We start from the raw sequence: 44,496 nt of genomic DNA on the forward strand, positions 1-44,496 counted from the left end.
TTTGAGTTTGTGACTCACCGCCAAACCTTTGACTTTCCAAAGCTTTTTTCCTATGCTTGTTTCTCACAACTCATTTAGGATCGCTATATTTGAAAACGTGGATATCTAGACTCTTCTTTTTTTAAGCTAATCTTAAAAGCTAAATCAACAAGATTTCTTAACCCCTCTTCCGAAAGCCTTAAAAAAGGTGAAATTGCATTCACCTTTTGAATTGCTGTAGCAAACTCCTTTGGGCCACAAGTTTGATTGGAACTGAATTCAGAAGCAATTTCATCTCGTACTTGTAGTAATTTGACTGTCAACTTAAGGGCTTCATCAAACACGATAATACGCCTCTAGACTCTAAAAATAGATCTTATGTGCGAGGGGATTTGTCCTAAGACATCAGTATGTAGCAATTTTAATTGAAAGTATCTGAAGTATCAGGTTAGCAAGATTTCTATCATATCTAGTGTATGAGCTCAACCTAATCGTCAACCTCTTTTAGGTTGAGTTGAGGCGAAAAATTAAACACTTTCCAAATAGTGCATTCACCCCTATAGCTTGTTCTAAAAGAATTCAAGCGACAGGAAATTGCCTACTGCTTCAACTTCTTAAAACAACAAACTGAGACCTATGCGGCTAACAGACCTATGCGGCTAACTGTTTCGTGCCTCTTAAAAAGATGAGACTGCTATAGAGATGGAAGGCGGAATCCCAATAGCTATCGGTTTGGCGTGAGAGGTGAATGTGAGACTTGAGGCGGAGCAAGGGCAGGGTAAAATCGGCGGCGGTTTCGGCGAAGGGGGTGAACTGCGACCACGTTTCAGCATGAGACGTTTGACGATCGAGCAATGCCATTAACTGATTCCAGTTGGTGCGAATGGTGTTGCGATCGTGGGGGTCGATCGACGCTTGGTTTGCAACAGCAACGCCTTGATTAAAGTTGTAGCTACTGTCATGCAAACGGAGAATGCAGCGTCGTCCCGGCAGGTGTAGATCGCAAAAGTGGGCGTAGTCCTGGGTTTCTTCCTTGCGTTCCAGGCGGTTACGGTAGCCCAGATCTAATACCCGCTCAAAAATAGGCAACATGCCTTCCACTCGTTGCGCTATTTCTGACCAATCAAAGCTGAGAAAGCCCGTCTGGTCATGCATATTCTGACAAACCACGGTTGCTTTTGGAGCGGCTGACTGAAACGATTTAACGCGAAAAAGCTGAATGGCCTGGATTTCCGGTTGCGATGCCCAGACATTTGGCACGCCAGCCTGCCGCAATTCCTGACTCAACACTTGCAGTTCACCCGCCAAGCCCGCTCGATATAACCGCCATCCTCGATTGGGAATAAGCAGTCGTGTTGTATAAGCGTCCAACTTCATCACCCGCGCAAAATTTTGGACGATGGTCGCGCGATCGTCTCCCGATACGGCCTCCAACGCCAAAAAACCAGGTGCATTATTGTTTGGTTCAGCGCTTGCCTGAGCGATCGCCCGCTGCCGTAGTTCTCGCTGCGTTGCCTCAACCCGCTGAATGCTCTGACGTACCTGAGTCACCAGCTTTGGATTCGGCGTATCGCGCAGCAGTTGACGATAGATGTCTGTCGCCGCCTCCAGTTTGCCCGAAACTTCCTGCAAACGCCCGGCGTAAAACTGTGCCCAGGGATTTTGCGGCGACTGTGCTAAAAATTCTGATACTAGTTGAGCAGCCGATCGGTAGTCTTGACGGTCAAAAGCAGCGGTAATTTCGTCCAGCATAGGGAGGGCAGAGATGAGAGGTTTTGAGTGATGAGTTTTGCACTAGTTGTCAGTTATCAGCCATCAGCAGTCAGCTATCAGCTTTCTTCTAAAAACTAACAACCAACAACTTCTTTAGCCTTTTACCTTTTACCTATACCCACTCCCATCTCATACACCGCTGCAATGAGTGACAGAGCTACTAACGGAGCTGTCACAGCGCGGAGAACACGGGAGCCGAGAGAGACGGGTTGGTAGCTTGCGGCAATCGCCTGTTCAACTTCAGCATCCGTCCAACCGCCTTCGGGGCCGATCGCAATAGTAATTGAGGTCAGGGATGGGGTAGCACCTGCTAACGAAAGACAGTCAGACTGAAGACATTCTAATAAATGGGGAGCCTTTCCTCGTGCAGCGCAAAGATACTTTTTGACCCGTGTTGCGGACTGTTGTTCTGGTTGAAGATGTTCAACAAAGGGAACTGGCGTGGCGATACGCGGAACGCACAGGCGTTCGGATTGTTCGGCCGCTTCGTTGGCGATGCGCTGCCAGCGTTCTAACTTTTGAGGACTGGGATGCAGCAGCGTGCGATCGCTCAACACAGGCAAGATTTGCTCAACGCCTAACTCGGTTGCCTGACGCACGACTTCATCAAAGCCATTCCCTTTTGGAAGTGCCGCCACCAGGGTGACACGGATAGGCAGTTCGGTAGAGTGAGCGATCGACTCTAAAATCTCTGCCTGTGGCTCTAGTGTATGGATCGCGCTCAGCGACGCTAACCAGGCGTGTCCATCTCCATCCATTGCGATAAAGCGATCGCCAGTGCCCAAGCGCAGCACTCGTTGCAAATAGTGCAGTTGTGGAGGGGTTAGACGAATATGCCCGTTTTGCATTTGTTCAGGGCTAACAACCAATCGCTGTAAAGGCACAAGTATTTCCCAGACTAACGAGCGATGAGGTCTATGATTCTCCGCGATCTATCGTTCCTAGGCAAAGAGCAATGGAGACGCTCAGAGTAACAACGGGTCAGAATCCGTAGCTTTAGAATAACAGCCTCTATGTCACGAGGTGCTGAGACACAGTCTTCTCAAAAACAGGAGAGATTAATAAAATTCTGTACGGTAGAAAAATGAATTCATTCCGGGGTCGTATGCTCGACAAACCCTCTCTTGCCGTAAAGCGAGGGGTTTGTGTGCATTCTGAGCCACACGCAGCGATACCGAGAATGGGTGATTATCCAATTTTCTTTCTGGAATGCTGATCGGTGGCGCTGTTGATGTCACTAACCCCCGCAGAGGCATTAAATCATGGCTGATACGATTACATTGACTGGAATCATTCGAGATTTTTCGTCTGTAAAAAGCAACTTGCCTGCAAGTCATCCAGATTTTGAGACCGATACATTCGACGAGCATAATGTTGAGAAAGGCATCGTTGGCCCACTGCTTGGTGCTGATAATAAACCCGTCTATGTCGGCGGCAGTGGTGCAATCAAATCAACTCATGGTAAGGCTGCATTTGACAAGTGGTATGCCAATAATCATCCCGCTAACGCTCAAAAGCCTTTTTCAATCACGCTGAGCAAAGTTAGCTCAAACCCCGACGTTTTTCGCTACGACAATCAGGCATTCTTCCCGATCGACAATGAGCTGTTAGGCAACGAGGGTAACGCTCATAACTTTCATTTCACCTATGAAGTGAGCACTCAATTTACTTACCAGGGTGGAGAAGTCTTTACCTTTATCGGTGATGACGACTTGTGGGTTTTTATTGATGGCAAACTGGTGATTGATTTAGGTGGCATTCACACTCAACAGTCAGCATCCGTGAAGTTAGACACCTTGGGCCTCACGGTTAGTAAAAACTACAGCCTGCGTTTGTTCTTTGCAGAACGCCACACCACGGAGTCTCATTTCCGCATTGATACATCCATTCTGCTCACCCAGCCCGTTGCTACGATCGTCGCGTTAGACCCCAATGTCAATGAGCTTGGCCCGGATACTGGCAAATTTACGATCAGTCTAGATAAAGCGGCGCTCACCGATGTAACTGTGAACTATACCGTGGCTGGCACCGCAACCGAAGGAGCCGATTATCAGCCGATCCCTCGCAGTGTGCTGTTTCCCAAAGGTCAGACTAGCATCAAACTCCCGGTGACGCCGATCGCTGATCAACTGGTCGAAGGGCCTGAAACGGTGATTGCAACTCTCACTAATGGCAATGGCTATCAGGTTGGCGCACCCAGCAGTGCCACGGTCACGATTTTGGATAACCCACCCCCGGTTGCCTCGATCGTCGCGACTGACCCCAACGCCAATGAGCTAGGGCTTGATCCAGGTCAATTTACCATCACGCTGGATAAAGCTGCGCTTGTGGATCTGATCATTGGCTATACCGTTTCAGGTACCGCAACGGAAGGTGCCGATTATCAACCGATCCCTCGCAGTGTCTCCATTCCAAAAGGGCAAGTCAGTGCGGTGATTCCAGTGAAGCCGATCGCGGATCAGATTCAGGAAAGCGATGAAACTGTGATCGCTACTCTACAGCCCGGTAACGGCTATCGCTTGAGTCCGACGATTACGGCGACTGTGGTGATCAAAGATAATCCTCCCATTCCTCCAGCTATTCCGATCGTGACGATTATGGCGACTGATAACGCGGCGAAAAAGCCTAAACCCGCAGAAGCCGTTTCTGACAAAGGCGAGTTCCTGATTAGCTTGAACCAGGCGGCTCCTACCAATATGGTGATCAACTTTAGCGTGAGTGGTTCTGCGCTGGAAGGCTCAGATTGCCTAACGATGCCTCGTAGCGCCCCGATTGCAGCCGGTCAGACTCAAGTAAGATTTCCGGTTGTGCCGATGACTTACTCACCGCTGCGAGCTGGGGCAGGCGTGAGAGGGGTAACCAATGTCATCGTAACGCTGCAACCGAGCACTGGCTGCCAGCTAGGGGCCAAAATTAGCGATACGGTCGTGATCAACGTGCCTGTAGACATTGCGGTTGGCCCTTAAGTCAGAACAACGCTTTTTAGCTCTGCATATCAGGGCTAAAAGGCGTTGTATCAGTTCTGAGTTTTAAGTTTTGAGTTTTGAGTGACCGAACCTGACTAGGGCAAAAGGCGTTATACCAATTCTCAGATTTGAGTTTTGAATAGCGCTGTGCACCGACAAGCTAGAGAGTTTTGAGTGACAGCCCCTAGCACCGCTGGTTGGAGTGCCGCATCTGTCGCTCAATCAAAGGGAAGCGGTATTACGTCTACTGCTATCCGGCAGGGCTGTTGAATTAATGTCGCTGAAATAATATAGGATGCAAATTTAACGAGGTGAGGTGTAAGAGATGGCATTTACTGTTCTAAGACATTCTTCGAGACATTCATGGGTCGCAACATCGGGATTGTTGGGCGTGCTTTTAGCCAGCGCACAGGTAGGGGCCGCCGTTTCGCAGCCCAGCGCTAAAGATTTGCAGCTACCTGCCCCGCAACACAGCAAGCTCACGATCGCTGAACAACCGCTCGTTTCAGTGCAGAGCCTTGCAGGTCAGAGTGCTACAAGCCAGAGTGTTACAAGCCAAAGCGTGATCGCAATCATTCCTGACATCAATGTTGCATCCAGGCCACTAAATGGCAAACTGCTGATTGCAAATAAACAGAATGGCTATACAGAACCATCTGAGCCATCGCAAAAACCTGCCAAACCGATCGCCCAACCCGCTAAACCAGTCTCTGATCCAATCAGCCCTGAATACACGGCTCCAATGGGGCCGATCACCTCGGTTTCACAACTTTCGGATGTCAGACCGACCGATTGGGCCTTCCAGGCACTGCAATCGTTGGTTGAACGCTATGGCTGCATTGTAGGCTACCCCGATCGTACGTATCGAGGTAACCGGGCACTCACCCGCTACGAGTTTGCTGCCGGACTCAATGCCTGCATGAATCGCATTGATGAACTGATTACAGCGGGCACGGCTGATCTGGTGAAGAAAGAAGATTTGCTCGTCGTACAGAAGTTGCAAGAAGAGTTTGCGGCTGAACTGGCGACATTACGTGGTCGCGTTGATGCGCTAGAGGCACGCACCGCCACGCTTGAAAAGCAGCAGTTTTCGACCACTACCAAGCTGGTTGGCGAAGCCATCTTTGCCATCAGCGACTTGTTCGGTAGCCAGGTCGATCGCTTAAACAACACGGTTTTTCAGGATCGGGTGCGCCTTGGGCTACAAACTAGCTTCACAGGCAAAGATGTCTTAAATACGCGGCTGGCGGCTGGCAACGTCAATCAGTTCTTTGTGATTGCTAATCCCTATTCACCGTTTGTCTTAAACAGCAGCGGTCAGCCATTGGGTTCGGCTGAAGGCACACCCGCTTATCGCATCAATGGGCAAACGGGTAACAGCATTGTCCTCGATCGCCTGGATTACACTTTTCCTGTCAGTGATCGGTTGAAGGTCTACATCGCCGCTGCGGGGGGTAAGAGCCAATACTACGTTGCCAGTACTGTCAATCCGTTTTTTGAGAACTTTGACGGTGGCAACGGGTCTATCTCAGCCTTTAGTCAAGAAAGCCCCATCTATCGCATTGGAGGTGGTGCGGGTGCTGGCTTTAATCTAGCGCTGGATACAAAACGGGTCTTCACGCTGTCGGCTGGCTATTTAGCTAACAATGCCAATATTCCTGGCGGTAGCAACGGACTCTTTAATGGAGATTTTGCGGCACTTGGTCAAATCACCATTTCGCCGGGCGATCGCTTTCAGGTTGGCCTAACCTATGTTCGCGGTTATCACACCAGCGGTAACTCCATTTTTGGGTTAGGGTTGGGCAACAACAGCTTCTTCACAGGTACGTTGCCAGCAAATGCCATTCACACGGCCTTTGGGCAAGCCGCGACCACAAACTCCTACGGAGCACAAGCATCGTTTAAGCTCAGCCCCAAAGTAGTCATCAACGGCTTTGGTGGTTATACCGACTTACAGCTTGTGGGTGGCGGAAACGGTCAGATCTGGTATTACGGGTTGGGGTTAGCCTTCCCTGATCTGTTCAAGAAGGGAAATCTCGGCGGTATTTTTGTGGGTGTGGAGCCGTATCTGGGTGGTGCTAATATTGCGGGCTTGAATCTGAGAGGGTTGGGTCTGCAAAATGCAACATCCCTTCACGTCGAAGGGTTTTACAGATACCAGCTTACAGACAATATCTCAATCACCCCAGGCGTAGTTTGGATTACGGCACCCGATCAGAACAATAGCAACGACGATTATGTGCTTCTGACCTTGCGTACTACGTTCTCGTTCTAGCCAAGCTGCGCTAGTCACTCGCACTCTGAAGCTTACGCGGCGGTAATGCAACGGCACGCTTAAACAGCATACATAAGCCTCCTTCCTCTTCATGGTGGGAGGCTTTTTACTTGATGACCTGTGCTGTCGTGTGAATTCACTAGCGTCTGCCCCTTTGTGACATCGATCGAAGAGGTGGACATACTTCCGTAGGGGCAAGACAATACCTTGCCCCTAACCAACGATCATCTGTAGCGATCGTTGGTTAAATCGGTATAACACCGTGATTGTGTTAGTGGCTTACGGCTTGTTAAATCCTTCAGCATTGTGAATTAAAATACGAGCAGTAACAGCGCCGTTCTTTAGTGCCTGCTTTCTGGCTCTTGCTTTCTGGCTCTTGCTCTCTGGCAGTGGTACCCCGGCGCGATCGACCTACCCTCACCATCAGCACGCCCACCCTTCGCCACTATGACACACCATCACGCCCACCATGACCACGACCACGGGCACAGTCATGCTGGACATCACCACACTCCAGCAAACTATAGTCGAGCGTTTGCGATCGGGCTGGCGTTAAACGTGGGCTTTGTCGGTGTTGAAGTGGTTTTTGGCTATTTGGCAAATTCGGTTGCACTCCTGGCGGATGCAGGGCACAACTTAAGTGATGTCTTAGGGTTGGTATTGGCGTGGGGGGCGAGTGTGCTGGCGCAGCGGCAACCCTCTAGCCGTTACACCTATGGTTGGCGACGATCGTCTATTTTGGCGGCATTCTTAAACGCTGTTTTTCTCCTGGTGGTTACCGGAGGGCTAGCCTGGGAATCGATTCAACGCTTTAGCAGACCCGACGAGGTGCAGGGCGGCCTGATTATCGTTGTGGCGGCGATCGGCATTGCCATCAATACAGCGACGGCGTTGATGTTTGTGTCTGGGCGCAAACAGGATTTAAACATCCGAGCCGCGTTTTCGCACATGGCGGCAGATGCTCTGGTATCGGCAGGCGTTGTGCTTGCAGGTATTGGCATTTTGACCACGCGTTGGGTCTGGCTTGATCCAGCCTTTAGTTTGGTCATCAGCGCGTTGATTATCGGCGGCACCTGGCAGTTGCTGAAAGATTCCTTTAATCTGGCGATCGATGCTGTGCCAGATGCGATCGACGAACGTGCTGTGAAAGCTTACCTGGCAGAGCGTCCTGGTGTTGAGCAGGTGCACGATTTGCATATCTGGGGCATGAGCACGACAGAAACTGCACTTACGGCACATCTCGTCATCCCAGAGGGGCATCCTGGCGATGCTTTCCTCGTTCACCTGTGCGAATCGTTGCAAGCCCAATTTGGCATTGCCCATGCCACGATTCAAATCGAGCTGGGCAGCGCAAACTGTACCTGCACTCTAACGCCAACCACAGCCCATCCTTAGCAAGAAGAGTCGGTGCCTATGACGTGGCTTGTCCTGACGTTGGTTATGCTTCTCAGCCTAGCGTTAATCGGGTTGTTAGAGCTACCATTCTCCATACTCCATACTATTAGTGTGCCGGGCTGGTTACCGCTGCTGGGAGCGATCGCACTTTTGTCGTGGTGCCTGGATGATTAACGTCCTTGCTTGATGACGCTAGGTAGAAGCACCGCTTAAAATTGACGGTCGGCAAAAGTGCGATCGTCAGGCAATTCGTTTGAGTCAGCAGTGAATGTAAGAATAGATCAGGGCAAACTCATACAATGTGCAGGTTGACGATCATCCCCTGCTGCTTAAGCAGCAGCACTTTGCTCCTAACGACCAGATAGGCGAGTCTATGGTTTCAGAATCGTTTATTCGCTTTGACGCTTTGTGCATAGATGGGTCAGAAATGAGCATTCCAGCCGACCAAGGGTTAAACCATGAAGCCAGCGCAATCGGATAAGGACGCAAAAAGGTTAGAGGCTTTGTACCAGTATCAAGTGCTGGGTACGGCACCTGAGGAAGCATTCGACGATTTGACCCAGTTGGCTGCTCAGATTTGCGGCACGCCAATGGCCTTAATGACATTAGTTGCAGGTGATCACCAATGGTTTAAGTCAAGCGTCGGGCTGGTCATTGAGGAAGCGGGTCTGCACGTCGGCTTCTGCCCACTTTGCGTCGATCGGCAGGATGTTCTGGTCATTGCCGATACAACCGCCGATGACCAATTTGCAGCCAATGTGGTCGTTACCGATGCCCCCTACGTGCGCTTCTACGTTGCGGCTCCTTTGATTACACCCGCTGGCTATGTGATCGGCACCATCTGCGTGATGGATCAGGTGCCGCGTGAGCCACAGCCACAGCAAATTGAAGCCCTGCGGCGGCTGAGTCGCCAGGTGGTAAGCCAGCTAGAGCTGCGGCTCAATCTCGGTGTGCTGACCATTGCAATGGCTGAACGGCAGCGGGTAGAAATTGCCTTGCAGTATAGCGAAGAACGCTTTCGGAGCGCGTTTCACTGCACCGCGATCGGGATGACGATCGTTGCGCTGGATGGGCGTTTTCTTCAAATCAATCAAGCTGTGTGTGGCATTTTTGGCTATGACGAGGCAGAAATGCTGACGAAAACCTTTCAAGAGTTGACCCATCCCGATGATCTGGCGGCGAACTTGCAGTTTTATCAGCAGGCACGAGTCGGTACGATCGGCTCCTACCAGTTAGAGAAACGCTATATCCATCAATTAGGACACGTCGTCTGGGTGTTGCTGACCGTTTCGTTATTACGAGACGCGGAGGGCGAACCGCTGTATTTCGTCTCACAGCTTCAAGACATTACGCAGCGCAAGCTCACCGAACGGGCGTTGCGGCAAAGCGAAGGGCATTTTCGTGATCTGGTGCAGCATCTTCAGGCAGGCGTTGTGCTGCAAGGGCCACAGGCCGAAATCTTGATGGTCAACCCTGCCGCTCTGTCTATGCTGGGCCTGGACGAAGCCCAGCTATTGGGCATGACATCCTATGACCCTCACTGGCGGGTCATCCATGAAGATGGGTCACCCTTTCCAGGTGAGCAGCATCCCGTGTCGCAGGCGATCGCTACTCGCCAACTGGTGCATAACGTTGTCATGGGCGTTTACCGCCCAAAGTATGAAAACTGGATCTGGCTACTGGTCAACGCCGATCCGCACTTTAACCCCGACGGCAGCATTCAGCACATCCTTTGCACCTTTAGCGACATTAGCGATCGCAAACACATCGAAGAAACCCTACGTAAGACTGAGGCCCGCAATCAAGCACTGTTAAACGCAATCCCTGATTTAATGCTGCGGGTTGATCGCGAAGGTGCTTATTTGGATGTCAAATTTGCGAAAGAATTTGATACTCTCTTACCGCCTGCGGATATCATTGGCAAGCGTGAAGCAGACGTACTGCCACCAGACGTTGCCTGTAAACGCCAGCATTGTCTCGCTGAAGCCCTACGCACGGGCGAACTGCAATTCTGTGAGTATCAGCTTGCGCTCAATGATGGTATCCACTACGAAGAGGCCCGCGTTGCGGTAAGCGGCGAAGATGAAGCTGTGATTATCGTGCGGGATGTAACTCAGCGCAAATTAGTCGAGCAAGAGCTAGAAAGCCAGAATCACCGGGCCTACCTGCTAACTGCGATTACCCTACGCATTCGTCAATCGCTTAATCTGGATGATATTGTCAGCACAACGGTAGCTGAAGTGCGCCAGTTTCTGCACGCCGATCGCGTCCTCATCTACCGCTTTGAACCCGATTGGTCAGGCACCATTGTAGTAGAGTCTGTCGATGGACAATGGACGCCTGCCCTGGGAACCGCCATTCAGGATTCTTGCCTGATGGAGGGCGGCTGGCAAAAATACTATCGGGGCAGAACGCAGGCGATCGACGACATCGAACAGGCCAATCTCACGGACTGCCACCGTGCTCTATTGGCTCAATTTCAAGTGAGAGCAAACCTGGTCGTCCCGATCATTCAAGGGAGGGGTGTCGCCGAAAAAGCACAGCTTTGGGGCTTGCTTATTGCTCATCAATGTACGGCACCGAGACAGTGGCGTTCCTTTGAAATCGATTTTCTGACTCAACTGGCCGATCAAGTCAGCATTGCCCTAGCACAAGCACATCTACTAGTGCGCGCAACGCAACAGCGAGAGCAACTAGCAGAACGCAACCTGGCGCTAGAGCAAGCCCGTCGAGAAGCCGAACAAGCGTCTCAGATGAAGAGTATCTTTTTGGCAACCGTCAGTCACGAAATTCGCACACCGATGAATGGCGTGCTTGGCATGACTGAACTGTTGAAAGACACGAATCTGGATTTGGAACAGCGGGATTTTGTCGAAACCATTCAGACCAGCGGCGAAACCTTGCTGAATTTGATTAATCAAATTCTAGATTTCTCCAAGCTAGAAGCGGGTGAAGTCGAGCTAGAAGTGCTCGATTTTGATCTCAATCTTTGCATTGAAGAAGTGGCAGACCTTCTGGCACCTGCCGCCCATGCCAAAAAGATCGAACTGGCTACCCTCGTCTACCGTAACCTGCCGACCCATCTGCGCGGAGATGTCCATCGACTACGCCAAATTTTGACCAATTTGGTAGGCAATGCGATCAAGTTTACCAGCCGTGGCGAAGTTGTGGTACAAGCAGCGCTGCTTGCAGAAACAGCCACCACTGCCACCATTATGTTTTCGGTCACGGATACCGGCATTGGCATTCCTGCTGCTGGGCTAGACCGTCTGTTTAAGCCGTTTTCCCAAGTCGATGCGTCTACAACCCGGCGGTATGGTGGCACAGGCTTAGGGCTAGCCATTTCACGGCAATTAGTTGAGCTGATGGGGGGTGAGATTGGTGCCGAAAGCACCGTTGGGCAAGGTTCGCGATTTTGGGCCACGTTAATCTTCGATCGTGCTTCCAATTTGCCTGCAACACCTAATCAGCCCGCGACGCCGCTGCCCAATCAACTCAGGCTGCTCGTGGTAGACGACAACGCCACCAATCGCAAAATTGTACGTTATCAAGTATCCTCCTGGGGGATGCAGATTGATGAAGCTGAAAATGGCAGAGTGGCACTTCAGGCTTTGCGGCATCGCGCTCAAGCAGGCGTTCCCTACGATTTAGCCATCTTAGATATGCAGATGCCGGAGATAGACGGCGAGATGTTGGGTGGTCAGATTAAAGCAGATCCGCTGTTGGCAAACACCAAACTAATCATGATGACCTCTCTCAACTATCGGGGCAGCAGTAAGCAGGCAGTAGCCTTGGGCTTTGCGGCCTACCTGGTGAAACCAGTCAAGCAGTCGCGCTTAATGGATTGCATCATGGATACTCTGATGGACGATCCACGCTTCCGCTCCTTTACTCAGGGATTGTCTGAAGGCACACCATCGCCTCTGGCGATCGAAGCACCCTCTCTGAAATCAAGCGCGGGACATACCGCAGGGGCACCGACCACGATCGCACCTTTATCACTGTCACCGCCTTTAAAACTTCTACTAGTGGAAGATAATATCGTGAATCAACGTGTGACGTTGAGCCAACTCAAAGTTTTGGGCTATACCGCTGATGTAGCCTCTAATGGTGAAGCCGCCTTACAAATGATGCGCCAGACCCCCTATGACCTGGTTTTAATGGATTGCCAGATGCCTGGTCTTGATGGCTACACCACAACCCGCGAAGTACGACGATCGCATCCCCAACCGCAGCCTGTGATTATTGCGCTGACCGCTAACGCGATGAAAGAAGACCGTGAAAACTGTCTTGCAACTGGCATGAATGACTATCTCAGCAAGCCGTTGCGTAAAGATGTGCTAGCAGCCAAATTGTCCCAATGGAGCCGGGTACTACTTGAGCAAAGGAGCAATCCATTGACCATGAACAACCACATACCCCACTCGCTTACCACAGAGAAATTCTCTACCTCAGCCACGATCGCCTCAGAGCATTCTACCTTGACGACTGAGATGTGCCCCAGCCCAAATAGCCAGCAGACCGGAGACATTTTCCCCACAATGGTTGAATCGCCAAACACCAACATCGACTCCTGCACTAGTCGGTTTAATGAATTGATCGATTGGGAGCATCTGCATCAACTGTCAGATGGCAGTGAAGAGTTTGAGCTGGAATTATTACAGGTGTTTGTGGAAGATACTGGAACTCATTTGGGCACGCTTGAAACAGCGATCGCTCAACGCCATTTCTATAACCTTGAGCAAGCAGCCCATCATGTAAAAGGAGCTAGTGCCAATGTGGGCTTGACTGCAATGGCTACAACCGCCGGACATCTTGAACAGCAAGCACGTCAGCAGCAGCTTCATAACGCAGAGGCACAGTTAGCTCAATTACAGCAAGTCCTGAATGACGTCCGGCTCTTTTTAGCGACAAAAAGGTAGGTTTGAGCGACGACAGGTAACTTCACCAGGTGCAAAAAGGCTATGAAAGAGGCATTGATCCGCTACCGTTTGCGCTTCCATGCAGGTAGCTCATCACCAGTGCTGTAGTGCTTGACAATCAACAAACAATTTCGATTCCCTGTTCGTGTATAAGTCAAGCCATCAGTTAGCTTTTGCATTAACTGAAGCCCACGCCCCCCTTCAGCATCACAATCAAACGAGGATGATAACTGCTCAAGCTGATGGGCCAAATTAAACGGAGCTCCGCAATCCCAAAGCCGAATTTCGATTCGTCCCGCAAAGATCATGACTTCGATATCAATTAAAAGCTCAACCGGAAGACCATTGTGGGCATGGCGGACTGCATTGGTAAACCCCTCTGCTAACACAAGCTGACACTGCTGCCAGTCGCGATCGGGAAGGGGTGGTCCATTAAACTGGTCAAACCATAAGAGAACGTCAGCGAGTGCGTTCAGGTCTGTTTTGACTTGTAGAAAAGCTCTTTGAACTGCTGGCAAGGGTAAAGAATCCTCAATAGCGCTTAGGTCGGGCTTTAGCAAACACGTCACCGAGCGCCAAGAATGGGTTAGCGTCGTTTTCATTGCAGCAAAACACAGCTTTGCTAGCCCTATTTTAATGGTTTTGCTGCCTGCATTCTGGCTCAAACTGCCCTAATCAATGGTTCCCTTAGAGGATGTCTTAAAAGGTATGAATGCCTACCCGAACCGCCCCCCTGCTCCCCAAATTTGAGGGGTTCTGAGGTGGAAGTCCCCCAGAATTGGGGGATTGAGGGGGCGAAGGCAGCGTCTCTGACACTTCTCAGACATCCTCTTAAAGCTTCAATGACGTCTCAACTCTATGCCGCACGTTTTAATTATTGATGATGACCCAACGATTCAGCTCATTTTAAAGAAAATATTGGCTGATCAGGGCTATGACGTAAGTGTGGCAAGCAATGGCTTAGAAGGCATTAAACAGGCACAAGCGCTTCGCCCCGCCCTCATTATTTGTGATTGGCTAATGCCACTAATGGACGGCTTGACTGTGTGCCGCAACCTTAAAACCGATCCCGATTTGTCTACTACCTTCTTTATCTTGCTTACCTCTCGTGACGCGATCGAAGACCGGGTCTACGGCTTAGATAATGGTGCTGATGATCTCCTCACAAAGCCCTTTGAACTGAACGAATTGAAAGCACGCGTGCGGGCAGGGTTACGGCTCCATCAGGCTAGCCAGGATTTAACCGCTCAGAAACGCCTGTTGGAGTCAGAATTTAGCGAAGCGGCAGAGTATGTGCGATCGCTCTTGCCTAAACCGTTAAGCGGCAGTGTGACGATCGATGCCCGCTTTATACCCTCTCAACATCTGGGCGGTGACTGTTTTGACTATTACTGGCTTGATCCCGACTATTTGGTCATTTATTTATTAGATGTTTCAGGGCACGGTTTAGGGGCCGCATTGCCGTCAATTTCTATCTTGAATATGTTGCGATCGCAATCCATGTATGGCGTCAATTTCTATCAGCCAAGCCACGTCTTAGCAGCGCTCAATGAAGCGTTTCAAATGGACAACCAAAACGATAAATATTTTACGATCTGGTACGGCGTTTATAATCGCGCAAAACGGCAGTTGGTCTATTCAAGCGCAGGGCATCCACCCGCGATCTTACTGCATGAGCACAGCCATCAAGGCATACAAGTGACGCAATTAAAAACAACGGGCATGCCCATTGGTATGTTGCCGGATACCCGCTTTACCGATCAACGCTGCGACATTGATTCATCGAGCATCTTGTATGTTTTTAGCGATGGCATCTATGAAATCTTTCAAGACGGAAATGATTTGTGGGGGTTTGATGCCTTTGTCACGCTATTAGTGAATGAGCAGGAGGCTATTGCCGATGCTGGGTTGGACCACATTTTAAACCACGTCAAGACGCTCAACACAAAAGCATCCCTGGATGATGACTTATCTCTACTGCGTATTCGCTTCAATCCTGATGGTTGCCCTGATGTTCATGCTCAAGCCAACTCTGCCTGATACGCATCTTGGAGGAAATTAACCAGCCAGTCTTTCGCGTGATAGGTGGCGCGACAGTCATCTTCGTTATAGGTGACGATGGCATCAAGGTAGGTGCGATCGCCCGTTGAAAGCCATTGAGCATACCAGTAAATGGATTGGGCACCGTTAGCGCTGGGGTCACGCCAGTCAAAGCCTAACCAACGAGCGATCGGTTTGAGCGCATAGCTTTCGACGGGCAGTGTCACCATACGCGTAACCCGCTCGTGCAAATCGACGAAGCGGGTTAGAAGGGGTTGTACGCGATGGGCTGGTGTGCTGTAGAGTTTGGCGAGTCGCTCAACCGTTTGGACTTCAAAGGGACAGAAGTGAAAGATGGGAGCGGTAGGATACTGCCAAACCAGGTCGAGAAATTGGTGCCAGACGAGGACTTCATCTTCGGGTCGTTCGGCGAGCAGTGGGTAGAATGTCTCGGTTTGAGAGGAGCGATCGACCACCAGCACGCCATGTAGATAGACCAGATTCAGCGCGGGTTCGGCTTCAATGTCGAAGTAGAGTTCTACTGGCGCAGTGGGCACTTCTTCTAACAGGCTTGTGTTCGTCTGGCTCTCAATGAAGAGCGCTCGATTGTGCAATGTCGATCGCGCCTGACGCACTAGCTTATAGGCCGTCTCGGCTCCAAAACCTGGCAGAGGGGCTAGTTGCGCGACGTTCGTTTCGGCCACAGCTTTTACAGTGGTCAGGTTAAGCGCCTGTAGCTGCTGATAGCGAGTGGGGGTCACACCTGGTAAGAGTGAAAGGTGTTGCTCGCTTTTGGCGATCGCATAACAATGCCCAAACCAATGGCACAAACTACAGCGATTGCGAGCGATAAAGACTTCTGGCGAGTCGGGTTGAGATAGCACCTGAATGCATTCATCCAAAATCGCCTGCATTCGAGGTAGCATCTCCCACAGATCAACCGCATAGGCTCCGCGTTCACGCAGCAGCAACCACGCTGTTTCTGACCAGGCACCCTGTACCTCTGCCAGCACCAGCATGTGGAAGGCTGTGATAATTTGATACTCCAACTTAGGGCGCTTGCCTAGCTTGATTTCTGTTGGCTCATACAGCCAATCCCCAAACACAGACTCGCCCGATCGCTTCACCAGCAGATCCGGATTGCTGACCAGCGTGACCCCATTAGGGCCTTCTGCCATCAGCACACCCTGATAAATGCGTTCTACGCCTTGTCGCATTAACCCTAAGGTGGCTTGTGCTCCAGCATCCCAATCTCTTGAAGCGTAACGAGGTTGGTGAATGGCTTGCTCTGCTAAGAGCGATCGCTGGTTGCTCTGGCTATCTTGCATCAGCTTTAGCAAATAGTCACTGGGCGGATCTCGCTGGCTAAGATCGCCATGTAGATCTAAGAACGCCCGTCGGCTACAGCGCTGATAGTTTAGTAGCAGTTCAGCATTCAGTAACATGCTTTCAAGCTAGCAGGGTTTGCTCAAAATGGTAGGGGCCAACGATGAATCATAAAAGCGCCATGCGATCGCAGAACAATGGCAACCTGGAATAAAGAAGCAATGGTTTCAGCATCGATCGCTCTCATCCTTGATCGCTCTATGTTAAAGGCTGGCTCGCTGTCTGTGTTTAATTAATAACAACTAACAACTTTCACGCTTACTCCTTGCGTGTCGCAATGGACTCCAAACACACCTGCTAGAATGCTAACGCTTTGTCTCTACCAGTACGTTACCATGACAGGCATTTCTGCTTCCCACGTTTTTCAGGCTCAAGCTTCTCTGACTGAAGATTCTCTGGTCAGTTATCGCGCGCAGTTTCCTGGTTTGGCGAACAAAGCGTACTTTAACTACGGTGGACAGGGGCCAATGCCACAAAGCGCGCTAGATGCGATTCAACAGTCCTATGCCCAGATTCAGCAGTTAGGCCCCTTCTCAGGTCAAAGCTATGACTGGGTAGTGGAAGAGGCCGCACAAACGAGAACCACGATCGCCACTGAGCTTGGCACCACCGCCCCAACCATTACATTAACTGAGAACGTTTCCGCAGGCTGCAACATCGCCCTGTGGGGTATCGACTGGCGATCGGGTGATCACCTGCTGCTGTCTGACTGCGAACATCACAGCGTCCTTGCCTCAGTGCAGGAGTTACAGCGACGTTTTGGGATTGACGTTTCAACCTGTCCACTGCAAGCAACCTTAAATGAAGGCGATCCGGTGGCAGCGTTAACTCAATGCTTACAACCAAAGACCCGTCTGGTTGTCCTTAGCCACATTCTCTGGAACACAGGCCAATTGTTGCCCTTAAAGGATATGGTGACTGCTTGCCATAGCTACCCCAGCCAGCAGCCGATTCGGGTCTTAGTGGATGCGGCTCAGTCAGTCGGCATGCTCCCTCTTAACCTGGATGAGCTACAGGCAGATTTCTACGCCTTTACAGGGCATAAGTGGTGGTGCGGTCCCGAAGGATTGGGGGGGCTGTACGTTCGCCCAGAAGCACTAGACGAGTTGCACCCAACCTTTGCAGGTTGGCGGAGCATCACCACCGATCGCAGCGGTCATCCTACAGGATGGAAAGCAGACGGGCAGCGCTATGAGATGGCAACCTCCGCCTACCCGCTTTATGCTGGATTGAGAACTGCGATCGCGGTACAACAGCAATGGGGCACCGCACAAGAGCGCTATCAACGGCTCCAAGCCCTCAGCCAGCGACTTTGGCAACAGTTAACCGAGTTACCTGAGGTGATCTGTCTGCGATCGTCCCCACCAGAAACAGGGCTAGTCTCGTTTCAGCTACAGAGCAAGTCTCATCGGTCACTGGTGAATTACTTGGAAGAAAACGGCTTCATGATTCGCGTCATCCTCGACCCGGATTGCGTTCGCGCTTGTCTGCATTACCTCACGTTAGAGTCAGAGGTTGATCAATTAGTGGAAGCTATGCGGCAGTTTGGGTAGAGGTGGCAGAGGGCAGAAGGCGGAGGGGGTAGGGGAAGCGGGGGAAGCAGAGGAAGCGGGGGAAGCAGTTAGGAGACAGAAGGAAGGAGTCAGAAATAATTCAACACTCCTCACTCAGCACCCCATACCCCACACCCCATACCCTCAACTCGGCTCGGTTGGTACCTGCCGTTGGCTTTGGCGGCGGCTGAGTGAGACGTAGGTACTCCAATTCAGCACTTTGCGACGCATTCTGGCTTTCATGGCTTTGGCGGCTAGCGTGTAGCCACCATCGGCACCATCGATAAAGTGCACCTGTGGCCCGTTGTATTCTCCAAAGACAAGGCAGGTCATCAAAGCACGATCGGTGACATGGGTACCATACACCAAATGACCAGCTTTGTACTGCGCTTCCAAATAGTTCACAAGCTGTTCTCGCTGCACTTTAGAGCCAGACATCACCATGCGTAACATATCGTCGAATTTTCGATAGTCAGTTGCTTCTGACAGGATTTTTTTATAGATGCCCCAATCCATTGTGCCAATTTTGAGCTTGAATTTCATAAAAACTAGCCCTAAAAAATTTGCCAATTTTATCTTCCATAGATACAAGCATTGATCGAGCCATTTGCGCGACTTAGCACGTAGCTTTGTTTCTTTAATAAGATGCTTCGTTTTAAACGTAAGATTGATATTTTTATCATTAATTGGATGGTAATTCAAATCATCACCATAGATCGTTTCGATCTGATCAATGACATTTTTGTAGGTCGTGCCCGCACGCTGAAGATGGTGCCCTGTTTCCAAAATGATCAAACTGAGAATTTCTTCGTGTTGACTGGGAATATCTTGCCATCGACACTCCAGGCCAGAAAGATCAACGCCTGAGAAGCCTTCTGTCGGATGTAAGCAATAGGGATTATCTGCATTTGGCGCTTTGACTAGCTCGGTGGCGTAGGTGAGACCTCCACCTGTAAAAAAAGCTTGGTAATAGTTTTCTGAGACTCTTAACTTAGTGGCTTTAGTGGCATAACCAGCAGCCGTCACAATCGATACAGGTACAATACCAACTCGTAATTCTAAAGCGAATTCCGAATAGGCAAGTTGCTGAATGGCAAGCAACACTTTTTTGGCATTGACATAAAGAATGGGCGGAATGGCGATCGACGCTCCATCGCCTCCAAAAACATACGGAATATCGATCTTTTGCGCAACATTTAAAACGGCAATAATGGAGCAAGCACCAAGCAAATTTACATCTTTGTAACGACCTTGCTCGATCGCTTTCGTGGATTCAACAATGTCTGTGATGAGGAGATACCAATCGTTTGGCAGGGGGACGAAGTTATCTGGGTTGGTGATGTCAGAAAACTGTTTAATTGGCGCTAAATTTGAGTAAAAAGCTTCCGTGAACATACGTCATTCTGTCGCATTAGCAGCTTTAGCGTGAAACGGATTATCACTGTGTAGAGACCCTACGTTCGTGGACAGTATTTTTTCTTACACAATATAGGCTGATTATGGCTTAGAAGAAGCACGGATCGATACCGCGTTCCTACCTGGATTGGCAAGTGAAATCGCTGAATTGCCGCAAGCAGCCGTCAGCCTAGAATTTAGAGCTGAAAGCTGATAAGTCATTCGTGAAAAGGAAACTGTGTTGGACCTAACCAGTCATCAGCGGTCAGCCTGGAATTTAAAGCTGACTGCTGAAAGCTGGGCCAGAATCATTTTTACAAAAAAAAAGGATTGCTACATGCCCCAACCCATTCTCTACATCGCTATCACCAATCATGGCTTCGGACATGCCACTCGTGCTGCGTCTGTAGCTGCCGAAATCCAGCGGTTATGCCCTGAAATCTTAATTATTTTGGTGACAACAGCACCCCGTTGGTTACTGGAGGCATACATTTCAACCGATTTTATTCACCGTCCACGAGCCTTTGATGTGGGCATTTTGCAGGCGGATAGCGTCACGATGGATTTGCCTGCAACGCTGGAACGGCTGAAACAGCTCAGGGCGCAGCAAAACAGCTTGATTGCCTCTGAGGTGAACTTCATTAAGCAAAATCGGGTGGGGCTGATTCTGGCAGACATTCCGCCGCTGGCAGCCTTGCTAGGAAAGACGGCCCAGGTGCCGTGCTGGATGATGAGCAACTTTGGGTGGGATTTTATTTACCGTCCTTGGGGCGGCGAATTTGTAGACGTGGCGGATTGGATTGCGGACTGCTTTAGCAAGTGCGATCGCCTCTTTCGCCTACCCCTGCATGAACCGATGAGCGCCTTTCCCACGATCACGGATGTCGGGCTGACGGGTGGAACGCCCCGCTACAGCGTTGCCCAACTGCGAGAGACCTTTGGGGTGAAGGCTGAAGTCGATCACACTGTGCTGATGACCTTTGGCGGTTTAGGCTTGGCGCAGATTCCCTACCAAAACTTGCAGCAGTTTGTGGATTGGCAGTTTTTGACGTTCGATCGCACTGCACCTGACCTGCCCAATCTGATCAAAATTGCTGACAATCACTATCGCCCCGTCGACCTCATGCCCGTCTGCGGTCGCTTGCTCTCAAAGCCTGGTTACAGCACCTTTTCGGAAGCCTGCCGCTTGGGTACGCCGATCGTCTCCATCACCCGCGATGATTTTGCCGAAGCCGCCATTTTGCTCGATGGCATTCAGGATTACGTGCCATCGCAAATCCTCACGCCTACCGAGTTTTTTGACGGCAATTGGGAGTTTTTGCAGCAGCCGTTAAAGCCCACGCGATCGCAGCCTGTGATCACAGACGGCAATCAAGCTATCGCTCAAGCCGTGATTAATTACTTGATGAAAGCTGATAGCTGATGGCTAATAACTGATTCAACCTCGAATTGCTCGCCACCGATTGATCGCTGCTGCCAACTCAAAGCGGCGAAAGTGAGCGAAATCACCGTTAGGAAACCCGGTGAGGTCATCGAAGCCACCTGCGACGATATCTGCCATTGCGTAATCGAGAACTTCGGTGAGAGGACGGTTGCCGCCGAGGTAGTGCTGTTGGAGGTAAAGCAGTGTGGCAGCGATCGCGCGTAGCTGCCCCGTTTCGGCAATTTGCTCAACCGCTGAGAGGTCAATTTCATCGTGACCGAGAACAATGGTGTCTAAATCGCGGACTTTGCGTTTGGGGGGACGATCGTTGTTTGTAGAAGACTGAACAGAGAGAAAACGTGGTGTCAGTGTTCCAAACTGGGTGCCGCCTTCAGGAGCGCGATCGGTCGTGTACTGCTGCGCGATCGCCTGTGCCTGTGCGGTCATTTCCTGCGGTTGAAAGTCTTGCATGGCAATGACCGTATCCGCCACATCAAAGTAGTCACCGCTGCCACCCATCACCAGAATGGTTGAGACGCCATATTCGGTGTACAGTTGGCGCACTTTGTCAATAAACGGTGTGATGGGTTCGCGGTCTTTCGCAATCAGTGCCTGCATCCGGCGATCGCGGATCATAAAATTTGTCGCTGCCGTATCTTCATCAATCAGCAGTAGCTTGGTGCCTGCTTCTAGAGCTTCGATAATGCTGGCGGCTTGAGATGTGCTGCCACTCGCATTTTGGGTAGAAAACGGCGTGGTCGATCGTCCCAGTGGCAAATGGTTGATAAATGGCGATAGATTGACTCCCGCCACACTGCGTCCATCTTCTGCCCGGACTTTGACCGCAGCAGACTCGGTCAACACAAACTCGCGTCCATCATCAGGAATATGAGTGTAAACGCCTAGCTCGATCGCCCGCAGTAGCGTCGATTTTCCGTGATAGCCACCCCCCACAATCAGCGTCACGCCTGCAGGAATGCCCATGCCCGTAATCACCCCTCGATTGGGGCAGGTGAACTCAACTCGCAGAGAGGCGGGTGATTGGAACGGAATGCCATCAAGCAACGGGCGATCGTCCACACCACTCCGACGAGGCAAAATAGCACCATCGGCAACAAACGCAACCAGGCTCTGATCCACCAACTGTTGCTGTAGCCAAGCCGCATCTTCTGCAACTTCGACATGACGTTGAATGGCACCAGCATTCAGGGCACGATACAGCACCCGATCGATCAATTGGGGTAAATCATCACACAATAGCTCCGCTGCCTGAAGCCCTGCCACCCGTCGCCCAAAAGCAGGCAATCCCACCACAAACCGAATTTCTAACCACGCATCATCAATAAAGGCTGCGGTACGTTCGAGAATCGTCTGCTTGGGTTGAGCAATTGCAATTAGCCCACTGCTACCGTTCCCCCGATGTTGACGCATGGATTGAGCCGCCTGATCAAACTGACGAGTAATGTAATCCCGCAGCGCAATGGCTCGACTGGGGTTGCGGTATAGATCCTTGGAAAAGCTCGCGATCGTCTGCGGTATCCTCACTCGGCACTGACTCGGTGACGCAAACGGATCACCCTGGATGCGATCGAGCAGCAGCGTGAAGTCCGCAAACTCGTAGCTTCCCCTAAGGTCTTTGTACGCCTTGTAGTTTTGCTGGTCGAGCCGATGCAAAAGCAGGTGCAGAGAAGCTTGGGTTGACATGGGGGGGAGGGGGGAGCAGGAGGAGCGGCGGGGGCAGAGGGAGCACAGAGAGCGAGGGGAGCAGGGGGGAATTTGAGGTGGAAGGAGCAAAGTTTGAACTCGGAGTGTCGAGCTTGGAGGTCAGAGTATCGAGTTTAGAACTTGGAGTGCTGAACTCAGAGGTTAGATTGTCAAGCTAAGAGGTCGAAGTGTCGAGTCTAGAACTCGAAGCATTGGGCTTGGAACTCGGAGTGTCGAGCTTAAAGGTTGGAGTGTCGAGCTTGGAACTCGGAGTGTCGAGCTTGGAACTTAAGGGATGGAAGTTTGAGCTTGAAAGGTTGGGCTTAGCGTGTTGCCTTTCCCTCCTGCCCTCTGCCGTCTGCCTCCTAACCACCTGTGCTGGAGTAGCGTGTAAAGATAGTAGCTAGGCGCTGAACGATCGCGCTGAGTTTTGAGCAGGGTTGAGTATGACGACAGAAGTGATTAAGCTGGATCAATTTTTGAAGGCGGTTGGCATTGTATCGACGGGTGGACAGGCGAAACTGCTGATCCAGTCAGGAGAGGTAAAAGTCAATGGGACAGTAGAAACGCGTCGGGGACGCAAACTCGTTCTGGGCGATCGTGTCTCTACGATGGGCGAAACCCTTAATGTCGAACCCTCAACCCTTCAAGCACACAATACCAATGAGCCAAACCCCTGGGCATGAACCTTCCCCCGACTCCCGATTCCCGATTCCCGATTCCCTACTCCCTCACACTGGTGGGCATCTCCTGCAAATCAAACCGATAATTCTCAATGACCGGGTTTGCCAGCAGTTGATCGCAAATGCGATCGATTTGTTCGCGGGCGACTGCTTCGCTTGCCGCCTCTAAAGTCAATTCAACGTACTTGCCAATGCGGATTTGAGCCACATTCTCATACCCCATGTGTTTCAGCCCAGACTGTACGGCTGTCCCGGCAGGATCAAGAACCGACGGGCGCAAAGTAACATAGATTTGAGCATGATACGTTTGAGTCACCGTTGTTTCCTGCTAGTGCGTTTACCGTTATTGATGCTACCGCTTTATGGAAGGCAGAGGGCAGGAGGCAGAGGCAGAGGGAGAAAGTTAAAGGATAAGGGATGAGGGATGAGGGATGAGGGATGAAGATGTGAGGTATGGGAGCAAAGCTTTCAGGTCCAGGCAGGACAGACCGAGTTCCAACCTCGACCCTCCGACCTCCAAGCTCAACCTTCCAAGTTCCAAGCTCGACCTTTCGACCTTCAAGCCTAATTCTCCGAGTTCCAACCTCGACCCTCCGACCTCCAAGCTCGACCTTTCGACCTCCAAGCTCAATCGCTCGCGTTCAGAACTCAACCTTCCGTGGTCCAAGCTCGACCTTCCAACCTTAAAACACGATCTTCCAACCTCAAAGCTCGATACTCCAACCTCAAAACTCAACGCTTCCTCCGCCTCCCCTGCCCCCTCTGCCGTCCTATTTCCTCCTCTCTCTCACTCCTCACCTTCTCCATGAAAGCCAGTCGTACTCGCAGTCAGGAACGGATCATCAGCCTTCTTAAACATCTCGATCGCGCGATTTCGGCGCAGGATTTGTTTGTGGAGCTGCGGAACTGTGATCAGGCGATGGGGTTGGCGACGGTGTATCGGGCGTTGGAGGCGCTGAAGCTGGAGGGGGTGGTGCAGGCGCGGACGATGGCAAGCGGTGAGTCGCTTTACAGCCTGGTGCAGGAAGATCGGCATCATTTAACGTGCTTGCAGTGCGGCGGATCGATTCCGATCGATACATGCCCAGTGCATGAGCTAGAAGCGCAGTTAAACCAGTCTTATCAGTTCAAAATTTACTACCACATGTTGGAATTCTTTGGGCTTTGCACAGAATGCCAGGCGGCTGATGCCACAGGTGAGTCTGTAAATTAGCGGAATACATTGCATTTCTGACTCAACAGCGGAGCAGCTTCAATTAAGTATTCGGGAGCCAGGAGTCAAAAGCCAGGAGTCAAAAGTCAGTTGCTCAAACCACTGCTGACTCCTGTATTCTGGCTTCTGGATTCTTCTCGCTTTGCCGTTATACTTCACTCGCATGGAAAACGCCATCAATGACTACACCCGCGATCGCTTCAGTTCAACCACTCCTCCATCAGGTAGCCTCACTTCTCGTTTATCGATCGTTACTTGATGACCCCATTGGGCAGGCGTTTTTGACCTTGCTGCAAGCCATTCGCCATGCCGAACGCAACACGGCTGCCGAAAATACCGAATGTTTGCTGGCGTATGGTGCTTGGTTTAGCGCGTTGGCGGAGGGTCAGCAAAGTTGGCAAGATCATCTACTCACCCAACTGTTGCACGCGGATAATCCGTTTACCCAGCAGGCACAGCACAGAGCGTTGAATGAACTGCCTCCGGCTCTGGTGGCAGCGGCTCGCCATGATCTTCAGGTGGTGCAACAACTGTATGCCTATGATAGTGAACAGTTGAGCCGAGCAGTTAAAGTGGCAGCGCATCTGATGGTGGCTCCGGTGATCTGGCAGTGTGAAGCAACCGCAAGTTTGGAGTGGCTGCGATCGACTGTGCAATCTGCATCCAACTGGGGCGATGCCTTAGAGCCACTTGCCGCCCACTATCACAAGCAGGGTGTGGGGCTGTTTGCTCAATACAAGGCGTTTCGCTGGCAGGCAGGAACATTGGTGGGCCTTGCCTATCCCGATCGCGTGCAGGTCACGGATTTGGTGGGCTATGAGACTCAAAAAGAGGCACTGCTGAAGAATACGACGTTTTTGCTCAAGGGCTATCCGGCGCTGCATGTGCTGCTTTACGGCAGTCGGGGTTCGGGTAAATCGTCACTGGTGAAGGGGTTGCTGCATCGCTACGGAGAGGATGGTCTTCGCCTGATTGAGGTCGCCAAAGCAGACCTGACGGATCTGCCTGCGATCGTCGAGCGACTCCGAAACCTACCGCAGAAGTTCATCATTTTTGTCGATGACCTGTCGTTTGAGGAAGATGAGGATGCGTACAAAGCTCTTAAAGTAGTGCTGGAGGGAAATCTAACGGCACGATCGCAAAACGTGGTGGTTTATGCCACTTCCAATCGACGACACCTGATTCGCGAGTTTTTTGGCGATCGTCCCCGTCCCAGTGATGGCGATGAAGTTCACGCTTGGGATACGGTGCAGGAAAAGCTTTCGTTTAGCGATCGTTTTGGCTTAACCCTCACCTTTGAACCCGCTGACCAGAAGACGTATTTGCAGATCATTCACCACCTCGCCCAGCAAGCAGGGATTGCTCTGGAGCCACAAGCGCTAGAAGCTCAAGCCTTGCAATGGGCAACGCGACACAACGGGCGATCGGGCCGCAGCGCACGACAGTTTATCGATTTCCTCACCGCTGACTTAGCGGGAGTAGGGAATGGGGAAGAAGGTAAAGAATAAGGATATCGCTAACCTCAACTTTTGTCTACTGACTTCTTTAAAAAACTAACAACATTCCCAACCATCCGCAGCAGATGATCTCGAATACTTGCAGATAACTTTGCAGCAATTGGGGGGATGTGATTGCTAACCTTACAGAATTGTTAGCGCAATATCTGTATCACAGAACTTGATAGGAACTCCACTTTTGTTGGTAATAAAGCCGTCCAGTTTAAGTACATCTTCATCTACAGAAATTAAAACTTCTGCATCAAAGCTAATTGCACTTGCAACATGAAGTGCATCAGCAGCCCGTATATCCCTAACGTATAACTCCATATTACTTAACTGCTCTTCTACTGTTGTAGAGGTTAAATCAAGAACATTAATGCTAAAAAAACGCACTGCTGTAATAGTTTGCGGAACAATAGAACGTGCAGCAAGAACTCGAATTGTACTTGCATTCACCATACCTGTAGCAACTGATGTGAGTTGTTTAAACAAAGCTTCTTCAACTTCGTAGTAAGTTAAACTTGATGTTGCTACTGTGTGCAAAGAAGCTACTTTTTTAAGAACGTTTTCTGCATCTTCAAATAGCTTGTGAGGAGCACGTCCCCGACGATCTGTAGACCGCAAGCTTGAACCAGCAATTGCTTGTGCGCTAAGGTAATCTATGAAAACCCCTGTGTCAATGCAAACCTTCACACCTGCTCGACCTTTAAACTTTGCTTGTAAGTTGAGATATTAGCTGTTCAGGTGTCACGACTTCAGGCTTGCCAGTTGACAGAGAATTAAGGGTTTTTTTCAGTGCCTTGTCGTAAGTTACAAGATAATCACAATTCGATGCACTGCTTAAAATCAAAACATCGTTGGAGTGGGCTATTCGATTACGAAGGTTTGCCGCCTGCTTAAGATACTCCTCAGCCTTTTCGAGGTTTAAGGGTAAAAGCCTTACCTCTTGTTGAATCTCATCAAGCATTTCAGGGTGTTTGCGAGTTTCAGCGAGGAAGAAAAGCTCCTGCAGAACTACAGGGTTTATGGCGAGATGAACCTTCTCAATTATTTCGTGGGAGAACAAATGCGAACTGGGTGGCTCACCACGCAAGTAAGAAGCCACAACATTCGTATCCAGAAAGACAAGAGGTTTGCCGTCAGGTTCTTGCACTTTAGCGCCTCTTGGTAAGCTAGCTCTTCTCTAATTCTAAGCAAGGTAGCAAAATTTGGTGGCTCTGATACGCTTCTCCTAGAGTCAGTTAAAGAGCTCTCTCGCAAGATTTTTGAGGACTGACAACTTATTAACCAGTTCTAAATCACCCATTTGGCAAGAGTGTAGAGCAAAGGCGCAATGAGTAAAGCAGGTAAGAAAGATGCGACTTTGACTTTGGCGATGTCGAGTAAATTTAAGCCGATGCCTAAAATCATCAAGCCGCCAACGCCGGAGGTGATGAGGACGTGGGGATTGGTGGTGGGGTTTGCCAGGATTTGAGGGAGTAGCCCTGCGAGGAGTGACAGTCCGCCTTGATAGAGAAGAATCATGAGGCTGGAGAAGCCGACCCCGATGCCGTAGCTGCTGGTGAGGGCGATCGCGGCTAGTCCATCCATTGTGGCTTTAATGCTCAAAACCGTGTTGTCTCCAGCAATGCCGTTATTGAGACTGCCAATAATTGCCATTGGCCCGATACAAAACAGTAAACTGGCGGCGACAAACCCTTCGGTGAAGCTGCCTTCGCCCTGAAAGCGTGCTTTGAGCCATTCGCCTAACGTGTAGAGACGTTCTTCCAGTTGCAGGCTTTCTCCTAGCAACCCGCCAACGACGATCGCTAGCAGCGCCAGGATGATGCCATCCACTCGTCCAGCCTGGGCTTTGAGCAGGCTACTCGCCATCGTTACGCCAAGAAATAGCGTCACCAGCCCAACTCCCTGGGTAATTACTCGCTGCATTCCAGAGGGTAAGCTTTTTCGCAGGAGCAAGCCGCAGAGCGTACCAAACAAAATTGTGGCGACGTTGATCCAGGTACCGCTGGTTTTTGTCCACAGGTCAAGGGGCAAGATCGGGGTAGAAGCCGTTTTCAGTAAGACGAGCATCAGTACAGTCACTAGCGGAGGATCATCGCTTACCCTAACGCACTTTTACCCACGGCCTGAAGCCCCGACTATAGTAAACGTCCCTCGTCTAAGGCGTAGACAAGGGACGTTGATACTGACAGACGTAGTGTCGTCCTTAAGCGATCGGTTGAACCTGACCGAGTAGACTGTGGAGCTTTTCACCCTCAATCACTTCGGTTTCTAGCAGTTGGGTCGCGATCATCTCCAGCAAGTCCTGGTTGAGCTTAATGACGTTCAACGCGTGTTGGTGGGCGGTTTCTACAATGTCTTTCACCTCACGATCGATCGCTTGTGCCGTTTCTTCGCTCATTACTCGGCGAGGATTGGGCGCACCATCGGCAAGAAACTGCGCTTGTTGCCCCTGTTGATAGGCCAGTGGCCCCAAGATTTTGCTCATACCGTAGGTTGTGACCATGCGTTCTGCCAGGTCAGTGGCTCGTTGCAGATCGTTCGAGGCTCCAGTGGTAATGCTGCCAAAGATCACTTCCTCGGCAGACCGTCCACCCAGCAGCGTTGCAATCTGTCCCCGTAGTTCTGCTTCGTCCATGAGAAACCGATCTTCGGTGGGGAGTTGTAGCGTATAGCCCAGAGCAGCCATACCACGCGGTACGATCGAGATTTTCTCGACCTTCCCGTTTCCAGTCGTCAGAGCGCCGACCAGCGCATGACCCACCTCGTGATAGGCGACGATCTTCTTCTCTTTATCGTTGAGGACTCGGCTTTTCTTCTCCAGCCCAGCCACCACCCGTTCGATCGCTTCGGCAAAGTCTTCCTGCGCGACCGTCTCCCGCTTGTTACGAGCTGCTAACAGTGCCGCTTCATTCACCAGGTTTGCCAAATCTGCGCCTGCAAAACCCGGAGTGCGAGTGGCGATCGCTTTCAGATCCACATCGTCACCCAGCTTCACTTTTTGGGCATGGATTTTGAGAATCAGTTCACGTCCGGCTAGATCTGGACGATCGACCAGCACTTGACGGTCAAACCGACCGGGACGCAGTAGCGCCGGATCTAAAACCTCAGGGCGATTAGTGGCTGCCAGCACAATCACGGTTGCCTCACCAGCGGCAAAGCCATCCATTTCGGCCAGCAACTGGTTCAGCGTCTGCTCGCGCTCATCATTGCCACCGTAGAAGCCACCGCTATTTCGCGACTTGCCGATCGCATCCAACTCATCAATGAACACGATACAGGGAGCTTGCTTCTTCGCCTGCTCAAACAAATCGCGCACCCGCGAAGAGCCAACCCCCACAAACAGCTCCACAAACTCCGAGCCAGAAATGCTAAAGAATGGTACGCCTGCTTCTCCTGCCACAGCCTTTGCCAGCAGCGTTTTACCCGTTCCTGGTGGCCCCACTAGCAGGACTCCCTTAGGAATACGCGCCCCAATTTGGGTGTAACGCCCTGGAGCCTTGAGGAAATCGACAATCTCGACCAGTTCAGCCTTGGCTTCTTCGACCCCAGCGACATCTGCAAAGGTGACTTTTCCCGGTTCGCCTTCGACATAGACTTTAGCTTTGCTCTTCCCAATAGAAAGTACGCCCTGCGGCCCGCCAGCACCACCACCGCGTCGAATAAAGAACTGCCAGATCGCTACAAAGATCAGAGGCGGAATCACCCAACTTAACAGGCTACCAATCCAACCATTCTTGGGTGGCGGGGCAGCCGCAAATTCAACGCCCTTTTCTTCCAATAATTTGGGCAACTCCAAATCGAAAATCGGTGTGGTGGTGAAGACCTGACCAGGCTTATCATCGGCTGTTTTCAACTGAAAGCGAATCTGGCTTTGTCCCACCTGTGCGCGTGCAACTTCACCTTCTTGTACTTGATGAATAAACAAGCTATAGGGCACTCCAGGAGTTTGAGGCCCCAGAAAAAGGGGCAACGCGAAATTGACAATCAGAGATAGCCCAATGAGGGCCAGAAAAATATTACTAATGAAGCGAGGACGAGGTGTATTTGGTTGTTCTTTAATGGGCATAACGATCAATCGTCTCTAAAGTGTGAAGCACGGTTACATCGAAACAAAATGATATTTTCAGTGAGTTGCTTTTCGACTAGCGGATGCACCATACGATGTCATCCAAAGCGGTGTCATCGATGCAACACGGCTAGCTTTACGAAGGCTTAATGGTTATCCTAATCGTCACTCGATCGCCGTTTCAAGCCAATCGTTGTACGGATAACCAGCACGTTTGAGCTTATAACCGTCCGTCAAAAAGTACGGTAGAAAGACAGAACGTATGGATAGTAACCTTCATATAGCAGTCCTAAATCATTTGTGAGATTGAGAGGCTTTGTGAGAAAGGATTCCACTGGAATCCTTTCTCACAATCCAAATAGGATCGCTATAGATGTGTTCAACATCCGCTTAAAGCTTGAGGCTTCCAGTACCCCAGTTAGTAGCCTGGAAGCGCCTACACGCTGGAGCAATGTACCTCAACCATCAGACGACTGCTCATTAAGCGGTAGGATGAAACATGCAAAATGAGGAACTTCGCTGCTGCTATGCCCAACGCGTATGTCATTGGTCTTGGAAAATCAGGAATAGCGGCAGCTCGATTACTCAAACGCGAAGGGTGGCACGTCACGGTTAGTGATTCGGGGTGTTCTGATAGTTTGCGGCAGCAGCAACAGCAACTTGCCGTCGAAGGTATTCCGGTTCACCTAAGCGAACCCCTTAAGCCTCAGTCTGTTGAAACGTTAGCCGGATCTGTACAGCGCTTAGTGGTTAGCCCTGGCGTTCCGTGGGATCTGGCAGGTTTAGTGCGTGCCAGAGAACTGGACATTGAAACGATCGGCGAAACTGAACTCGCGTGGCAATACCTGAAGGACTGCCCCTGGGTTGGCATTACAGGCACCAATGGCAAAACGACCACAACTGCCCTCATTGCGGCGATTTTTCAAGCGGCGGGATTCTACGCACCAGCCTTTGGCAACATTGGCTACGCCGCTTGTGAAGTCGCGCTAGAAGACAAGAAACCAGATTGGGCGATCGCCGAACTCAGCAGTTACCAGATCGAATCCTCTCCCTCGATCGCGCCTGCGATTGGTGTTTGGACAACCTTTACGCCCGATCACTTGAGTCGCCACAAAACACTAGAACGCTATGGCGCAATCAAATCCCACTTACTGCACCAATCGCATCACCAAGTCTTCAACGGCGATGACCCGTATTTGCGAAACTTAGGGAAACACATTGCTTATCCTGTGAAGAAAACGGCCTGCTGGACAAGCGTTAGCGACAAAGCAGAGTTGATCGGCCACGCGCCTCAAAGTGTTTATATCGAGGATGCCTGGGTGCGTACATCGACCGAGTTGATTCTGCCTGTGAGCCTGCTGCGGATGCCTGGAAGTCACAATCGGCAAAACCTGTTGATGGCAGTCGCTGCCGCAAAACTGGCAGGCATTGATAAACACGCGATCGCCCACGCGATCGCCACCTTCCCCGGCGTACCCCATCGGCTGGAACACATCCGTACCTGGCAGGGCATCGACTTCATCAACGACAGCAAAGCCACTAACTACGATGCGGCTGAAGTCGGGTTGTCTGCGGTGAAACACCCTGCCATTCTCATTGCGGGTGGCGAAGCAAAGCAAGGTGATGATACCGCCTGGATTGCTGCGATTCAAGCGAAAGCCGCTGCTGTTCTTCTGATCGGCAACGCCGCCCCCGTCTTTGCTCAACGCCTACAGCAGGTGGGTTACATCAACGTTGAAATTGTAGAGACAATGGAACGGGCCGTCCCGCGATCGACAATCCTTGCCAAACAATACCAAACCCCTGTCGTACTCCTCTCCCCAGCCTGCGCCAGCTTCGACCAATACCAAAACTTTGAACAACGCGGCGATCGCTTTCGCGAACTTTGTCAGGAGTTGTAGAAGGTAGAGGGCAAAAGAAGGCAGAAGGCAAAAGCCAAGAATCAGGAGTCAGAGGTTTGGAGCCAGAAAGTAGAAGACAAGAAGCAAGGGCATAAAAAGCAACGTTAGGGGTCGAAGCGGATTAAAGTATTCTCTACCCTTAGAGAAGTCAAACCTACGGGAACACTACGCTAACAAAATTCCCTAGCAGCGCTACTCAAAACTTCTCCGCTCCCCCTGCTTCCCTTGCCTTCCCTCCCCACTCCCCTTATTTTCTCGCCGCTTCTGGCAAAATCAACATTGCATCCCCAAAAGAATAGAACCGGTACTGTTCAGCGATCGCCACCTGATACAGATCCAACAACCGCTGTCGCCCAGTCAATGCGCTGACCAACATCAGTAGGCTGGATTTCGGCAAATGAAAATTGGTCAGCAAGCCATCCACAATGTGCCACTGATAGCCCGGATAGATAAACAGGTCAGATTTGCCGCGAAAGGGTTGAAGGGTGCCGCTTTGTGCTGCCGTTTCGAGCGATCGCACCACCGTTGTACCCACTGCAATGATCCGTCCGCCTTTGGCTTTTGCTTGCTGAATTTTTGCGACGGTTTCGGGTGGCACTTCAATCCATTCAGCGTGCATGGTGTGATCCGTAATGGTCTCTGCCTCCACAGGACGAAAGGTACCAACCCCGACGTGAAGAGTGACGAATGTCTGCTCAATGCCCTTTGCTTCCAGACGTTGCAACAACTCAGGCGTAAAGTGCAACCCGGCTGTAGGAGCCGCAACCGCGCCAAGGCGATCGGCATACACCGTTTGATATTGATCCGGGTGCGCTTCGGATTGAGTGATGTAAGGCGGCAGCGGCATTTGCCCTAATTGATTGATCCACCCGTCTAACGTCGTTCCTGCTGGCACATTGAACTGTAAGATCCGCCCACCTGTAGCGGGATCGATCGCCATCACAGTAGCACTTAACACTTCAGCCTCCTGGAAGTCTTTCGCTTCTCCAAACACGAGCTGAGCGCCCGGTTTTAGACGCTTCCCAGGTTTGACCAATGCCAACCAGCAGCGCGTAGTAGCATCCGCTTGAGCCGTAACCGTTTGAGGTTCTAGCAACAGTACTTCCACAGGTGGACCGCCCGTTTTATAACCGTAAAGGCGGGCTGGAATGACGCGAGTATTATTGAGAATCAGCAAATCGCCTGGTTGCAACAGGTCTGGTAAGTTGCGGACGATCGCGTGACTATGCTGCTCCTGATTTTTAACCACCAGCAACCGAGCATGATCACGAGGAACACTGGGCGTTTGAGCAATCAGGGTTTTAGGCAGGGTGTAGTCATATGCAGCAAGCAAGCGATCGGACAGCATAGGAGAGTAGAGGGTAGAAGGCAGAAAGTAGAAGGCAAAAGAAGTTGTTGATTGTTAGAAGCAATCGGGACAGTTGAGCGTTGAACGCTGACGGCTGACCGCTGATGGCTCAAAATGCAAGGTAGAAGGCAAAAGGCAGGAAGCAAAAGGCAGAAGCTAACCACTAACAGTTGCAAACTCATTCCTTATCCTTTATCCCTCATCCTTTCCAAGTTGGGTGGAACCCCTCTCCTGTTCGGGGGTTTCTCCCCTGGTATTTACTGATACGGTTAGTGGACTATAGAAATGTAGGTGTTTGACTGAGCTGGAAGAAACTGATGGACTACCTGTATCATCTTTCAAACGCAACCCTCACATTACGGGTTGTTGAGTATTTGCATTCCTCCAGTCGCTTTCCGGTGCGCTTCATGACCGTCATCCACCAGATTGATGGCTGGATCATTAAAGTTAAGATGAATCGGTGCCTGGACCCATATGAGCACGGAAACTTGCGAGCCTTCATGAACGAATTGGGTATTCCTTGTGATCCAGGTATCCGCGTACAGATGGCTCTTTGGGGGCTAGAGACAGGGCAATCGCCTGTTGATGTGATGCATCGTTATCAAGTTGCGGTAGTTTCGCATGGTACGCCCGATCGCGAGGAAATTGAAGAGTTTCGGAAGCAGTTCGTGCAAGGGTTAGGCTACTGCCCAGAAACATTGGCCTAGAGAATGGAGTTGAGACTCAGTCCAGTGTAAAGGCTGCAGCGATATAGTCCTGAAGAATAAGGTGATAACCTGCTTCCACAACCGCTCGTTTTGGGTCAAATGGTGTTGTAGGGTCTTGGGGCGATCGCGCTTGTTTTCGATTAGATTGCCTACAGCACACCAGCGCAACATCAAATTGGCAGGGTAGTTCCGCCCAGGCAGGATGGGCTGCTAAGAATAGCTGTGCTGTTTTCCACAGTTTTGCTCGTTTGCGAGCGGTAATGGCTAGCGCGCCATCATAATCCCAATTGCCTTGACTGCGAGTTTTGACTTCGACAAACGACAACGTGATGGGTTGGGTCGGCTGTTGTAGTGAGGGTTGTCCGACAACAAGATCTAGCTCTCCCCAGCGGCAATGCCATTGTTGCTGAAGAATTAACCAGCCACGATCTCTGAGCCATTGAGCCACCAATGCTTCTCCCAGTGCGCCAGTGTGCGAGGCTTCATTTGTTTTGCGCTCAGAGCGTTGCTTGGGCATTTGTGGCATAAGTCATGATATCGCTTTCCTTAGCATTGACCGCTTTGTCGTTAAAAGCGACGTTCTCCTCGCAAAACAGATCTGCTAGTCGCCTCACTGTTTCAGTTTGCTGCTGTGAAGCCAGAAGCGTAACGGATTCGGGTAGGATCGAGAACGTAGGGATCGTCTTCGCTCAGCAAGCTGAGTCGCGTGGTGCGTCTGAGGTTTGTGAGCAGCGAACAGCGCGATCGATGTAGGGTTCGGTATTAGCATCGACAATGAGCAGTAGACGCATTGGTAAAACAGTTAGCCAGCAGCAAACAGATTGGCTGGGGAATGTTCTGTCAGTCATGCGGAGCCAGCGATGGCACTACAAAGGGGCGATCGTGCGCTTCCTTTTCGGCAGTGCTTTGATCATCAGCATGTGGGTTCTGAGTCCCCTGCCTGTGCTTGCAGACGATTACAACCGCGATTTTTTGGTTGGGGCTGATTTCTCGAGCAAAGATTTGACCGATTCCAGCTTTACCAAGGCCAATCTGCGAGGCAGCAATTTTAGTCACAGCGATCTGCACGGTGTAAGCTTTTTTGGGGCCAATCTGGAAGGCGCAAATTTTGAAGGTGCTGACCTACGCAATGCGACTTTGGATGCGGCTCGGTTCACGGATGCCAAGCTGACCAACGCCAATCTTGAAGGGGCCTTTGCCTTTAATGCCAAATTTGGAGGCGCGATCGTTGATGGTGCTGATTTCACAGATGTAGACGTGCGGCTCGATGCTCAAGTGCAGCTGTGTAAGCAGGCAAAAGGCGTAAATCCAGCAACAGGGCGCAAAACACGTCAAACGTTAGGCTGTGATTAGGTTGAGACATCGAAGTGAGCGTGAGGCTAAAACTCTCTAGCTCAAACTGATGGTTGAAATGTGCTAACTGAGTACAGGCGCTTGCACGAGATCTTCAAAGGTGGTTTGGCGTTCGCGATCGAGGTCTCGTATCCGCTGTTCTTCCGCACAGATTTTTTTATAGTAAAACTGCCCTAGCTCAGGTGCAGCAGCGCAATCGGTCTTTTCCCATAGCGAAAGAAAGTGGCGGCGACGTTTTTCGCACATCACTTTTTCCATTGAAGCAACGGCTGAGCGGATGACGAGAGTTGATCGCAGCACGTCAATGTCCCCGGTTTCGTCAAGCTGAAAGAAGGTATAAATTTTGCGCATGTCGCTGGGAAAGTCGGTGCAACGATCTTGCAGCAGCGTCATCAAATCCAGCAATGGATTAGCTTCGACATCGAACCCATCTTCTTTTAGTGCCAAGATTTGTCGCCACAAAAAGCGATGGTGGGACAGGCTAAATTCTAGATCGCGGGCTTCTAATGCTTCAACGATCGCCTGCCGATGCAGCGGTTTATGGAGGTAAAGACGCAGTAGCTGCCCTTCCGATTCTTCCAGCAGATCACGTTCGCTGCTGGTCTGCCACTTTTGCGATCGCCCATGCCACCGTTCGCCCCGCACTTGCAGCCGCAAATTATCTTCTAGCTGCCGCATGAGGCGACTGTTGCCTTGACTCAACAGTTCGGCACATTTTTGGATGTAATGGGTACGGAGCATGGAGTTAGGCAGGTTGCCGAGCAGTTTGACGATCGCTTGCACGCTTTGCTGAAACTGATCCGCCTGGTGGAGGTCGTGACCTGCGATCGCCTGCTGAATCTGCCAGTCAAGCCAGAGAGGAGAATTATCCAACAACTGCTGATAGTCTGCTGGCGTATTCGATTGGAGAAACTCATCGGGATCTTTGCCAGTGGGAATATTGAGGATGCGCAGTTGAACTTCGCCCTGATAAGCCAGCGCAGCCACTTCGCCAATCGCCCGTTCCGCTGCTTGAGTGCCTGCGCGATCGGCATCAAAGTTAAACACGATGCGTTTGGATTCGGTGTAGCGTAAAAGTTGTCGCACTTGAGCGAGGCTGAGAGCCGTTCCCATCGACGCCACGACGTTAGAAATGCCTGCACTGTGAAGCGCAATCACATCGAAGTAGCCTTCTACAACGACGGCTTGGTCCTGCTTGGCAATCGCGGCCCGTGCCTTGTCCAGTGCAAACAGAATATTACCTTTGTCAAAGAGTTCAGTTTCAGGTGAGTTAAGGTACTTAGGCTGCTCGTCACCTAGCGATCGACCGCCAAAGCCCACGACTCGCCCCTGAAGATCGTGAATGGGAATCATAAGGCGATCGCGGAAGCGATCATAGTAGCTTCCGGTTGCCCCTTTGCGTGGCACAATCAGCCCTGCCCGTTCCACCAGTTCGACGGGATAGTGCTTTTGCTCAACCAGATAACCGAAGAGCGTTTCCCATCCGGCAGGCGCATAGCCCAATTGAAACTGTTGCATGGTCAGCGCGCTGAGCTTTCGTTGTGTCGTTAAATAATCTAGTGCCGCTTTTCCCTGCGGTTGATTTAACGCATGTTCAAAGAAGCGGGCTGTCAGCGCCAAAATTTCGTGGAGTTGCTCTCGCACAGAAAGCTGACGCTGAAGTTCTTGACGTTGTTCTGGCTCCAGGGTTTGCACCGAGACCTGATAGCGCTTTGCCAGATCCAGCACCACTTCGCTGAACGATCGCTTCCCCAACTCCATCAGGAACTTAATCGCATTGCCACCCGCACCACAGCTAAAGCAGTAGTAAAACTGTTTGCCAGGGCTGACCGTAAAGCTGGGCGATTTGTCGTCGTGGAAGGGACACAAGCCCGTAAAGTCTTTCCCCAGTTTGCGCAGCACCACATGCTCAGACACCACATCCACAATATCGGCACGTTGGCGCACCTGTTCGATCGTATCGGGGTGGAGGCGTGGAATATCCATAAAGGGGGAAGTAAGGAGTGGGAAAATGAGGTTCACATATTGTCGCAAATTTGGTTGAATGTGGGCTAAGCGGCTGGGTTTCTTAATGGTTTGACTCAAGGTAAGGCGCGATCGCGGCACATGTATTTTTTAGAACTTCGCCTCTGGTGCTCCAGCAGACCCACAGCTTGGCAAACGGGACGCCAAACGGCCCAATAACCTGCTTCAGGATCGGTTTCAAGAACAACACGCCATCCCGTGCTTTTTCCTCTCCATCAATCATGCGCACCAAAATACTCGACGATATCTTAGCTTCTCAACATCAAAAGCTCTGGCCCTAGTTCTCTAATCAGTGATGGCAGACATCCTTGCCTGGTCAAAAGCGCATGCGTTGAGAGCGGACGTTGACAGAATCCCACTGCCTTAGCAGGGATCGTCTTGTTTGTGTTCGTGAGTCGCTATGTTTCACCGCAATGCGCTGGACTCGGAGAGCGTGCCTTCGGCAGATCCACGCGCTATCACCATTCTAGCAATCACCCTTTAGAAGACCAGAGCCATCGTATCTGCGGAGGTGCTCTAAATGTCCTTTACAAAGGCTTTATAGGGTGGAGTACTCACGTAAATCCCCGGAGTCTCTTGCAAGCAAGCGTTAGACAAATGCAAATGTCGCTACTGCGGCAGATCTAAGACCTATTGCAGAGCAGACACTATACCTATGTATGGCAGTCTTTAGATCAGTGCTTCTTGAGCTGACGGTAAATTTTGAGTAAAAAGGCGAAGGATTGCCACAGGTCAAGCCAGCAGTTAGGATAGGCTACGACTGGTAAGTTCTTCAACTTTCTCTGGAACAAAGTTGGACGTCTTGCTTCAAATCACCAGGTAGTCGCTCCATCTCAAGAATCATAAGACGTTTAACGCTTTAAAGGAGATAGCTGTAGTGGCAGCCATCTTTTTGAATCCTTGATTCCATTGATGCTACTAGCGGCAAGTCCATCTCCATAAAAGAACTGAGGAGCTATCAGTGGTGGTAATACTCGTAATTCGATTTAGATTTCAAGTGATGAGCCAATGGTTATCTTAGAAAAGCTTTTTACCAGGTTTAAAAATTTTTTCAGATGACGCTATTGCAGCGGCCAAGGTCTTGAAAGAGTTATGCAGTAGAGAGATCACATCTGAAATTGTATCGTTGCAGAGGCCGTTAAAGTCTTTACATCCACATTGCATTAAAGTTAACCCTTGTAGGCAGGAAAGTCCTCGAATGAATGCTACGAATGTAACCCTTCCGATGTTTCGTCTTGATGTAGATTACCTGAAGTCTCTAGCAATCAAGCACCGTGAGGAATACGCTACAGCCAAGCCGTTCCCCCATATTGTTATTGATAACTTCTTGCCAGAATCCATTCTGGAGGAAGTCCTAAAAGAATTTCCTAATCCAAAGCAAATTGATTGGCAAACATTTCAGACTCCAGCCGAGAAGAAACTTGCCTCAAAGCATGAGCAGCAAATGGGTGACGCAACTCGGTTGCTACTGTATAGCCTTAATTCCTCTACTTTCATTACTTTCCTAGAAATTCTTACAGGTATTGATGGCCTCTTGCCAGATCCTCACTTTGAGGGAGGCGGACTTCATCAAATTGAGCGCGGTGGCTTTTTGAAAATGCATGTAGATTTCAATCGGCATAAGAAGCTACGCCTTGATCGGCGATTAAATTTCTTGCTTTATCTGAATCAAGATTGGAAGGAGGAATACGGAGGACACCTTGAGCTATGGGATCAAAATATGACTCAATGCGAGAAGAAAATTCTTCCAATTTTCAATCGCTGTGTGGTTTTTAGTACAACTGATTTTTCCTATCATGGTCATCCTGAACCGCTGACCTGCCCTGAGAGTAGGACGAGAAAGTCTCTTGCACTCTACTACTACAGCAATGGTCGCCCTGCTGAAGAGACATTAGGAACTCCACACACAACCATCTTTCAAACCCGTCCTCAGGATAATTTTCAATTATCTGAACCTTCAGACACAACAGCTAAAAGCATCATCAAGCAATTATTGCCTCCAATTTTGGTTGATACTTACAGGGCGCTGAGAAGCAAGTAATCATTTTCAGCTTCTTGTGGCAGAGGCTCAAAACCAAAACCCTATTAAGCTAATGAGGAGACATAGCAGCATCTTATTTGTAGTTGATAGGGAGTGTGGTTTTGTCTTCACCCTGTTCTGGTGTATTGACTTGTATGAAGGTGAGCTATGAATACTCTCGTAATGTATGCTTGGTTTCCAATCGTTATTTACTTGTTCATACGCTTTCCGCCTCAGCGCGCAGTTGTCATTAGCTTTGTGACAGCCTGGTTGTTTTTGCCGCTCGCAACGTTTAAATTGCCCGGTATTCCAGTGGAATACAACAAAATGTCGGCGACATGTTTAGGTATTCTACTTGCAACATGTCTTTATAATGTTGAGCGGTTCAAAACGTTCAGATTTAGTTGGTTTGATCTGCCTATAGCTGTTTGGTGCCTCTGTCCTTTTGCTTCGTCAGTGACTAATGGGCTTGGTGCTTATGATGGAGTTTCAAGTACGATCGCTCAAACAATGGGTTGGGGAGTTCCTTACTTCTTAGGGCGAATCTACTTGAACAGCTTTTCTGGCTTACGACAGCTAGGAATCGGAATTTTTTGGGGTGGATTGATTTATGCCCCCCTGTGTATTCTTGAGACTGCAACCCATATCAATTTACATGGCCTCCTCTACCGCTTTACTGCTGGAGCATCAGATCTCCGCTATGGAGGGTACAGACCATCAGTCTTTTTGCAGAATGGTTTAGCCTTAGGTGTTTGGATGATGTTCGCGGCTTTAATGGGCATCATCCTATGGAGAACCAAGACCATTAGGCAAGTTCGGAATATTCCGATCGGTTGGGTTATTGCTTTTTTAATAACAGCATTTATTTTGGTCAAGGCGACTGGCGCTTACTTTTTGCTGCTTATGGCACTCATTATTGTCATTGCAGCACAGTTGTATGGTACTGGTCTTCTACTCTGGATTCTGATCGGGGCAATGTTTATTTACCTGTACCTAGGTGTTGTGGGAGATTTTCCTGGGCAGGAAATTATTGATTTTCTAGCTAACTTCATCGATCCTGATCGCCTTCAGTCTCTAGGCTTCCGCTTCATGAACGAGGAAGTTCTTTCAGCTAAAGCACGTCAACAAATCTTGTTTGGGTGGGGAGGATACGGTAGAAATCAGCTTTATAAAGAAGGCGGGTATGTAATTACAATCACAGACAGCCTCTGGATCATTGCATTTGGTGTAAATGGCCTAGTCGGATTAATCAGCGTTTTTACAGCATTGCTTCTACCTGTCTTAGGCTTCTGGTTTGTCTACCCACCCACGTCTTGGTCACATCCTAATATTGTGATCACGGCAGCGATCGCGGTTGGTTTAGCTATGTATACTTTGGACTGCACGTTGAATGCGTTTCCAAACTCAGTTTTCACACTTGCTAGCGGTGGTCTTACTGGAGTAATTCTCAATCGGCAGCTACAGGGGTTTCCAGCTAGACAACCTATTCTTAGACAAACGAGGTGATAAGTAATAGGTGGAAATTCGCGTGAATATACGTCGATGTGTGGGTTAAGAAGCTAACTCAAGAAGCTCAGTAATAGGGTTCTCTTATATACAAAGAGAATGTTTTTTGAAAACTTACAACGTTTGTTTAAACTAAGGGTTGTTCTATGTCGAATACGGTCAAGCTAGATCAAGCAACAACTCTACTGGTTGTAGTACTGAACTACAAAACAGCGGATTTAACGATCGATTGCTTGAACTCTTTATCAGATGAGATAAAGACGATCCCTGGTAGCTACGTGGTGGTGACTGACAACGCATCGGGTGATGGTTCGGTCGAGAAAATTGCGTCAGCGATTGACAAAAATCGATGGCATCACTGGGTTGAACTAATGCCATTAGACCGCAATGGTGGTTTCGCCTTCGGCAATAACGCCGCGATTCGTCCAGTTCTGGCAGCAACGCATCCATGCCCCTACGTATTATTGCTGAATCCTGATACGATTATCCGCCCAGGCGCAATCAAAACACTGCTGGCTTTTATGGATAAGCAGCCGGAAGTTGGCATTGCAGGCAGTCGTCTGGAAGATTTAGACCAGACGGCGCAGCAATCAGCCTTTCGGTTTCCGAACGTAGTGGGTGAATTAGATTTTGGCTTGCGCCTGGGTATAGCGTCTAAGTTGCTTTCGCGATGGGCGATCGTCCCCGAAATTTTGGATCACTCGCACCAAGCAGACTGGGTTGCTGGTGCGAGTATGATCATTCGTCGCGAAGTGTTTGAATCGATCGGATTACTTGATGAACATTACTTTATGTATTTTGAAGAAGTTGACTTCTGCTTGAGAGCACAACGTGCAGGCTGGTCTTGCTGGTATGTGCCTCAAAGTCATGTCGTTCATTTTGTTGGTCAAAGTTCTGGCGTGACCGATTCTAAGCGCCCACCGAAGCGGTTACCGACTTATTGGTTTGATTCTAGACGGCGGTACTTTTTAAAGAATCATGGCTGGTTATATGCCGCTTTAGCTGATGCAGCCTGGCTTACAGGTTTTACGTTATGGCGATGGCGGCGGGTCGTTCAACGCAAGCCCGACACCGATCCCCCCCAAATTTGGAGCGATTTTCTGATGAACAGCGTGTTTATCAGGGGAGGCCAGATTTGAGCACTAGCGAGACTGAACCACTAGGTCTGTGGCAACAAATTAAAGAAGACTGGGAAGCGCATGGACGAGACTGGACAAAACCAGGCTTTCGCGCTGTGGCCGTGCATCGCTTTGGAGTCTGGCGTATGACCCTTGAGCCAAAACTGTTGCGAGCACCGTTTAGCCTACTATATCGATCGCTTTATCGTAAAATTCGCAACGGCTATGGCATTGAGTTGCCTTATACGGTGGAGTTGGGCCGCCGAGTGATCATCGAACATCAAGGGGGAATTGTCATTCACGGGTATTGCCATATTGGCGATGACAGCATCATTCGGCAGGGCGTTACTCTGGGGCTACGCTACCTTGATCGCTTGTTTGAGGCTCCAAAGCTGGGAAAACGAGTAAACGTCGGGGCGGGTGCCGTGATTCTGGGTAATGTCACTGTTGGTGATGATGCCAATGTTGGAGCCAATGCTGTAGTTCTAATAGATGTGCCACCCGGTGCAACAGCCGTTGGTATACCTGCCAAAATCATCAAGTAAGGCAAGAGATTTTAAGACGCGATCGGAGTCTGGAGTTCGAGCATCAACTGTTGTTCTAACACGGCAACGACTGCTAGTTCTTCGGGTTTCAAGGCGAAGCTGTTTTTAGCCACGATTGCAGCATGCTCTTGCATTATTTGATGTAACGATTCATCCATATACGCCTCTAAAATGGCTGGATGGACATAGTATTTGCGGCACGTTGCAGGGCGATTTCTAAGATAAAAAGCAACTGTTTTGATGGCCTGGACAATGTTTTTCTTCGCAGCCGTTTCGGAGGTAAAGGTGCCAATATCGGTAAGTTCTGACGCGGCTAATACCGTGCCTGCCCATGTACGGAAGTCTTTAGCCGTAAAATCTTGCTCAGTAATCGTTCTCAAATAACTGTTAACGGTACCTGAGTCGATCGTCTGATACTGTCCCATTTCATCTCGATATTGAAATAGCTCCTGTCCAGGAATGTCCTGACATCGCTTAACAATTTTAGCTAAGCGTTTATCGTTCAGCTCAATATCGTGTTCAACACCGCTTTTACCTCGAAATTGAAATTGAATTTTAGAGCCTGCAATATCAACATGTTCATCCCGGAGGGTCGTCAGACCATAGGATTGGTTAGAACGAGCATATTCTTCATTGCCAACACGAATACGAGTTAGTTCCATCAGGCGGACGATCGCGGCCAACACTTTTTCTTTTGGCAACCCTGGTAATGCAAGATCGTGCTCCAACCGTTGCCGAATTTGGGGTAGCGATTGGCTAAACACAAGCAGACGTGTGAATTTACTTTGGTCACGAATAGTTCGCCATAGCGGATGATAGCGATATTGCTTACGGCCCTTTGCGTCTCGTCCGGTTGCTTGTAAGTGCCCATTGCTAAAGGGACAAATCCACACGTCTTTATAGGCTGGTGGAATCGCTAATGCATTAATGCGGCGGATTTCGTCTGGATCACGAATGCGATCGCCATTAGGATTAAAATAGGCAAAACTTTTCTTCCCAGAACGCTTACGCTGAATGCCGGGAATGTTGTCGGTTACGTAGTGCAAGCCGATTTCCTCTGCTGATTTGATCGGATCAGAGGCTGTCACCGCTTGCAGGTGTTTCTGTAGCGATCGTGCTTGACGTGATCGCGGTTGAGGTGTCCGTTTCTGAACTTTATGCTGCATTGACTATTAGAAGTAGAAAATTATTCACCCCTTTCTTTTAGCGAAGTTCAACCGAGTTGGAATCTGCACAGCAGTATAGTTTTTCACGCAAGTTCAGATCATTGCCTAAACCCAGGCAATGAAGCTGATGTCGGTGCAGTGAGAGCTTTTGTCTCCAGGTGAAATTTAGTTTGGCACGCCTGGGTTGGTAGTGCGTCAAAGAATGGTGGGTCGAGTAAAGTAGGGAGACCGCTACTTTTACGTACAAATTATGGAATGTCTGCTCTGCGGTCATCCTAGCACCCACAAGCATGGAAAAGCTCCGAATGGGAGCCAACGCTATTTTTGCCCCCATTGCAAGCAAACGTTCAACGAGCGCTTTGACACGATGTACTATCATCGCCAAATTACTCCCGAACAGATTCGGCAAGTGTTACAAGCGCATAGCGAAGGCAGTAGTCTCAGAGGAATTAGCCGCACCAGTGGACTTGCCTACAATAGACTTCCTGCATGAATCATGCGGGGTGTGCCAGTTCGTAGTTCAGCAACC

General features: G+C 50.2%; 35 protein-coding genes and 1 pseudogene. 19 read left to right on the plus strand and 17 right to left on the minus strand.

The window, feature by feature from the left end; all coding sequences use genetic code 11:
• Positions 1–83 precede the first annotated feature (83 nt).
• The 3 genes from AC5JLP_RS21110 to AC5JLP_RS21120 all read right to left on the minus strand — a co-directional run bounded on the left by AC5JLP_RS21110 (position 84) and on the right by AC5JLP_RS21120 (position 2,636).
• A complete protein-coding gene (locus AC5JLP_RS21110) occupies positions 84–323 on the minus strand; it encodes a hypothetical protein (protein ID WP_496069922.1) in 240 nt (79 codons plus the stop codon).
• Between the two features lie 307 nt (positions 324–630).
• Complete coding sequence (locus tag AC5JLP_RS21115; RefSeq protein ID WP_496069923.1) at positions 631–1,731, minus strand: tetratricopeptide repeat protein; 1,101 nt, start codon at positions 1,729–1,731, stop codon at positions 631–633.
• 122 nt (positions 1,732–1,853) lie between these two features.
• Positions 1,854–2,636: a 16S rRNA (uracil(1498)-N(3))-methyltransferase gene (locus AC5JLP_RS21120; protein ID WP_496069924.1), complete on the minus strand. Its 783-nt coding sequence runs from the start codon at positions 2,634–2,636 to the stop codon at positions 1,854–1,856.
• 378 nt (positions 2,637–3,014) lie between these two features.
• Here AC5JLP_RS21120 and AC5JLP_RS21125 point away from each other — a divergent pair, with 378 nt between their 5' ends.
• The 5 genes from AC5JLP_RS21125 to AC5JLP_RS21145 all read left to right on the plus strand — a co-directional run bounded on the left by AC5JLP_RS21125 (position 3,015) and on the right by AC5JLP_RS21145 (position 13,310).
• Positions 3,015–4,718: a fibro-slime domain-containing protein gene (locus tag AC5JLP_RS21125; protein WP_496069925.1), complete on the plus strand. Its 1,704-nt coding sequence runs from the start codon at positions 3,015–3,017 to the stop codon at positions 4,716–4,718.
• A gap of 391 nt (positions 4,719–5,109) precedes the next feature.
• On the plus strand, positions 5,110–6,993 hold the full coding sequence (locus tag AC5JLP_RS21130) for an iron uptake porin (protein ID WP_496069926.1): 1,884 nt from the start codon (positions 5,110–5,112) through the stop codon (positions 6,991–6,993).
• Positions 6,994–7,440: 447 nt separating this feature from the next.
• Positions 7,441–8,388 (plus strand): cation diffusion facilitator family transporter, encoded by a 948-nt coding sequence (locus AC5JLP_RS21135; protein ID WP_496069927.1) that lies wholly within the window; start codon positions 7,441–7,443, stop codon positions 8,386–8,388.
• Between the two features lie 18 nt (positions 8,389–8,406).
• On the plus strand, positions 8,407–8,562 hold the full coding sequence (locus AC5JLP_RS21140) for a hypothetical protein (protein ID WP_496069928.1): 156 nt from the start codon (positions 8,407–8,409) through the stop codon (positions 8,560–8,562).
• A 284-nt stretch (positions 8,563–8,846) separates the two neighbouring features.
• Entirely contained in the window at positions 8,847–13,310 is a 4,464-nt protein-coding gene (locus tag AC5JLP_RS21145) for a PAS domain S-box protein (RefSeq protein ID WP_496069929.1), read from the plus strand.
• A 62-nt stretch (positions 13,311–13,372) separates the two neighbouring features.
• Here the strand turns inward: AC5JLP_RS21145 and AC5JLP_RS21150 are convergent, their stop codons facing one another.
• Positions 13,373–13,828 (minus strand): ATP-binding protein, encoded by a 456-nt coding sequence (locus AC5JLP_RS21150; protein WP_496069930.1) that lies wholly within the window; start codon positions 13,826–13,828, stop codon positions 13,373–13,375.
• Between the two features lie 340 nt (positions 13,829–14,168).
• Between AC5JLP_RS21150 and AC5JLP_RS21155 the strand changes: the two genes are divergently transcribed.
• Entirely contained in the window at positions 14,169–15,350 is a 1,182-nt protein-coding gene (locus AC5JLP_RS21155; RefSeq protein ID WP_496069931.1) for a PP2C family protein-serine/threonine phosphatase, read from the plus strand.
• Here AC5JLP_RS21155 and AC5JLP_RS21160 read toward each other — a convergent pair.
• On the minus strand, positions 15,332–16,795 hold the full coding sequence (locus AC5JLP_RS21160; protein ID WP_496069932.1) for a TM0106 family RecB-like putative nuclease: 1,464 nt from the start codon (positions 16,793–16,795) through the stop codon (positions 15,332–15,334). The genes AC5JLP_RS21155 and AC5JLP_RS21160 overlap by 19 nt on opposite strands.
• 276 nt (positions 16,796–17,071) lie before the next feature.
• Between AC5JLP_RS21160 and AC5JLP_RS21165 the strand changes: the two genes are divergently transcribed.
• Positions 17,072–18,289, plus strand: a complete 1,218-nt coding sequence (locus AC5JLP_RS21165) for an aminotransferase class V-fold PLP-dependent enzyme (protein ID WP_496069933.1) — start codon at positions 17,072–17,074, stop codon at positions 18,287–18,289.
• A gap of 144 nt (positions 18,290–18,433) precedes the next feature.
• On the opposite strand, the gene AC5JLP_RS21170 is transcribed toward AC5JLP_RS21165, so the two are convergent.
• Positions 18,434–19,684, minus strand: a complete 1,251-nt coding sequence (locus AC5JLP_RS21170; RefSeq protein ID WP_496069934.1) for a DUF3095 domain-containing protein — start codon at positions 19,682–19,684, stop codon at positions 18,434–18,436.
• A 337-nt stretch (positions 19,685–20,021) separates the two neighbouring features.
• Between AC5JLP_RS21170 and AC5JLP_RS21175 the strand changes: the two genes are divergently transcribed.
• Positions 20,022–21,107: a glycosyl transferase gene (locus tag AC5JLP_RS21175; RefSeq protein WP_496069935.1), complete on the plus strand. Its 1,086-nt coding sequence runs from the start codon at positions 20,022–20,024 to the stop codon at positions 21,105–21,107.
• Positions 21,108–21,122: 15 nt separating this feature from the next.
• On the opposite strand, the gene AC5JLP_RS21180 is transcribed toward AC5JLP_RS21175, so the two are convergent.
• A complete protein-coding gene (locus tag AC5JLP_RS21180) occupies positions 21,123–22,811 on the minus strand; it encodes an ABC-ATPase domain-containing protein (RefSeq protein ID WP_496069936.1) in 1,689 nt (562 codons plus the stop codon).
• 446 nt (positions 22,812–23,257) lie between these two features.
• Between AC5JLP_RS21180 and AC5JLP_RS21185 the strand changes: the two genes are divergently transcribed.
• Positions 23,258–23,497 carry an RNA-binding S4 domain-containing protein gene (locus tag AC5JLP_RS21185; RefSeq protein ID WP_496069937.1) on the plus strand — a complete coding sequence of 80 codons (240 nt, stop codon included), beginning with the start codon at positions 23,258–23,260 and terminating at the stop codon, positions 23,495–23,497.
• 37 nt (positions 23,498–23,534) lie between these two features.
• Here the strand turns inward: AC5JLP_RS21185 and purS are convergent, their stop codons facing one another.
• The gene (purS, locus tag AC5JLP_RS21190; RefSeq protein ID WP_496069938.1) at positions 23,535–23,810 is read right to left on the minus strand and encodes a phosphoribosylformylglycinamidine synthase subunit PurS; all 276 of its coding nucleotides are present in this window, start codon (positions 23,808–23,810) and stop codon (positions 23,535–23,537) included.
• A gap of 489 nt (positions 23,811–24,299) precedes the next feature.
• On the opposite strand from purS, the gene AC5JLP_RS21195 reads away from it, so the two are divergent.
• Positions 24,300–24,707 (plus strand): Fur family transcriptional regulator, encoded by a 408-nt coding sequence (locus AC5JLP_RS21195; RefSeq protein ID WP_496069939.1) that lies wholly within the window; start codon positions 24,300–24,302, stop codon positions 24,705–24,707.
• Between the two features lie 179 nt (positions 24,708–24,886).
• Positions 24,887–26,215: an ATP-binding protein gene (locus AC5JLP_RS21200; protein ID WP_496069940.1), complete on the plus strand. Its 1,329-nt coding sequence runs from the start codon at positions 24,887–24,889 to the stop codon at positions 26,213–26,215.
• Positions 26,216–26,347: 132 nt separating this feature from the next.
• Here AC5JLP_RS21200 and AC5JLP_RS21205 read toward each other — a convergent pair whose 3' ends face one another.
• The 4 genes from AC5JLP_RS21205 to ftsH4 form a co-directional block, all read right to left on the minus strand.
• Positions 26,348–26,899 carry a type II toxin-antitoxin system VapC family toxin gene (locus AC5JLP_RS21205; protein WP_496069941.1) on the minus strand — a complete coding sequence of 184 codons (552 nt, stop codon included), beginning with the start codon at positions 26,897–26,899 and terminating at the stop codon, positions 26,348–26,350.
• Positions 26,900–26,912: 13 nt separating this feature from the next.
• Positions 26,913–27,359, minus strand: coding sequence for a type II toxin-antitoxin system VapC family toxin (locus tag AC5JLP_RS21210; protein WP_496069942.1), 447 nt, complete (start codon positions 27,357–27,359; stop codon positions 26,913–26,915).
• A 140-nt stretch (positions 27,360–27,499) separates the two neighbouring features.
• Positions 27,500–28,291 (minus strand): DUF554 domain-containing protein, encoded by a 792-nt coding sequence (locus tag AC5JLP_RS21215; protein WP_496069943.1) that lies wholly within the window; start codon positions 28,289–28,291, stop codon positions 27,500–27,502.
• A gap of 124 nt (positions 28,292–28,415) precedes the next feature.
• Positions 28,416–30,278, minus strand: coding sequence for an ATP-dependent zinc metalloprotease FtsH4 (ftsH4, locus tag AC5JLP_RS21220; RefSeq protein WP_496069944.1), 1,863 nt, complete (start codon positions 30,276–30,278; stop codon positions 28,416–28,418).
• A 506-nt stretch (positions 30,279–30,784) separates the two neighbouring features.
• Between ftsH4 and murD the strand changes: the two genes are divergently transcribed.
• Positions 30,785–32,179, plus strand: coding sequence for a UDP-N-acetylmuramoyl-L-alanine--D-glutamate ligase (gene murD, locus AC5JLP_RS21225; RefSeq protein ID WP_496069945.1), 1,395 nt, complete (start codon positions 30,785–30,787; stop codon positions 32,177–32,179).
• Between the two features lie 247 nt (positions 32,180–32,426).
• Here the strand turns inward: murD and queA are convergent, their stop codons facing one another.
• Positions 32,427–33,527, minus strand: a complete 1,101-nt coding sequence (queA, locus tag AC5JLP_RS21230) for a tRNA preQ1(34) S-adenosylmethionine ribosyltransferase-isomerase QueA (RefSeq protein WP_496069946.1) — start codon at positions 33,525–33,527, stop codon at positions 32,427–32,429.
• 317 nt (positions 33,528–33,844) lie between these two features.
• Here queA and AC5JLP_RS21235 point away from each other — a divergent pair, with 317 nt between their 5' ends.
• Positions 33,845–34,234, plus strand: coding sequence for a hypothetical protein (locus AC5JLP_RS21235; RefSeq protein ID WP_496069947.1), 390 nt, complete (start codon positions 33,845–33,847; stop codon positions 34,232–34,234).
• 16 nt (positions 34,235–34,250) lie between these two features.
• On the opposite strand, the gene AC5JLP_RS21240 is transcribed toward AC5JLP_RS21235, so the two are convergent.
• Positions 34,251–34,751, minus strand: a complete 501-nt coding sequence (locus tag AC5JLP_RS21240) for a YraN family protein (protein ID WP_496069948.1) — start codon at positions 34,749–34,751, stop codon at positions 34,251–34,253.
• Positions 34,752–35,008: 257 nt separating this feature from the next.
• Between AC5JLP_RS21240 and AC5JLP_RS21245 the strand changes: the two genes are divergently transcribed.
• Positions 35,009–35,587: a pentapeptide repeat-containing protein gene (locus AC5JLP_RS21245; RefSeq protein ID WP_496069949.1), complete on the plus strand. Its 579-nt coding sequence runs from the start codon at positions 35,009–35,011 to the stop codon at positions 35,585–35,587.
• 63 nt (positions 35,588–35,650) lie between these two features.
• Here AC5JLP_RS21245 and dnaG read toward each other — a convergent pair whose 3' ends face one another.
• Together dnaG and AC5JLP_RS21255 are read right to left on the minus strand one after the other, a co-directional pair.
• The gene (gene dnaG, locus AC5JLP_RS21250) at positions 35,651–37,672 is read right to left on the minus strand and encodes a DNA primase (protein WP_496069950.1); all 2,022 of its coding nucleotides are present in this window, start codon (positions 37,670–37,672) and stop codon (positions 35,651–35,653) included.
• Positions 37,656–37,835, minus strand: coding sequence for a hypothetical protein (locus AC5JLP_RS21255; RefSeq protein WP_496069951.1), 180 nt, complete (start codon positions 37,833–37,835; stop codon positions 37,656–37,658). The genes dnaG and AC5JLP_RS21255 overlap by 17 nt, the downstream gene beginning before the upstream one ends.
• A gap of 975 nt (positions 37,836–38,810) precedes the next feature.
• Between AC5JLP_RS21255 and AC5JLP_RS21260 the strand changes: the two genes are divergently transcribed.
• The 4 genes from AC5JLP_RS21260 to AC5JLP_RS21275 all read left to right on the plus strand — a co-directional run bounded on the left by AC5JLP_RS21260 (position 38,811) and on the right by AC5JLP_RS21275 (position 42,801).
• Positions 38,811–39,653: a 2OG-Fe(II) oxygenase gene (locus AC5JLP_RS21260; protein ID WP_496069952.1), complete on the plus strand. Its 843-nt coding sequence runs from the start codon at positions 38,811–38,813 to the stop codon at positions 39,651–39,653.
• Positions 39,654–39,800: 147 nt separating this feature from the next.
• Entirely contained in the window at positions 39,801–41,138 is a 1,338-nt protein-coding gene (locus AC5JLP_RS21265) for an O-antigen ligase domain-containing protein (RefSeq protein ID WP_496069953.1), read from the plus strand.
• A 146-nt stretch (positions 41,139–41,284) separates the two neighbouring features.
• Positions 41,285–42,277, plus strand: coding sequence for a glycosyltransferase family 2 protein (locus tag AC5JLP_RS21270; protein ID WP_496069954.1), 993 nt, complete (start codon positions 41,285–41,287; stop codon positions 42,275–42,277).
• The gene (locus tag AC5JLP_RS21275) at positions 42,274–42,801 is read left to right on the plus strand and encodes a serine O-acetyltransferase (protein ID WP_496069955.1); all 528 of its coding nucleotides are present in this window, start codon (positions 42,274–42,276) and stop codon (positions 42,799–42,801) included. Before AC5JLP_RS21270 ends, AC5JLP_RS21275 begins: the two co-directional genes overlap by 4 nt.
• An 11-nt stretch (positions 42,802–42,812) precedes the next feature.
• Here the strand turns inward: AC5JLP_RS21275 and AC5JLP_RS21280 are convergent, their stop codons facing one another.
• Complete coding sequence (locus AC5JLP_RS21280) at positions 42,813–43,967, minus strand: DNA topoisomerase IB (RefSeq protein WP_496069956.1); 1,155 nt, start codon at positions 43,965–43,967, stop codon at positions 42,813–42,815.
• Positions 43,968–44,217: 250 nt separating this feature from the next.
• On the opposite strand from AC5JLP_RS21280, the pseudogene AC5JLP_RS21285 reads away from it, so the two are divergent.
• Positions 44,218–44,445 (plus strand): annotated as a pseudogene (locus AC5JLP_RS21285) (transposase); the annotation flags it as partial.
• Between the last annotated feature and the right edge of the window lie 51 nt (positions 44,446–44,496).

The organism is Stenomitos rutilans (assembly GCF_059505485.1).

Coding starts and splice junctions, on each gene's coding strand:
- AC5JLP_RS21200 (WP_496069940.1), top strand. CDS start 24,887: ATGACTACACCCGCGATCGCTTCAGTTCAACCACTCCTCCATCAGGTA.
- AC5JLP_RS21235 (WP_496069947.1), top strand. CDS start 33,845: ATGGACTACCTGTATCATCTTTCAAACGCAACCCTCACATTACGGGTT.
- AC5JLP_RS21155 (WP_496069931.1), top strand. CDS start 14,169: ATGCCGCACGTTTTAATTATTGATGATGACCCAACGATTCAGCTCATT.
- AC5JLP_RS21135 (WP_496069927.1), top strand. CDS start 7,441: ATGACACACCATCACGCCCACCATGACCACGACCACGGGCACAGTCAT.
- AC5JLP_RS21160 (WP_496069932.1), bottom strand. CDS start 16,795: ATGTTACTGAATGCTGAACTGCTACTAAACTATCAGCGCTGTAGCCGA.
- AC5JLP_RS21240 (WP_496069948.1), bottom strand. CDS start 34,751: ATGCCCAAGCAACGCTCTGAGCGCAAAACAAATGAAGCCTCGCACACT.
- AC5JLP_RS21170 (WP_496069934.1), bottom strand. CDS start 19,684: ATGTTCACGGAAGCTTTTTACTCAAATTTAGCGCCAATTAAACAGTTT.
- AC5JLP_RS21195 (WP_496069939.1), top strand. CDS start 24,300: ATGAAAGCCAGTCGTACTCGCAGTCAGGAACGGATCATCAGCCTTCTT.
- AC5JLP_RS21255 (WP_496069951.1), bottom strand. CDS start 37,835: ATGATTGATGGAGAGGAAAAAGCACGGGATGGCGTGTTGTTCTTGAAA.
- queA (WP_496069946.1), bottom strand. CDS start 33,527: ATGCTGTCCGATCGCTTGCTTGCTGCATATGACTACACCCTGCCTAAA.
- AC5JLP_RS21265 (WP_496069953.1), top strand. CDS start 39,801: ATGAATACTCTCGTAATGTATGCTTGGTTTCCAATCGTTATTTACTTG.
- ftsH4 (WP_496069944.1), bottom strand. CDS start 30,278: ATGCCCATTAAAGAACAACCAAATACACCTCGTCCTCGCTTCATTAGT.
- AC5JLP_RS21140 (WP_496069928.1), top strand. CDS start 8,407: ATGACGTGGCTTGTCCTGACGTTGGTTATGCTTCTCAGCCTAGCGTTA.
- AC5JLP_RS21115 (WP_496069923.1), bottom strand. CDS start 1,731: ATGCTGGACGAAATTACCGCTGCTTTTGACCGTCAAGACTACCGATCG.
- AC5JLP_RS21245 (WP_496069949.1), top strand. CDS start 35,009: ATGAGCAGTAGACGCATTGGTAAAACAGTTAGCCAGCAGCAAACAGAT.
- AC5JLP_RS21175 (WP_496069935.1), top strand. CDS start 20,022: ATGCCCCAACCCATTCTCTACATCGCTATCACCAATCATGGCTTCGGA.
- AC5JLP_RS21260 (WP_496069952.1), top strand. CDS start 38,811: ATGAATGCTACGAATGTAACCCTTCCGATGTTTCGTCTTGATGTAGAT.
- AC5JLP_RS21270 (WP_496069954.1), top strand. CDS start 41,285: ATGTCGAATACGGTCAAGCTAGATCAAGCAACAACTCTACTGGTTGTA.
- AC5JLP_RS21165 (WP_496069933.1), top strand. CDS start 17,072: ATGACAGGCATTTCTGCTTCCCACGTTTTTCAGGCTCAAGCTTCTCTG.
- AC5JLP_RS21125 (WP_496069925.1), top strand. CDS start 3,015: ATGGCTGATACGATTACATTGACTGGAATCATTCGAGATTTTTCGTCT.
- AC5JLP_RS21280 (WP_496069956.1), bottom strand. CDS start 43,967: ATGCAGCATAAAGTTCAGAAACGGACACCTCAACCGCGATCACGTCAA.
- AC5JLP_RS21145 (WP_496069929.1), top strand. CDS start 8,847: ATGAAGCCAGCGCAATCGGATAAGGACGCAAAAAGGTTAGAGGCTTTG.
- murD (WP_496069945.1), top strand. CDS start 30,785: ATGAGGAACTTCGCTGCTGCTATGCCCAACGCGTATGTCATTGGTCTT.
- AC5JLP_RS21180 (WP_496069936.1), bottom strand. CDS start 22,811: ATGTCAACCCAAGCTTCTCTGCACCTGCTTTTGCATCGGCTCGACCAG.
- AC5JLP_RS21185 (WP_496069937.1), top strand. CDS start 23,258: ATGACGACAGAAGTGATTAAGCTGGATCAATTTTTGAAGGCGGTTGGC.